The sequence below is a fragment of the Polynucleobacter yangtzensis genome (genome assembly GCF_001595965.1).
Taxonomy (GTDB): domain Bacteria; phylum Pseudomonadota; class Gammaproteobacteria; order Burkholderiales; family Burkholderiaceae; genus Polynucleobacter; species Polynucleobacter yangtzensis.
The window spans coordinates 1-56,651 of record NZ_LOJI01000007.1; the positions used below are offsets into that span (position 1 = coordinate 1).

The following is a 56,651-nucleotide window of genomic DNA, read 5'->3' on the forward strand; positions in this document are numbered from 1 at the left end:
GCGATGGGCGAGGCTGGCGTTACCAAGTGCCTAGAGATCATTCACAATGAACTGGACATCACCATGGCATTTACAGGTCATCGCGATATTCAGAATGTGACTAAAGATATTTTGTATCCAGGAACCTTTTAAATTTTTCACCTTCTCAACTACCCTCTTGCTGTCTTTGGCGTATCGCTTGTAGTATTCGCTTTCGCCGTATGGTTTGGGCATGCAGCACTTAGTCGCTATCGCACCAAAGACACCGAAACTTCTGAAGATCTAGGTATTATTCAGACGGCCACATTAACTTTGCTGGCGCTCATCATTGGATTTACCTTCTCAATGGCTATCGATCGCCATGACCAGCGGGAAATTTTTGAGGAGGGCGAAGCAAATGCCATTGGAACTGAGTACCTGCGGGCAGATCTTCTTCCCCCAAAGGCTTCAGCCGCAACTAAAGATCTATTGATCCAATACATAGATCAACGCATTCTGTTTTACTCCAAACAGAGTCCAGAAAAGATTCAGGAAATTCGTAGCAAGACAGATCAGCTGCAAATGGCTCTCTGGAACGAAATTCTTCCTGTTGCTCGCACACAAGATACCCCCTCTATTGCACTAGTCACCTCCGGTATGAACGATGTCTTAAATGCCCAAGGTTATGTTCAGGCTGCTTGGTGGAATCGCATACCCTATACCGCCTGGACACTAATGGCTGCCATAGCGCTTTGCGCAAATCTATTGGTGGGATTTGGTGCGCGTAATTTTCAGAAGAATACAGCCCTCTTCATGATCTTCCCCTTTGTCGTTTCAGTGTCATTCTTTTTGATTGCTGACATTGATAGTCCAAGAAGCGGTGTCATTCGAATTGAAGCCAGAAATTTAGTAGCACTTAAAAATAATCTAACGCAGCAGATGGAAAAAGCCCAGCCATCAGTCGGCATTAAATAAGCTTCACCATAAAGGCGGTCCAGATGAAACGTGTAGTGGATGTTTTTAAAAACCGTGGCCGCGAGCTGGTCTGGACCTACGTCATTCATCTTCGGAATGACGAGGACTTTCACCCTGGACAGCTAGACTTTGAAGTAGAAGCCCTTAGACTTTCCCAGCTAGATAAACGCGGCACAGTCAACGAACTCAGCGCCAGAGTACGCCTCAATAACTGAGTTTTTAAGGTTTTTTCTGGTAAATTACCCCTGGTATTGCTAATGTTAATGAGATTCATTATCATTTATGATGAATCAACCTAATAACGGCAACCCCATGACTCGCACCAAATGCCATCCAGCCTCCATATTCTTTCATTGGTTTGTTTTCATCCTTGTGGTGGCTGCCTTTATTGTCATTGAACTTAAAGGCCAGCTTCCTAAAGGGAGCGAGTATCGCGATTTATGTAAATCAGTCCATGGCGTTATTGGACAGCTCATTTTTTTAGCAATGGCTGCTCGCTTGATGATCCGTTTAATTTATGGCGTACCTCAACCCACAAACCCAAAACAAGTAATTATTTCACTGGCTAAGGCAATGCATTGGCTGCTCTATGCACTTCTCTTGATATCCCCTATCTTCGGCATTCTGTATTTTCAGTATGGCGGCAAAGAAATTCACTTCTTTGGACTGGTATGGCCTCAATTTGTTACCCCAAATCCTGAGATGAAAAAAGTGGTTGAAGGGATTCATGAATTTTTAGGAAATTCACTATATATATTGATTGGCATACATGCGATCGCTGGACTATGGCAACATTACGTAATCAAAGACGATACACTTCGTCGCATGTTGAATAAAGTGAATGCCTAAACTAAAGCTGGAGTAATTATTAAATGAAGCCACTCTCTAAAAAAGCCAAGATGGCTGTCGGCTGGACAATCTTAATGACCGTCATTGGAACCGCTATGTTGCACCAGTGGCAATTCTTTGCGATGGGCTGCGCGTCCATTGCCTTATTGCTTGTAGCGAATCACTACGATCTTCTAAAAGATCCTGAAGACAAAAAATAATCCCACCTGTGTGGGGGTGGGATTACTGAGATGCACCCCAAAGTCTGGGACTTGTATTAAAGAGTTGGGTAATCAGTGTAGCCGGCTTCACCACCACCATAAAATGTAGCGCGGTTATATGGATTTAAAGCGGCGCCTTTCTGGAATCTTTCTGCCAAATCTGGATTAGCAATATATATACGGCCATAAGCCACTGCATCGGCCAAGCCATCCTCTAGAACCTTCTCACCCATAGCTTGGTCATACCCACCAGCGGTGATAAATTTTCCTTTATAAGCGGCGCGGAACATTTCAGACGTGATGGGCGCATCTTCATTCACTTGGTCGCCGCCTCCTGCGCTGGTTGAGCGCGGCTCAATCATATGCACATAGGACAAGTTATAAGTGTTGAGCTTTGCAATCGCAGCCGTAAACAAGGCAACTGGATCACTATCTCCCATATCGTTAAAAGTGCCGTAAGGCGAAAGGCGCACTCCCACCTTATCGCTTGAGAATATCTTGCAGACTGCATCGATGACCTCACCCAATAAACGCAGGCGGTTCTCAATAGAGCCACCATATTCATCGGTGCGTTGATTGGTTTTATCTTGCAAGAACTGATCAAGCAGGTAGCCATTAGCAGAATGAATTTCAATGCCATCAAAGCCTGCAGCCTTTGCATTTTGAGCCGCCACCTCAAACTCTTTGAGTAAACGAGCGATATCTTCCACACTCATTGCGGTCGGTACTTCATAGTCATGCAGCTTCCAATCTGCACCATACGTTTGACCTGATGCAGCAATAGCTGAAGGCGCCTCAGGTGCGCCTTGCTCTGGATGCAAAGAAGAATGGGAGATACGACCTACATGCCATAACTGCGCAACGATTGATCCGCCCTTCGCGTGAACAGCCTCAACGATCTCTTTCCATGCTGCAGTCTGTTCTGCTGAATAAATTCCGGGTGTAGCAGGATAGCCTTTGCCCAATGGAGAAATTTGAGTTGCCTCAGTAATAATTAATCCAGCGCTGGCACGCTGTGCGTAATACGTCTTTGCTAATGGGTTTGGCACATCACCTGCAACCGCACGCATTCTAGTAAGCGGCGCCATGACTAGACGGTTTTTTAATTGAATTGAACCGAGACTAACCGGTGTGAACATGATTTCTTTGCCTGACATTTGCTGCCTTTTTTGTAGTAATAAATTAGATGATGGACTGTAACAAGGATTGGTAATTTCTGCTGAGCAATGAACAAGCTTAATTAGGTGCGACCAAATTGTTCGCGAATGCAATTAGCTAGCGCATTAAATTCTTGGGTATGTGCCGTCGATGATCGCGCAACCAAAGCAATCACTCTCTTAGGCGTAGGCGATGCCAACTCTTTCGCCACTAATTGAGAGTTATTCAATAAACTGCTCTTGACTGCCATGCCAGGAAGCAAAGCGATCCCAAGGCCTGACTCGACCATTTGCAATAGGGTTAGCAAACTCGTTGCCTCCAAGCCTTCAGCTTTGCGGATATCGGTTCTCCTACAAGCTTGCAAACTATGCTCTCGCAAGCAATGCCCCTCCTCTAACAATAAGAGTCGCTCAGCCATCTTGGCCGGCAAGGTTACCTCTTTACCTTTTAGAGCAGGATCACCCTCTTTGGCAACCAACCAAAAGTGATCATCAAATAATTCTTGTACAAGTAGTCCACTGACGTCATATGGCAATGCAATCAAAGCAAAGTCTAACTTGTGCTCTGCAAGTCTTGAAAGTAGATTTGCTGTGAGATCTTCCCTAAGAGTAATTTTGAGATCCGGAAATCGCGCGCGGACTTCCGGCAAAACCACAGGCAATAGGAATGGAGCGATAGTTGGTATAACCCCCAAACGAATTGTTGCGGTCATTGGCTTACCTGTTGCACCCGCATACTCCACCAAATCTTCAGAAGCAGCCAAAATCAGTTTGGCACGCTCGAGCACCTCTAACCCAATCGGGGTGATCGAAACATTTTGGCGATCACGCTCCACCAAATGGATACCTAGCGCTTCTTCCAGCTCCTTCAATCCCGCGCTTAATGTCGACTGCCCGACAAAGCAAGCTTGCGCAGCTCTGGTGAAATTGAGCTCTTTAGCCAAGGCGACGAAGTAACCCAATTGCCTTAAAGATGGTAAATAAGCCATGTATATCCTCTTGTTATCTAATTATTAGATTATTTCTATTATATTGATTAATTCAGATGATTAATAAATTTGGCATATCCTGCACCGAGAGCGCTTGAATGGATTTTCACTGGTTCGCATAGAAGGCAGCCTTAAGCTTCATTCACTGGCCCTACAAAAAGTACCGCAGCATTCTTAGAGTGACGCAGAAATAAATAAGAATTAAATCTAAAATCAACAACTCACCTGGGAATCAATATGAAAACTTACCAATGTATCGTATGCGGCTATATTTATGATGAAGCAAAAGGAATTCCTGAGGATGGTATTCCAGCAGGAACACTCTGGGCCGATGTACCGGAAGACTGGGAATGTCCTGATTGCGGTGTTGCAAAAGCCGACTTTGAGATGGTTCAAGTAAGCTAACACCCATTCGTCACAATTAACCCTATTTATTTTTCGTCACTTTGGAGAGCCCAGCTTTGGATCAAACTACCCCTCAATCCGATTCCGCGATTGTCATCATTGGCAGCGGATTGGCTGGCTACACTGTTGCACGAGAAATTCGTAAACTGGATAAAGCAGCGCCCATCACCTTAATAACAAGAGAGCCTGGTTATTTTTACTCAAAGCCAATGCTCTCTACAGCACTTGCCAGCAAGAAAGAAGCAATGCAGCTTGTCTCTACTGCGGCCGATGGTATGACAACGCAATTGGAGATGACGATCTTAAGTGAATGTAATGTTAGCGAGATTAACGCTGGCACTCAAACAATCAAAACCAGTAAGGGTGATCTTCCTTATGGGAAACTGGTTATGGCATTAGGCGCCGATCAAATTCGTTTGCCATTACAGGGTAGCGCTGCCAACGAAGTCATCACTGTTAATGATCTTGAGGACTATGCCCGTTTTCGCACTGCTATCGAAGGCAAAAAGAAAGTTGCTATTCTGGGTGCAGGCCTGATTGGTTGTGAATTTGCCAATGATCTTGTGCTGGGTGGATATGAGGTAGATGTTATTGATTTAGCTCCACAGGCCTTGGGCCGTCTGTTGCCAGAAGCAGCTGCACTTGAGTTGCAAGAAAAGTTAAGTGCAGCCGGAGTACGTTGGCATCTGGATACAACTGTCAATGCCATTGACCATAAAGGAGACAGCCTACAGGTAACCTTGAAAAATGGCAGCACGATAAATTGCGATGTATTTTTGTCTGCCGTAGGTTTAAAACCGAGAATTGAATTAGCTAAAGCAACTGGCATAAATGTTGGCACTGGCATTCAGGTCAATCGCGAACTAGAAACCAATATCAAAAATATCTTTGCCATAGGAGATTGTGCCGAGGTAGATGGTTTAGTTTTGCCATACGTGATGCCCATCATGCAAGCAGCAAGAGCATTGGCACCGACCTTATTGGGTCAAGCCACAGCACTCACCTACCCTGCAATGCCTGTGATGGTGAAGACCCCTGCTTTGCCCACCATAGTTTCCCCACCAGCAAAGGGTGCAGAAGGTAAGTGGACTACCACCCCAGTAGAAGGCGGTCTAGAAGCCCGCTTTGAATCTGCTGACGGTAAGTTGTTGGGCTTTGCGCTAATGGGTACAGCCACAGCACAACGTGGCGCCCTCACCAAAGAACTACCAGCCATGCTGGCCTAAGCAACGCCGATACCTAAACAAAAAGGCCCGCATTTGAACTGCACCCCAAAAGTTGGACATCCGTCCAACCCAATCAGGTGCAGTTTTCATGTCCAAATACAGCAAAGAGTTCAAGTTAGCAGTAATTCAGCATTATCTATCTGGCAGAGGTGGTTTTAAAACTGTTGCAGATCGGTATGGTGTTAAATATGCCTATGTTCGCAAATGGGTTCATGCCTTTGAAGCCCACGGGCAAAAAAGCTTTATAAAGGGTTGCGCTAAGTACTCGGGCGCCTTCAAGCTATCCGTCCTGCGATACATGGAGCAACACCAGCTCTCGATCAATCAAACGGCAGCCCACTTCAATATCCCAGCCCCAAGCTCCCTGCTAGTTTGGCGACGCCTCTACAATGAAGGCGGTATTACAGCCCTAGAACCCAAGCCCAAGGGACGGCCACCCATGTCAAAACCTAGCGATATTAAGGCCTTGCTTGCCAAGCCCTTAAGCTCACTCACACATGAAGAGTTGCTGCGTAAAGCGCAGTATTTGGAAGTGGAGAACGCTTATCTAAAAAAGCTCGAAGCCTTAACCCAGCAAAAGCACTTGGCAAGCAAGAACAAGTCCAAGTAATCACTGAGTTAAGGCAACACCATCCATTACAAGTCATTTTGCTGGTGGCCCAAATGCCTAAGAGCGTGTATTACTACTGGCGAGCAGCCAGTAGTAAAGCCGACTCTTATCGGGATGCTAAAGATCGGATTACCCAGATCTTTAATACCCACCAGGGTCGGTATGGCTATCGGCGGGTGCATTTAGAGCTACGCAATCAGCAGCAATACCTCAACCACAAGACAGTACAAAAGCTCATGACCCAGTTAGGGCTGAGGTCCATGGTTCGCCCCAAGCGATATCGCTCATACATGGGGTCAGTAGGTAAAGCGGCGCCTAACTTGTTAGAGTGCAACTTTGTAGCTAGCAGGCCTAATCAAAAATGGGCTACTGATATCACCGAGTTCAATATCCGAGGGGAGAAGGTGTATCTCTCACCAATCTTAGATTTATACAATCAGGAGATCGTCGCGTATGAGATTGGTGATCAACCCCAACTGAGCATGGTGACCACCATGCTCACTAAAGCCTTTAAGCATCTTCAGCAGGCTGATAAGCCGATGCTGCACTCAGACCAAGGGTGGCAATACCAGATGGGGTTTTATCAACAGGCTTTGCACAAACAAGGGGTTACGCAAAGCATGTCTAGAAAAGGTAATTGCTTGGATAACGCCGTGATGGAGAACTGGTTTGGAATTATGAAGACCGAGTTCTTCTATCAAAAGAAGTTCGAGACTATCGAATCATTTAAGCAAGGGCTGCATGAATACATCCATTACTACAACCATGATCGAATTAAACAAAAACTAAAGGGATTAAGCCCGGTAAATTACCGAACTCAATCCCTCGTGCTAACCTAACTAAACCGTCCAGCTTTTGGGGGTCGGTTCACATTGCGGGCCTTTTCTTTATGCAGCTAGCGGTGATTAAGAAACAATCACGAACCAAGTTGTGTTGTGTGATTGAGCAACCATCAAGAACAACATCGGGATAGATAAGATTGTATTTAAACGGGATGTCAGCATCGCAACACGAGCAGACTTTGCTTTCACATCAGCTTCGACAGCTACGATACCAAGGGCACGCTTCTGATTTGGCCAAATAATGAACCAAACGTTAAAGGCCATGACTAAAGCAATCCACATACCTAAACCAATTGCGCGAAACGGTGCTTGCAATGTGAAAGCTTGGTGCAAGTAACCACTCAAGCCCGCAACGATCAAACCGGTTACTACAGTAAACAAAGCTGCGTAACGGAACCAAAACAATGCAGTTGGAGCAATCACTTTGCCAATCGCTGGTTTTTGCTCATCTGGAATCTTTGGCATAGAAGGAATTTGCACAAAGTTGAAATACCAGAGCAAGCCAATCCACATCACACCAAACATCACATGCAACCAGCGGAATACAAACGGGAGCTCGGCAGAGCTAAAGTTTCCACCCAAAGCAAAGATGATTAGCACTAGAAGAATAAAGCCTGCAAGAATAGTACGTCCCAGCGAAGTTAAGATAGAAGTCATGATATTTTCCAGAGATTGAAATATTACTTAGCGAAATTCTGGCTAGCAAAATCCCAATTCACCAAATTCCAAAAGTTTTCCAGATACTTTGGACGCGCATTGCGAGTATCGATATAGTAGGCATGCTCCCAAACGTCACATGTAAGCAGAGCTTTAGCATCTGTAGTAAGCGGTGTTGCCGCATTGCTAGTAGAAACTAAATCAAGACTACCATCCGCCTTCTTAACCAACCAGGCCCAACCAGATCCGAAAGTTCCTACTGCGCATTTGGTGAATTCTTCTTTGAATTTATCAAACGATCCCCATTTAGCATTAATGGCATCGGCCAATGCACCAGTAGGAGCTCCACCGCCATTTGGCTTCATGCCAAACCAATAAAAGGTGTGATTCCAAACTTGGGCTGCATTATTAAAAATACCACCCGATGACTTTTTAACAATCTCTTCAAGGGTAGAGTTCTCAAACTCAGTACCTTTAATTAAGTTATTCAAATTTGTGACATACGTCTGATGATGCTTACCGTAGTGAAACTCCAAAGTTTCCTTAGAAATATAAGGTGCTAAAGCATCAAGTGCGTAAGGCAACTGAGGTAAGGTATGTTCCATTTGTATTCCTTTTAATTACATTAAGAGCAAAAATATAGGTTATTTTTGGATAACTATAGACTATTCTGGCTTTTTTGTTTGAGGGGCAAACAAATTCTGTGAGCCCCGATAACTTAAGTCCCGGTTAAAAAAGAAATGCCGGCAATTGGCTCGCCGGCATCCGATAAGACTAGGGGCTCTACAGCTTATTGAGCCGTCCAACCACCATCCATATTCCAAGCCACTCCACGCACCTCAGAAGCGTCAGGCCCGCACAGAAACACTGCCAAGGCAGCCAATTGCTCTGGAGTAACAAACTCACCAGATGGCTGCTTTTCAGATACCAAAGCAGTTTTCGCAGCTTCATTAGAAATACCTTCACGCTCTGCGCGCGCATCCACTTGTTTCTGCACTAGCGGGGTCAAAACCCAGCCTGGACAAATTGCATTGCAGGTAATACCAGTGCGGGCATTTTCTAGGGCAGTAACCTTAGTAAGACCAATAATGCCGTGCTTTGCGGCAACGTAAGCAGCCTTCTGAGTGGAGGCCACCAAACCATGTACAGATGCAATATTAATAATGCGGCCCCAATTACGCTTTTTCATTCCAGGTAATGCATGATGCGTCGTATGAAATGCAGAGCTCAAATTAATAGCGATGATGGCATCCCACTTATCAGTCGGAAACTCTTCGATATTTGCAGTGTATTGAATGCCGGCGTTATTAACCAAAATATCTAGCGAGCCAAAACGCTTTTCTGTCTGCTTGATGAGATCCTCAATTTCAGCGGGCTTGCTCATATCAGCGCCGTGATAATCAACCTCTACTCCGCATGCCTTGATTTTGGCAATGGCTTCATCTTTCTCACCAAAACCATTAACCATAATGTTGACGCCTTGCTTTGCTAATGCAATAGCCATTCCCAAGCCAATACCGCTGGTAGAGCCAGTAACTAGGGCAGTTTTACCTTTTAATGTGGACATTTGTTTTACCGTATCAAGTTAACTAAAGGGCCGTTCAATTTGCCCAAAAACTTGATGTTACAGGATGAGCCGGACCACCCCAGTAGACATTGCACTAGGGCGGCCTGAACCCATTAAAAATCAGATCTTATTGAGGGCTCGCAAGATCTTTTCTGAAGTGATAGGCTGATCAAAGACGTTTGCATTAAATGGCGCCAAAGCATCATTGATTGCATTTTGCACCGCACCTGGTGCACCAGCAGTACCCGCCTCGCCCGCTCCTTTAGCCCCTAATTTCGAGGATTGAGTAGGGGTCTCAACGTGCGCAACTTCAATATCAGGCATCTCATTAGCCATTGGTACTAAGTAGTCAGCCATGCTGCCGTTGCGCAACAAACCACTTTCATCATAGAGACACTCTTCAAACAGAACGCCACCAATGCCTTGAACAATTGCACCGCGCACTTGCTCATTCACCAACATCGGATTAATTACGCGACCACAATCTTCCACGGCCCAGTGCTTTAATAACTTCACAAATCCAGTCTCAGGGTCTACTTCAACATAAGAGGCCTGAACGCCATTGGTAAAGATAAATGGGTAGTCTTTCTGGGTGTAATGACGCGTCACCATGAGATCAGCGGAAAAACCTACCGGCAAAGTATCGGTTCGGAAATAACCAACTCGACCAACTTCACTAAATGGCAGCAACTGCTCGCCAGTCGCCTTGTCCAAAATATAACCACGACGAGCAATCAGCTCTGCAACTGGTCGATTCAAAATCGCACCAGCCAGCTTTAGAATGTTTTCTTGCAAGGCTTGGGCAGCCAACAGAACTGCCTCGCCACCAACGCCTGCACCGCGAGAAGCCCAGGTGCCCCCTCCATATGGAGTGACATCAGTATCGCCAGTGATGACCCGTACTTGATCAATTGATACACCCACCGCATCAGCAGCAATTTGAGTGTAGATACCTTCGGTTCCTTGACCTTGCTCACCAACACCGATCAAAACCGAAACTACACCACTAGGATCCATACGGACAGTAGCTCCATCCTGAGAGGCAATTCGAGCTCCGCCCACCCCATAGAAAGCAGGACTCGGATTAGTTAATTCAATTAAGGTTGCAAATCCAATGCCGCGATAGATACCCTTCTTGCGGAGTTCTGCCTGCTCCTTGCGCAAGGCTGGATAATCCATCATTTTTTCAATTGCACGCAAGCACTGCTCATGCGAAAGTACTTCTAACTTGATTCCAGAGATTCCAGAACATGGATATGCGTCATCCGGAATCACATTGCGCTTTCGGAACTCAAGCGGATCCATTTGTAATTTTTGAGCAGCCAAGTCAACCAAACCTTCAGTCACTGCACAAGCAATCGGATGCCCGACACCCCGATATTGGCAAGTTGGAGTTTTATTTTGGAAGACCACATTTAAACGAGCGCGATAGTTTTGATGCATGTATGGGCCGCCCACTAAATTGACAACCTGGTTACCCTCAATAGCACTCGTTCTTGGGAACATAGAGTAAGGGCCAATTGCCGTTAAGTCATCAATCTCAAAAGCCAAGATGTCGCCTGCCTTGTTAGCGGCGATACGGCCTTTAATGCGATGCTCACGCGCATGAATGTCGCTTGTAAATGATTCCAGACGATCAGCAACAAACTTCACAGGACGCTGAAGCATCATAGAAAGACCGACAGTAGCAAAGTCATCTGGATAAGCGTGCACCTTGATACCAAAAGAACCGCCAACATCTTTACAGATCATATGAACATCAGACTCGGAAAGTCCAAATTGACGGCAATATAAGTCTTGCATCATATGCGGCGCTTGTTGCGAGTGATACACGGTCAAGCGACGATCACCTGGGTTGTAATCTGCAATCTGACAGCGCGGCTCAAGCGTAACACCAGTATGACGACCAAATCCAAAAGTAGCTTCGGCAACCACATCGGCTGTTGCGAATACCTCATCCACATTACCAACATCTAAACTACGGGTAAAACATAAATTGTCGCCAAGCTCTGGATGAATCAATGGAGTATCCGCATCAAGGGCAGTTTCCATAGAAACTACTGCAGGCAACTCTTCCCACTCAACATCAATGTGCTGCAAAGCGTCTTCAGCTTGCGCTCTAGTTTCTGCAACTACCGCCACCACTGGCTCACCTTGCCAGCAAGCGCGATCAATAGCTAACGCATGTTGAGGGGCAGACTTCATGCCAGCCAAGTGGCCCAAGGTTGCAACCCATGGCTTACACAGTTTTGCCATTTGCACGCCATCTACAACAGCTAGAACGCCAGGCATCTTGCTCGCCTGTTCAGTATGAATTTTTCCAATCTTCATATGCGCTACTGGAGATCGCCAATACACAACGTGCCCCATGCGTGGCAGTTGAATATCGTCAATATAAGTTCCTTGACCTTCTAGCAGGCGACGGGCGCCATGTCTTGGTTCGCTATGACCAATGTAACGCTGATCGTTTGTTACGGGATCAAGAACCATTCCGTTCAAATCACTTGGCTTATTCATAATACGTTTCCCTCAATACCTTAAGCGTTAGCAAGGACAGGTTTAATTTTTTGGCCCTTAGCGCGAGCATCCAATACGTCAACAATGGCATCCACAATCGAGTGGTAGCCAGTGCAACGACAGTAATTACCAGAGATCCATTCACGCACTTGTTCGCGCGTTGCCTTTGGTTGCTTCTCAATTAACTCTGCAGCAGCTAGCAACATGCCTGAAGAGCAAAAGCCGCACTGCATTGCGTTATGTCGCATGAAAGACTCTTGAAGGTCAGTCAAAACGCCGTTTTTAGTCAGTCCCTCAACAGTCTCAACCACGCTGCCATCAGCTTGAACCGCCAAAAACAGGCAGCCACGAATAATTTGCCCATCAACTTTGACGGTACAGGCACCACAAGCGCCCTGCTCGCAACCTAAATGAGGCCCCTTGAGATAAAGATCTTCACGTAAAAAATCCACCAGATGTTTACGCGGCTCCACCTCTGCATTTACAAGTTGACCGTTTACGGTCATTGAAATTTTTTTCTTCAAAGTCATTTTGATCTCCAAATTCTTCTACTGATGTTTTGCTGTTTTGACTTATGCAGCCATGTGCTTGAGCCCACGCTCAAGCAAAACACCAATTAAATGTTGTTTGGCTTCCGCACTATTGGTGATGTCAGCAATAGCTTCAATTTCATTACGTGCTGCAGCAACCGCTTGAGCAATCAATTCGTCATTGAGCTTTTTGCCGTCAACTAGATCTTGAGCAGCTGTTGCCATCACCGGTGTAGCCCCAACCGAGAAGAAAGTAAAAGCACAATTAGTTAATACATCGCCTTGCTTTTGCGCTACCGCTGCAAGACCAGCAACAGCATAGTCGCCATGACGTCTAGCAAGCTCATGAAAGTAAAAAACCTCTTGCTTGCTTGCAAGAGGAATTTCTGTTGCAACTAAAATTTCATCAGGCTCTAAAGAGGTTGTATACAAATCAATGAAGAAATCTTTTGCGGAAACACGGCGCTCGCCGGATGGGCCATGAATAATCATCGTGGCACGCAAAGTCAAGCTACAAGCAGGCCACTCGGCCGCAGGATCACCGTACGCCAAAGAGCCGCCCCAAGTACCCAGATTGCGAATTGCTCTATGTGCAATATGCGGTGCTGCTGCTTTCAAAAGCGGTGCATGCTTTGCCACTAACTCAGAATCTTCAATTTCAGTATGAGTAACAAGTGCACCAATGCGCAAGTTATTTCCCACAACAGAAATGCCTTTGAGTTCAGCGATATCAGTAATGTCAATCAATACGCTTGGCTCAGACAAGCGCATATTGAGCGTGGCTAACAAAGTTTGTCCGCCCGCAATTAAACGAGCATCTTCGCCAGCTTCCTCAAGCAAAGATAGGGCCTCATGTAAGGCCTTAGGCTTCACATAGTCAAATGCTGCAGCTTTCATTACGTCTCCTCCACCACCAATGTAATTAGCTTTTTAGCTTTTTATTTTTGTACTACTTTAGTTTTTTACTTCTTCAGTTTTTACTGCAACTGCTTTATGTAGTTTTATGGAGCTTTATGTTTGCCCCTTTATTTACTGCCAGCGTCTGACTCCAACGCCACCGTCTCCCCGCCTAATTCTTTTGCGAACTTCTGAAAAAAGTCGTCTGCAATCTTTTTTGCTGATGCGCTAATCAAGCGACCGCCAATTTGACCCAACTTGCCACCAATCGAAGCTTCGGTTGTGTATGAGACCAAAGTCCCTCCTTCAGCCTGCTTCAGCTCTACGCGTGACTTTCCTTTGGCAAACCCTGCCGCCCCACCTGACCCCTCAAAGGCCATAGAACAAGACTGGTCAGGAACAATGTCACTCAGGAGCAATTTCCCAGCAAATCGGGCTCTAACAGGCCCAATTTTGAACATTACCTTGGCATGAATCTCTTCTGGGGAGATTCGACTGATCTCCTCGCAACCAGGGATGGACTTGGCCAGAACGTCAATATCGTTCAAACCCTTCCACACATCAGGGATTGGAGCCGATATCAGTTGCTCGCCATTTAATTCCATTTGATCTCCTTGGGGTTTGTACGAATAGAGTCTTATCTACCAATTGTTCAACAATGTACCATTATTTAACTTTTGGTCAATAAGTCCAAATTCGGATAAACCCTGAGAACCCATGCGTTTTACTGAAGATAGCGTTTCCAGCCCAAATAATGCTGAAATTTCAGCGGGGGTAGCAACGCCAACCAGAAAGCGAATGGGTACGGCTGAACGCAAACGCCAAATATTAGATAGCGCCATTCAGTTCTTCGCCAAGCATGGCATTGACGGTCAATTAAGAAATTTAACAAAAGAATTGGGTGTTACACACACCCTGCTCTATCACTACTTCCCCACTAAAGATGCGTTGATTCAAGAGGTTTACAAAGAGGTTTTTGAATCTCGCTGGAAGCCTGAATGGGAAGAGTTACTGGACGATGACTCGCTCACTCCAGAAGAAAAGTTGAATGCTTTTTATCTCGATTATTCAAATACCGTACTAACCTACGACTTCGTGCGCATCTTGATATTCTCTGGCTTAAGCGATCATTCCATTAGTGATAAATTCTTTGAACTTTTGCGCTCACGCTTACTGCCGCGACTTATTCGAGAAACCCGCAAGTATTGCGGTAGACCCAATACCTCAAAACCAACCCAACGCGAGCTTGAATTCCTAATGGGCCTGCATGGCGGCGTCTTCTATATCGGCATGCGCCGCTGGATCTACGGGCAAGCCATCTATGCCGCCGAGAGCCCTGACACCGAACAAGAAATTATTCGAGATCGCGTTCAGGCTTACCTTCATTCCGCTAAATCTTTGTTTGCATAACTCAAAAGGTCACCATGTCTAACTTAAGTCTTAATCACTTTTCCATTCGCAGTCTTGAGATCGAAAAAACCACTGAGTTCTACAGCAAGCTACTCGGCTTAACAGTTGGCCCAAGACCAGAGTTTCCGTTTCCTGGGGTATGGCTCTACAACGGTGATGAGAGTAGTTGGGCTAATGCAGTCCTGCACCTTATTGCGATTGATAAGAATGATCCAAACGGACTAAAAAAATATTTAGGTGAGCGCGACCCTAGCTCCTTACATGGATCTGGCGCAGTTGATCACATCGCTTTTTTTGCAAATGGCCTGGAAGACAAAATTGCGCTCCTCAAAAAATTAAATATTGCCTATCGCGAGAGAACAGTGCCGGTAATAGGACTTCATCAAATATTTTTGGATGACCCAAATGGGATTGTTATTGAATTGAACTATCCAGCAGCAGAAAAAACCGCTCTCGATGCGAAAGCAGCACAGGGGTAACTAATGGCAAAAATTCTAGTCGTTGGAGGCTCTCTTGGCGGTCTGTTCGCAGCAAATATTCTGCTGCGCCAGGGCCATGACGTCACATTACTAGAAAAAACTGTTGGCTCTTTAGATGGTCGCGGCGCTGGCATTGTGACGCATGATGCTCTTGCTGAAGCATTAAGAGCGGCCGGAGTCACAGTTGACGAAACATTAGGCGTTCCCGTTACTAAGCGTGTGACTTTAGGTGCCGATGGCCAAAGTCTCGGCGAGATGGAATTACCTCAGGTACTGACCTCCTGGAGTCGCCTCTATCACATGCTCAAGGAAAGCTTTCCGAGCGAACGCTACCTTCAAGGAAAAACTGTTAAGACGGTTACGCAAGACGAGAATGCCGTTCATGTGCTGTGCGAGGATGGCAGCAAACATGATGCTGAACTACTCATTGCATCCGATGGCATCCGCTCTGCAGTAAGAGCTCAAGTTGCTCCACAGATTCAGCCTAAATACGCAGGCTACATCGCTTGGCGTGGCGTCTGCGATGAGGCTTGCTTATCAAAGTACACCCTCGATACGCTATTTAATCGTTTTGGGTTTTGTCTGCCCAATGGCGAGCAAATGCTGGGCTATCCTGTAGCCGGCTCTGGCAATGACACTCGCCCCGGAAAGCGTCGCTATAACTTTGTTTGGTATCGCCCTGCCTCGGAGCATGAAGAGCTAGTAAGCCTACTGACAGATGATGATGGACATCATTACCCTACCGGCATTCCACCGCTGAAGGTCTCCTGGAAACATATTGCTCATATGCGCAAAGTGGCGCAAGAAATTCTGGCGCCCCAGTATGCTGAGATTCTTGAAAAAACAGCAGCACCCTTTTTGCAAGCAATCTATGACGTGCGCTCGGAGCAAATTGTCTTTGGCAGAATCGCATTAATGGGAGACGCTGCTTTTGTAGGCAGGCCTCATGTGGGAATGGGAGTAACTAAAGCAGGAGATGAGGCCATAGTAATTGCTAAGCATATTGCAACACTTGGAGCCACTCCAGCAGCACTGAACGCATATAGCGATGAGCGACTCAAGGTAGGACAACAGGTAGTAGCTAGGGCGCAATATTTAGGACGCTATATGCAAGCCCAGGGTAGTAAAGGCAATAGGGATAACGAGAAGCTCAAAAGAAATGCGGATACTGTCATGGCAGAAACTGCTATCGATATCAGCGAACTATTAGCAAAAGGGAAAGCAGTACCTGAATCTGCACATTAAAAGGCGCATTCAGTTAAGATTTAAAAAACAAAAGTATTCTTATTTAACAAAGTTTTATATGGAGGAGACAACCATGAAACAAAAAGTAACGAATCAAACAAGACGACAGATGCTGATTGGTGGAGTTGCTGCTGCAAGCACACCACTTTGGTTAAACGTTGCAAATGCTCAAGCTGACACCATTAAGATCGGCTTTCCAACCCCATTGACTGGTCCATTCTCTGCTGAGGCGCAAGACCAAGTTAGAGCTGCTGAATTGGCTATTAAAGAATTCAACGATGCTGGTGGTTTTAATGGCCGCAAAGCAGAACTTTTAGTTCGAGATGACAAACTTAACCCAGGTGAAGCTGCAACCCGTACTCTGGAGTTGATTGAAAAAGACAAGGTAAATTACGTTGTTGGCTCACTCTCTGCAGCAACACAACTTTCAATCAATGCGGTTTGCAAAGAACGTAAGGTACTCTTTAATTCCATCAGCCAATCTGATGCGATTAACGAAGCTAAAGACTGGAGTGTGTATACATTCCATGAAGCGCTTAACCCAACCATGACTGCAGGTGCTGTAGCGCGTTACTCTATTCCTCGCTTCGGCAAAAAAATTGTTTTCCTGACAGCAGACTACGCTTACGGCCATGAAATGGTGCGTGCTTTTGAGCGTGCTGGAAAAGAAATGGGCGCAACCACTTTGGCTGATATTCGTCACCCATTGGGCACCTCTGACTACTCCGCTTTCTTGCCACGTATCAAAGCATTAAATCCAGATATCTTGGTGCTCTGTAACTTTGGTCGCGACTTGGTGAATTCAGCTAAGCAATGTACTGACTTTGGCCTCAAAAATAACATCAAGATCGTGACACCAGTACTTCTCTACACTGCACGTCTTGCTGGTGGCCCAGATGCTTTTGAAGGCATTATCGGCGGGACTTCTTATTACTGGGGTCTGGAAGATCGCATTCCAACAGCCAAGGCATTTAATGATGCATTCCGCAAGATGTATAACGGTTCCGTACCATCCGACTACGGCGCACTAGGCTATGCCGGTGTAAAAACTGTTCTCGCAGCAGTGAAGAACGCAAAATCCACCGACACAATGAAGGTGGTCACTGCACTGGAAAACTTGAAGTACGACTTTTACAAAGGTCCAGAGTATTACCGTAAATGTGATCATCAAGCAGTTCAAACAGTCATCATCGTAGAGTCAAAATCTAAGAATATGAAAGATAAGTATGACGTCTTCAATATTTTGACGATTGAGCCTACTACTGAGAAAAACATGCGCTCTTGCGCAGAGCTAGGCCACAAAGCCTAATCCAAAAATTTCAGGGTGGATTAATCGTTCACCCTGATCCATTCCCCTGCACCACCTGGTGAAGGGGAGTTTTTTCTGAGTACATTTATGACCGGTCTTACTTTTGAACTTCTTTGCATGCAGCTGCTAACAGGCATTGCCTTAGGCAGTATTTATGCACTTCTTGCGCTTGGCTTATGCCTTATTTTCGGCATGCTTAACGTAGTGAACTTCGCTCATGGCGCCTTCTTTATGGTCGGCGCATTTTTGGGTGTGTACTTCTTGGGCGTCACTGGAAGCTTTTGGTTTAGCCTAGTGTTAACTCCTTTGGTTACAGGTGCTATTGGCTTGATCACTGAACGATTTTTGGTGAGACCGCTATACGGTCGCGGACTTGACTATCCTCTGCTACTTACCTTTGGCCTCTCTTATGTACTGATCGAAGTTATGCGAGTAACCTTCGGCATTGAAGGCCTCCCTTCAGTAACCCCTGAAGGACTTACTGGGTCAATGAATGTGGGAATTGGTTACTTCCCTAAATATCGCCTCTTCTTAATTGCCGCCACCGCAGTCATTATTTTGGGTGTGTGGTTTCTTATCCAAAAAACTCGCTATGGCCTCATCATTAAAGCTGGCGCAGCTGATCAAGAGATCGTCAAAGTATTGGGTGTTGACATTGCAAAGGTGTGGTTTTTAGTCTTTGGATTAGGTTGTGCAATTGCAGGCTTATCAGGTATTTTGGCCTCGCCAACACGCTCTGTAAATCCTGAAATGGGCATTCCTATTTTGGCAGAGTCTTTTGTGGTGACCGTTGTCGGCGGCATGGGCTCGCCAGTGGGCGCAGTGGTTGCCGGCCTATTAGTAGGCGTGGTCTACAGCATGACATCCCTTTTCTTCCCAGACTTAGCAGAGCTATCTATTTTTGTATTGATGGCTGTAGTGCTATTAATTCGCCCGCAAGGTTTATTTGGTAAAGCAGGAGCGATGGGCTAAGGCTCCGTATATTTATGAATTCATTCTTCCAACTTATTGCACGTCATCGCGTACTAGCTAGTACGTTATTTTTGGCAATCTTCCCATTCATCATGCCGTATGAGGCCTTGGCGATCAATATCCTGATTTTTGGATTGTTCGCTATGGGCTTTAACTTGCTATTTGGCTATATGGGGCTTCTCTCATTTGGTCATGCCGCCTTCTTAGGAATTGGTAGCTACCTCACCGGCATTGGTATTGTTCACTATGGCATGCCTTGGGGCGCAGCCATCTTGGTTGGCATTATTGGCGCAGCGATTGGTGGACTCATCATGGGTTACCTAGCCATTCGTACTCGCGGCATTTACTTCTCCATGGTGACCTTGGCGTTAGGGCAAATCATTTATTACATCTTCTATAAGGCAGAGAGCCTTACCGGCGGTGAAAATGGTTTACGTGGCGTTCGAGTCGATCAATTTAATATTTTTGGAATCCCAGTGGACTTCTTAAATCCACTGACAAAGTACTACATCATTCTTTTCTTTGTAGTAATCGCCATGTGGCTGATCTCTCGCATTCTGAGCTCACCTTTGGGAGCGGTGATGGAAGCAATTCGCGAGAATGAGAAACGCGCTGCTGCTTGCGGATTTGACGTTGCTCGTACCAAATTATTGGTATTCGTCTTATCGGCAGCAATCTGTGGTTTAGCAGGTTCATTGCGCGCACTCCACCTATCCATCGTACCAATTGATTCCTTGCATTATCTGCAATCGGGTCAAGCGGTGATGATGAGTATCTTAGGCGGCATGGGAACATTTTTTGGCCCCTTCGTTGGTGCAACAGTTATGCTTTACCTAGAAGATGTTGTCACCACCTTCACCAAACATTGGATGGCCGTCATTGGCTTGATTTTCATTTTCTTTGTGCTGTTCTTCCCCAAAGGAATCTGGGGAACCATTCTGAGCAAGCTACAAATTAATCAGGATTCGAAATAATGAATAGCGCAACTACAACCCCTATTCTTGAAGCGCGTGACGTTAGCAAGAACTTTGGCAAGTTCAAGGCTTTGCAAAATGTATCGACCAACTTTATGCCTGGAACGCTAACTGCAATCATCGGACCTAATGGCGCTGGCAAAAGTACATTTTTCAATGTTCTGAGTGGTGCATTCCCTCCAACAAGCGGTCAAATCTTATTTAATGGCAAAGACATTACCGGCATGCAGCAACATGAGTTTGCTCGTATTGGAATTTCTAAGAGCTTTCAGATTACGAATGTCTTTAAGCAATTAAGCGTCCATGAAAATGTCCGCGTAGCCGCTCAAATGGAAACATCACGCTATAACTTTTTAAGTAATGCGCAGAGTTATCCAAAGCCCATTGAGATCGCTGATGAACTACTTCGCCGCGTCAATCTTGAGCATTTGCGCAATAAGAAAACTGGCGATTTAGCTCATGGCCAACAACGCGCGCTCGAGATTGCGATGGCTTTGGCCTGCAACCCAAGCCTGCTCTTGCTGGATGAGCCTACAGCAGGTATGTCTCCAGAAGAGACCTTAGTCATGATGGAATTGATTCGCACACTTGCTAGTGAGCGCACAGTCATCTTGGTTGAGCACAAAATGAAACTCATTATGGGTTTATGTAAGCGCATCATCGTTTTGCACCATGGTGAATTCTTGGCAGAAGGTACGCCAGAAGAAATTCAAAATAATGCCGAGGTACGTCGCGTGTATCTAGGTCAAGGTTAAATAGAGAGCAAATTATGTTGCGTGTAGAGAATTTAAACGCCTGGTACGACCGCAGTCACGTCTTGCAAGGTGTGTCACTCCAAGTTAATAAAGGTGAAATCGTCACCCTGATGGGTCGTAATGGTGCTGGTAAAACCACTACCCTGCGCTCATTAATGGGCCTGCTTTCCAAGCGTCAAGGTAAAGCTGAAATTGATGGCACTTCATTTTTAGATCTACCGGCACATGAACGCTTTCACCTTGGTTTAGCGTATGTTCCAGAAGATCGCCGTATTGTTCCTGGCCTCACCGTAAAAGAAAACTTAGAGCTTGGCGTGATCGCTAAAAAGAATTCTGGCGACATGGCTGCACTAGTTGATGAAATCGCTGAAACTTTTCCTAGACTAAAAGAGCGCCTTCATCAGGACGGCACCTCTATGTCAGGTGGCGAGCAGCAGATGCTAGCGATCGCTAGAGCCATGATTGGCAAGCCTAAAGTGATTTTGCTAGATGAGCCTTCAGAGGGAATCATGCCGGTTTTGGTTGATGAAATGTTTGAGTTATTTGCCAAACTAAAGCAAGAGGGCCTAACAATTCTTTTAGTGGAGCAAAACGTCCAGCAAGCCCTAAAAATTTCTGATCGTGCTTATATTCTGGATCAAGGCGAGATTGTGTTCCACGATACCGCCCAAAATCTCTTAAACAATGATGAAATTCAGCAAAAGTACTGCGCGGTTTAAATCAAATGCAACCAACGACCTAATTGATGCCAAAAACTATCTGGCACCAAAGTCAGGAGCCAGGTAAACATAATGAAGCGCAGTAGCTTACCTATAAACATATAAATCAAGCATGGTTGCCAGGGAAGCTTTAACCATCCCGCCGCCAAACATAAGGGGTCGCCAAGACCAGGAAGCCAAGAAAGTAACAACAGCTTGGGGCCCCAACCTTCTAGCCAACGCTTGAGGCGACTATTGCCAGGCCCATCCATTGCCTTAAAACTATTGCGAGCGACGACTCCAAGCCACCAATCCACCATTCCGCCCAATGTATTGCCAACTGTGGCAACCATAATCGCAAGCCAGAATAAGTGGGGATTTAGAGTGATGTAGCCAAACAAGATAGGCTCGGAACCTGCTGGTATTAATGTAGCGGAAATAAATGCACTAATAAATACCGCTGGCAATCCTACGGATGGCATCCCAAACCAGGCAAAGAAATGCTCGAACATATGCTCCATTAAGACCAAGCCTCCATGGCATAGGGGCACAAGCAGATGGGCACAATCCACTGGCTTAGGTTGCTGGCAATTATGGTGCCTTCGTTTGCTCTCATAGAGTCTATTTTGCCTTGTTTTGGTTAGGATCCAAGATTTCTAAATCTTGCTTAAACTAACGTCTGTACGAGCAGTTAAACCATAAAACTTATAAATTGAGATTCCATGAGTTACCCCATTCCAAAGCCTGACCAATATCAAGAAATGCGCGAAGCATTACGTGACCTCTGCGGCTCTTTTGACTCCGCTTACTGGCAAAAAATTGATCACGAAAGAGGCTATCCAGAAGCTTTTGTGGATGCGATGACCAAAGCTGGATGGTTAGCTGCCCTCATTCCAGAAGAATATGGTGGATCAGGCTTAGGCCTTGCCGAAGCTTCCGTCATCATGGAAGAGATTAATTTTTCTGGCGGCAATTCAGGCTCATGCCACGGGCAGATGTACAACATGGGCACCTTGTTGCGCCACGGATCAGAAGCCCAGAAAAAAATGTATCTCCCCAAAATTGCATCAGGAGAGTTGCGCTTGCAAAGCATGGCTGTAACTGAGCCGACAACGGGGACTGATACCACTAAATTAAAAACCACCGCAGTTAAAAAGGGTGACAAGTATGTGGTGAATGGCCAAAAGGTTTGGATTTCCCGCATTCAACACTCTGATCTGATGATCCTGCTGGCTCGCACAACCCCTATCAGTGAAGTGCAGCGTAAATCAGAAGGTATGTCGATCTTTATTGTGAATCTTGCTGATGCTATTGGCAAAGGCATGGAGGTTCGGCCAATTGCCAACATGGTCAATCATGAAACCAATGAAGTATTTTTTGACAACTTAGAAATTCCTGCTGAAAACCTCATTGGCACCGAAGGTCAGGGCTTTAAATACATTTTGGATGGATTAAATGCAGAACGCGTCTTAATTGCTGCTGAATGCATAGGTGATGCTTACTGGTTTATTGATCGTGCCCGTCGTTACGCCAATGACCGAGTCGTATTTGATCGGCCTATTGGCAAAAACCAAGGCATTCAATTTCCGATCGCAGATAGCTATATTGAAACTGAGGCAGCCAATCTTATGCGCTTTAAAGCTTGTGAGCTATTTGATAATCACCAACCTTGCGGCCCAGAAGCCAATATGGCTAAGTACCTTGCAGCCAAAGCGTCTTGGGAGGCTGCTAACGTGTGTTTACAAACTCATGGCGGTTTTGGCTTTGCCAATGAATATGACGTTGAACGTAAGTTTAGAGAAACTCGCCTCTATCAAGTGGCGCCAATTTCAACTAATTTGATTTATTCCTATATTGCCGAACACGTTCTTGGTCTACCAAGATCTTTCTAAGAAATCACCCATATGAGCATTCGCCCACTAGATGGCATTACCGTTGTTTCTTTGGAGCACGCTATTGCAGCACCCTTTTGCACTCGCCAACTCGCTGATTTAGGAGCGCGCGTGATTAAAGTTGAAAGGCCTGGAGGTGGTGATTTTGCTAGAGGATATGACACCCAAGTGGATGGACTTAGCTCTCACTTTGTTTGGGTGAATCGCTCTAAAGAAAGTTTGGCTTTAGATCTAAAGCAGCCGGCAGCAATCGCCACACTCAAGAAACTGCTTAAGACAGCGGATGTCTTAGTGCAAAACTTAGCTCCTGGAGCTGCAGCCCGCATGGGACTTACTGCAGAGGTTTTGCAAAAAGAAAATTCCCAACTCATTCTGTGTGACATCTCGGGCTACGGTAATGATGGTCCCTATCGCGATAAAAAAGCTTACGATCTATTGATTCAGAGTGAGGCTGGCTTCTTATCGGTTACGGGTACCCCAGAAACCCCAAGCAAGGCCGGCAACTCAATCGCTGATATTGCAGCTGGCATGTATGCTTACACTAATATTTTGGCCGCCCTACTGCAAAGAGGAAAAACTGGCAAAGGCTCGGTGATTGACATCTCGATGTTGGAGTCGCTAAGCGAATGGATGAGCTTCCCAATGTATTACGCCTATAAAGGTGCGGAGCCACCACCAAGAAATGGTGCGTCACACGCAACTATCTACCCATATGGCCCCTTCAAAGCAGGCGACGGCAAGACTGTCATGCTGGGACTTCAAAACGAACGCGAATGGGCGCAGTTTTGCGAGACAGTTTTAGAGAATCCCGCGCTAGCTCAAGATGAACGCTTTGACCGCAACTTCAAACGTAACGAAAAACGTGCTGAACTCCTAGAAATCATTAATGCTTGCTTTAGCAAACTCAGCTCAGAGCAACTAATCGCTCGATTAGAAAAAGCACAAATTGCAAATGCCCATCTCAATGACATGGCGGGCCTTTGGAAGCATGAACAACTGAAAGCTCGCAATCGTTGGACTGAGGTTGACACGCCGAATGGCTCGATAGCCGCCCTTTTACCCCCAGGCCTCAATGACAGTTACGACTATCGCATGGATCCTATACCTGCTGTAGGACAGCATACTGACGCCATCCTTAAGGAGCTCGGAATGTCAGAGTCTGAAATAGCGTCTATGCGAGTTAGCGGAGCAATTTAAAGCAGCGGTGAAGTAAGGTGTGCGGCATTCTCCAGGTAACGACGCCAGGTTGGTCGTTTTGCCCAGGCTTTTGGATCAACATAATCTGCTTGCGCCAAATAAGATTCAATTAACTTCTCTAATTTGGTACAGAAATCTACGTTATAAACAATGAGGCTGATTTCAAAATTAAGACGTAGGCTACGTTGATCAAAATTTACAGAGCCAAAAATGGCAATGCGCTTATCAATTAATAAGCTCTTGGTATGCAACAAGCCGCCATGGAACTCCGCAATAATGACTCCAGAGTTCATCAAATCCTCATAGAAGCTCTTGCTACTCCAAGCCACTAGAGTGGAATCATTGAGCTTAGGAACGATTAAGGTAACCTTGACACCTCTGGCTGCCGCAGCCATCAGCGCCTGGATTAAACCATCATCCGGACCAAAATAAGGCGTAGTAATAGTCAACTCCTCACGGGCATCCAAGATGGCTGACAGCAAGACTTGATAAAGAATATCGTCACGGTAAACAGGACCCGAAGAGAACTCTTGAGCTAAAGCCGCACCTTCATGAGGTGATGCTGGCGGCTCGCGATCTTTAAAGTTAGTAATGTTGGGGTTATCAACACTCCAATCAAATGCAAAGGTCAGCTCGAACTGAGAGGCCACAGGACCCTCAATGCGAACCATCGCATCCACCCACTCACCTACGCCTGAATCCTGCTTGAATGTGCGTGGATCAACTAAATTCATGCTACCCGTCCACACTACGGCGCCATCAATAACAAATATCTTGCGATGTAGACGCAAATCGGCACGACGGAACTGAAAACGACCAATCTGAATCGGCAACGCCTCGGTTACCTCAATCCCAGCCTTACGAAAACGTGCCGGCCATGAAGACTTAAACCAATCTTTGCTACCCAGAGAATCCAGCAATACACGACAGGCAACGCCGCGCTGAGATGCCGCAATCAAGGCTTCACAAACTCTATCGGCATCGCCGCCTAAAGCCCAAATATAAAACTCAAGGTGCAAGCTTTTTTTGGCGTTATTAATCTCATCAATAAAATTTTGTAATATTTTGAGTGAATTGGTATGCAATTCGATCTTGTTCCCAGCTACCACTGGTGAGCCATTTTTGGACTCAGCCAAAAGACTAAGGGCTCTTCCCTCAACCGGCAACTTCTGCCTATCAGCCGCAAACTGCTGGCGCATTGTCTCGGTAATTTTTTCATACTCGCGATTCATGCGAACAATCTTGCGGGTAAGCTTTCGGCCTACAGGTCTTTCGCCTATCAGAACATACAAAGCGATTCCTAAAATAGGTACTAATATTACGATTAGAAACCATGCGAATGCTACACCTACTGGTCTTCTAACTGAGACTAAATGAATACCAAACAAAAGCACAATAAAGGCATGTACGATTGGAACCCATATTAGAGAGAATCCAAAAACGGATCCAAAAATAAAAGCAATAATATTCATAGAAGTTCCAATTCAGCAGTAATGCCTAGATGATCTGATAGCTTTAGCCATTCATGCAAAATTTTTGCAGAATGAATTTTTAATCCACGCACATAAATCCTATCCATAGGAAGTAATGGCTTCACACTCGGAAAAGTTTTCGCCGGCGAGCCGGTGAGCACTTCAAATACCTCATCAAAACCAGCGGCTTTCATAGGTGCGCTCACGCGATTGCGCCAATCGTTGAAGTCTCCTGCAACGATCGTGGGTCCATCTTGCGTCAAATCTTGAATATGTCGAATGATCGTCTCCAGCTGTCGCTCCCTGCCGCGTTCAAAGAGCGCCAGATGCACACAAAAGCAATGAATAGGCTTATCGATACCTTCTAACCTAGTAATGCTGTGCAACAACCCACGACCCTCAAAGCGATATGCTGAGATATCGTAGTTATTTCCTTTTTGCTGTGGATGTCTAGAAAGAATCGCATTGCCATGATGCCCATCACGATATTCCACATTCTTTCCATAATGCCAATGCTGCCAAAAATCCTCGGAGAGAAAGTGAGTTAACTCTGTCAGCGGCCATTGCTCAAAGCGCCTTAATCTTCCTCGATGCTCCTGCTGCAATTCTTGCAAAAAAAGGAGGTCTGGATAATGACTGCGCATTTTCTGGCGCAACTGATAAATCGTGGCATGACGATGTAAGGGCGACAAACCCTTATGAACATTCATACTTAAAACTGTAAAACGGGAAGAGTTAACTGGGCTCATTAAAACTGCCCTGCAGCGCGTTGACGACGAACGCGTGCCAAATAGATTTCACCTTCGACCAATTCTTGGCACTGCATACATTTATTGCATATTGAAGCCTGCTCCCGCAGCTCATCAATAGAGTCGATCGGGTGAGCATCCAAATACTCACGCAAATCCACGTCGAGGACCTCATTGCAGAGGCAAACCACTTCAGCCATAAGTCGAAAATAGGGAAATCAATCGCATTACAGCCATTTTGCCATTGCCTTGATAGAATCTAGCGCATGTTGAAAGCTTTCCAAGAGGCCCTTTCTTTACTCGTCCAGCTAGATGGCGCAGTTTTGGGTATCGTTCTGGTCTCCCTACAGGTAAGCCTGAGCGCCCTCTTGATTGGCACACTTTTAGGTCTGCCTATTGGCGCCCTTCTGGCAACCGAGCAATTTACCGGCAAAAAGACAATCATTGTGACCCTCAATACCTTGATGGGCGTGCCTACAGTGATAGTTGGGGTTCTGGTATATCTCATGCTATCCCGCACAGGCCCCCTGGGAGCTTGGGGCTGGCTATTTACGATCAAGGGTATGGTTGTGGCTCAGACCCTGCTCACGACCCCTCTAATTGCGGCTCTAAGCCGACAAATCCTCGAGGATTCTTGGAGAGTTCATAGAGACTCCTTTCTGAGCCTAAAACTACCCCCACTCTCACGTTTCAAGTGGCTTTTATGGGATTGCCGGTTTTCCCTGACGATTGCCGTACTTGCTGGTTTAGCCAGGGCAATCTCTGAGGTGGGAGCAGTCATGATTGTGGGTGGCAATATCGATCGCTCCACCAGAACTATGACCACAGCCATTGCACTAGAGACGAGCAAAGGGGATTTACCTTTAGCCCTCGCCCTCGGCATAGTACTGCTGATGATTGTCCTACTGGCTAATTTATTTACGTTTGCAGTACGCCAAGTCGCGGAGCACCGCTATGGTTAATGCAGTTGAAAATTTTGAGAAGTGTATTGAACTCAAAGACATCATCGTCAAGAGTAATGGCAGAACAATTCTCAATATTCCACATGCCATCATTCCTGCAGACAGAATTACTGCTTGTATTGGGCCGAATGGTGCTGGCAAAACGACTTTTCTCAAGGTGCTTGATGGCCTTATCAAACCGGATAGCGGCACTGTCACCTACTCCTTCAAAACTAAGACCTCATTAGTACTGCATCACACCCCGATGATAAAAGCTTCTACAGCCGCTAACATTGGGATCGTTCAAGATGTCGATTCAAGCATCACGAAAATGGATATCCAAAAGGTCATGGAGGAAGTTGGTCTCAGCAACTTAGCCAATAGTCCAGCACATCAATTATCTGCCGGCGAAAGACAAAAGCTATGCCTTGCAAGAGCCATTCTTCTTAAGCCGAATTTAGTTTTATTAGATGAACCCACCGCAAATCTTGATCCCAACACTACCGAACAGGTTGAAGACCTCATTCGAAAATTTGATCAGCACGGTGCAGATGTTATTTTTTCGTCCCACCAACTGGCGCAAGTTCAAAGACTAGCTCAGCACATCATCTTTATTGATCAAGGCGAGATAAAAGAAAAGGGACCCGTAGGCCCCTTCTTTAACAATCCTCAGACAAAAGCAGCTAAACGCTACTTACATCAAGAATTGCTATCCGACTAATTACTTAGCAGCAGGTGCCGCAGGCGTAGCTGGGACCGCTGGAGCAGCAGCTGCAGCTACCGGCGGAGTAAATGGTGGAGGCGCAGTACAAGCTCCTGGAGCTGGCGTTCCAGGGACTCTATATTGATCTGCAACCTTGTTTTGCGCCAAACACAATTTATAGGCACCCACTCTATCGCCATAAGCAGTTTTAGCTTTAGCCAAGGCCGCCGCTTCTGCCTGTTCAGGAGTCAATGGAGGTAACGCAGCAAATACTGCAGTACCGGCAAAAGCACAGAATGTGAAAGCAATGATTTTTTTCATGGCTTATCCCTTTTTATTGAGTTCGTCATACCAGAGCTCATGGTGCTCTTTAGCCCAAGTAGCATCAACATAACCAGTTTTCATACCATCAATTGAGCCTTGCATACCGATAGTACCGATATAGATATGTCCCATCGCTAGTGCACTCATCAAGATCGCAGCACTGCTATGAATAATGTTGGCAATTTGCATGGTGCCACGTGTGTATTCAATAGTCATGAACGGCACAATCATATCGAGCACAAAACCTGAGGCTGAAATGAGGAGACCCAAGAATGTCATGCCAAACCAGAACCAGAATTTCTCACCGAAGTTAAAGAAACCAGCTGGGATATGTTTGCCATTCAAAATTCCACCGAAGTTCATGATCCAATTCATGTCCCCTTTGCCTGGAATATTCTTACTTACGAAGAGCAAGAAGAAGATCACGATACAGATCGTAAACAATGGTCCAGTGAAGTTATGAATATTCTTGCAAACGTCTAGGAAAGAACCATAAGCTGCTCCACCCATCAAAGGCATTGCAAAGTATTTCCCGTAAAGAATTAGCAAGCCAGTAAATGCCAAGGCTAAAAAGCTGAATGCCATCAACCAGTGCACCAAGCGATCAAAGGCGCTGAAGCGTTTGATTTTCACACCTGACATTGGCTCATGCAGCTTGATTGAACCCTTGATTGTGTACATTGCAACCACGCCAAAAAAGGCAAGCGCAAGCAACCAACCACCGTATACAGTAATAACACCGTTACGAATCACGCGCCATTGTTGACCAGAGCGCTGAATCAATACGCTAGCTTCTTTGTCTGGAATGCTGACATAGTTGTATGGATCGCTATTGGCGGAAGTGAAGATAGATGGGTTCGCTGGCTGTGCCTGTGCTTGCGTTCCATTGGCTAAAGCATTTGGATTAGCCGGTACAGACAATGGCGGAATATCTACTCCACTAGGGGATGGTAGAGGCGCCATCGGTGCGCGCTCCGCAAAACTCATCCCGCTTGCCAAAGTCAGCGACAAACCTGCGGTCACTACTAAAGCGCGTAGAACTTTTGAAAATGATCGTTTCATACACATGTCCTTAAACGTTTTCGTTTTATTTATAGTTATTTAGTTGATCACTTAACGCGACTGTATTCGTTTTGACCTTGGGTACGCTTGTCAACAGACTCAGTCCAACTAGCCTGATTACCTGGCGTCCAGTTCTTAGTCATAAAGCCATTATTAGCACCCATGTAAGGAGCTACGTCTGGACGTTTAGCAGCCTTAGCAGCAATTTCTGGAGGCTCAGAGCAAGCAGCCAACAACGTTGCTGCCACAAAACACAATCCGAGAGTTTTGAAATTAACTTTCATTATTTAGCTCCTGGAATTTTTGCAGCAGGCGTTGGTGTTGGCGCTGGTGTATCGGGACCACCGTAGGCAGTGGTCCAACCAAATGCTTTGGACCCTGGGTACTTACCATTCTTCTCACGCATCGCAACGCGATTATTAAAGATGCTAGAAATAATGTCGCTATCGCCACCAATCAATGCCTTGGTTGAACACATCTCAGCGCATAGTGGCAACTTACCTTCTGCCAAACGATTACGTCCATACTTCTCGAACTCAGCAACGCTGCCGTTTTCTTCTGGACCACCGCTACAGAATGTGCACTTATCCATCTTGCTACGAGTACCGAAGGCGCCTTTGCTCAAGAATTGTGGTGCGCCAAATGGGCATGCAAAAGAGCAGTAGCCGCAACCGATACAGATATCTTTATCGTGCAACACAACACCCTCGTCAGTGCGGTAGAAGCAATCTACTGGACATACCGCCATGCAAGGTGCATCGCTACAGTGCATACATGCAACTGAGACTGATTTTTCTTGGCCAATGATGCCGTCGTTCACCGTTACAACGCGGCGACGATTAACACCCCAAGGCACTTCGTTATCGTTTTTACAGGCTGTGACACAACCGTTGCATTCAATGCATCGTTCTGTGTCGCAAATAAATTTCATTCTTGCCATTGTGTTCTCCTGACTTTATTTTTTGACTTAGGCAAATTTTTCGATTTGGCACATAGTGGTTTTGGTCTCTTGCATCATCGTCACCTGGTCGTAACCGTAGGTAGTTGCAGTATTGACCGCCTCACCAAGAACCACTGGAGCTGCGCCTTCTGGGTAGTACTTACGCAGGTCATTGCCCTGCCACCAACCAGCAAAGTGGAATGGCACGAATGCAGTTCCTTGATCAACGCGCTCAGTAACTAATGCGCGAACCTTGATCTTGGCACCCGTTGGAGACTTAACCCATACGTAATCCCAGTTCTTAATGCCACGATCAGCTGCAGCCTTAGGATTGATCTCCACAAAGTTTTCTTGTTGAAGTTCAGCCAACCATGGGTTTGAACGAGTCTCATCACCACCGCCCTCGTACTCAACCAAACGACCAGAAGTCAAAATGATAGGGAACTTCTCGTATAACTTCTGATTCAAGTTTTGATCTTGAACAGTCTTATAGAGAGTTGGCAAGCGCCAGAAATTCTTCTTATCTGCAGAAGTTGGATACTTGCGCATCATCTTCTCGTTAGTGCTGTAGAGCGCTTCGCGGTGAATTGGAATTGCATCCGGGAAGTTCCAAACTACTGCACGTGCTTTTGCATTACCAAATGGATGGCAACCGTTTTTCATCACAACACGCTGAATACCGCCAGACAAGTCAGTCTTCCAGTTCTTACCTTCAGCAAGCTTTTTCTCTTCTTCAGTTAACTGATCCCACCAACCAAGTTTCTTCACGAACACGTGATCAAACTCTGGGTAGCCAGTAGTAATCGCAGAACCCTTAGAACAGGAGCCATCGCCAGCCAACAAGCTCACACCCTCACGCTCAACACCGAAGTTGGCTCGGAAGTTGCCGCCACCTTCCATCACACTCTTACTGGTGTCATAGAGATTTGGTGAACCTGGGTGTTTGATTGCGGCAGTGCCGTAGCAAGGCCAAGGCAAACCATAGTAATCACCAGTAGTGTCGTAACCAGTTACTGGGTCAACACCACCACGAGATTTGAGGGTCTTCGGATCAAACGTTGCAACCATTCTCATATGCGCTTTGAGACGCTCAGGAGTTTGGCCTGTGTAACCAATAGTCCAAACGGAGCGATTGATCTCACGCAAGATATCTTCAATCTGCGGCTCTTTCCATTGCTTACCAGCAAATTTAGAGTTGAGCATTTTGTAGTTCTTGGACAGCTCTTGACCAAATCCAAGACGATCAGCAAATGCTTGCATGATCACGTGATCAGGAACTGACTCAAACAATGGGTCGATGACCTTCTCGCGCCACTGTAAGGAACGATTGGACGCTGTCGCGCTACCGCAAGTTTCGAACTGAGTGGTTGCTGGCAATAAATACACGTTACGGTTTTTATTAACAACATCACCTTCTGCTGGAGGCATTGCTGCCATCGCCGCAGTCGCACTTGGGTATGGATCAACTACAACCAATAAATCTAACTTATTCATCGCGCGCTTCATATCTAAGCCGCGTGTTTGTGAGTTAGGTGCATGACCCCAGAAGAACAAACCTTTAACGTTAGTCTGCTGATCGATCATGTCGTTATTTTCTAGAACGGCATCAACCCAACGAGAAACGGTAGTGCCAGACTTCTCCATCATGTCCGGTGCATAACGACCTTTGATCCATTCGTAGTCAACACCCCAAACTGTTGCGTAGTGTTTCCATGAACCAGCCGCCAAGCCATAGTAGCCAGGCAATGAGTCTGGGTTAGGACCTACGTCAGTTGCACCTTGAACGTTATCGTGACCGCGGAAAATATTTGTACCGCCACCAGATTTACCAACGTTACCTAATGCCAACTGCAAGATGCAGGATGCGCGAACCATCGAATTACCAATGGTGTGCTGTGTTTGACCCATACACCATACAACGGTGCTTGGACGATTCTTAGCCATAGTTTCAGCAGCTTTGTACATTTGGGCTTCAGGTACACCACAAGCCTCTTCAACAGCAGCTGGAGTCCACTTCTCCATAACTTCTTTACGGATCTCATCCATGCCATAAACACGGTCATTGATGTACTTCTTATCTTCCCAGCCGTTTTTGAAGATGTGATACAGAAGACCAAACAAGAATGGAATGTCTGTACCAGAGCGAATGCGGATATATTGATCCGACTTCGCCGCTGTACGGGTGTAACGCGGATCAACCACGATCACTTTGCAACCATTCTCTTTGGCGTGCAACAAGCTCAACATAGAAACTGGGTGCGCCTCAGCAGCATTTGAACCAATGTACAAAGCAGCTTTGGCATTCATCATGTCGTTGTAGCTATTTGTCATTGCACCATAGCCCCAGGTGTTTGCAACACCGGCAACTGTTGTGGAGTGACAGATACGAGCCTGATGGTCTGTATTGTTTGTGCCAAAGAAAGAGACCCACTTACGGAGTAAGTAGGCCTGTTCGTTGTTGTGCTTTGATGAACCGATAAAGAACATTGCATCCGGAGAATATTTCTCACGAATGTTCTTCATCTGAGCAGTAATTTCGGTTAGAGCTTGATCCCAAGAAATGCGTTGGTACTTACCGTCAACCAACTTCATTGGATAACGCAAACGATAGTCACCATGACCATGCTCGCGCAATGAAGCACCTTTGGCGCAATAAGCGCCCATATTGATTGGTGAATCAAATACGGAGTCCTGACGAACCCACACACCATTCTCAACTGTAGCGTCTGTAGCGCAACCTACTGAACAGTGAGTGCAAATGGTGCGCTTCACTTCAATTTTACCTTTGCCGTCGAGCATTTCTTTACTTTGCTCTGCAGATGCTTTTTGCACAAAGCTCAATTGGCTAGCGGCGATACCAGCCCCAACGCCAACGCCTGAGCGCTTCAAGAAAGTTCGACGGTCCATTGTTGGAACCGCTGCTTTCAATCCGCGAGATAGGCTGCCTATCAAATGAGATGAAGAGCGACTGCTTTGTGGGGTATTTGATTTACGAGTCAGACTCATATGGTGTCCCTGAGAAAGTTTTTTTATTTATTGAATAACCAACAAGATCTAATACTTAAAGCTTTGTAGTTTCGTAGTACTTACGCATATGCGCAGTAATTTGCTGCCCATCATGATTTGGCTTTACTGTGCTGCCAATTTCTTGCATCACCGCTTTACCAACTGAAGTTTGAGAAGCCACCGCAACAGCGCCAACAGTGGCACCTGCGCCAATAAAAAATTTACGGCGTGATGGTTTGTTTTCTTCGCTTAAAGCAACATTTGTTTTAGTGCTCATGGCTTGCTCCTAATTAGTTTTTATTGATTTTGATCAAGTGTAATTGGTAATTGCATTTTTCGCATATCTTCATATCGAAATACGTATAAGGCTTACCCCCTATTGCGGTGCAGCATTAAATCATGTCAAAGCCCTGTCCCTCGATAGCCAGGAATTCTCTGGTTAACGCGGCAACCGGGTGATACAAATGCATCTCCGGAATATCTTGTATTGCATCGCACAATTCGTCATACCAGGGACGAATGTGCTCATTGAAAAAAACCCTTTGATTTGTAAGATTGGAGATTTCCACATCATCCCCAGCTATGAGGTATCGCATCACTTCGCAAAGCGCTGAGATGTGGTCCTCTGTTTCGGTAATTTCTTCTGCCGCTTCGAGTCCAAACTCTTGCAAAGCCCTGCGGATATTGACCAAAGGCTTCTCATTTAAGTGGCCAGCCATATAAAAGGATCCGTTCAACACCACATTAGGCTTGCCTACGCTTATGAAATTCAAGTCAAACTCCTCGTGCCAGGCTTTGGCGGGATTGTTTTTGGCAACCTCAACTACATCCATCCAAACCTTTGCCAAGGGAGCCTCGTCAGTAGCGTCATGTTGATCGGCCGTAGCAGCGATTTGATCTAAGAGCTCTTGATCTGGTGGTGACTGAAAAAACTGGGCAATCAGGCCATATAAATCAGCTCTTGCTAAATCCTCTGGTAATCCAACATCCCCCACTTCAGCTATTAAATTTTCTTTTGCAACTTCTTTAGAGGTTTCACTCATGTTCTTTTTTCACCATATCTACCACTCGACAATCACTACACATCTTTAATCGATCCATTGCCGCTCCAGCAAATGCCCCGTGTGTACCTAACTTTGTCAGCATCAAATCAACCATCTTGAGCGTTCCGAAAACTTTGCCGCAACTAATGCAATGAAAGGGTTGAGTTTCATTCAGAGTTACCTTTTGCTTACGCTGCTCTACAGTCCGCAAACGAGGGGCAAGAGTTAATGCATGCTCTGGGCAGGTTTGCGCACAAATTCCGCATTGAACGCACTGCTTTTCAATAAAGGAAAGGATGGGCTCATCAGGATTATCTAAAAGTGCGCCTTCAGGGCAACTGCTTACGCAAGACATACACAAGGTACAAGCATCTTTGTTGATCGTCAGTCCGCCTAACAATGAGGATGATGGAAGTGCAACACCCACTTCAGGCAAAGGTGTTTTAGCTTGCTTTTGTAAGTGCTCCAGAACTGCTTCGAGCGTTTCTCGCTTCTGATTCGACAAGCCCATGCTTGTGGGAGTGCAAATTGAATTTAGTGAGCCGCGTTGACGCAATGCACCCATTGCCTTCGATACCGTTGATAAATCATCGGTGGAGCTTGCCAATATCAAATGAATTCGCTCATCAAATCCATATGCTTTGAGAATACTATTCGCTAATCCTGCCTGCTCTTCGAGAGTAGATCGGTATGCCGGATCTTCATCCCCGCTTAGCAACAAAATGACTTCAGCAAAACCATAGGACAACGCACCTAGCCACAAGTCCAAACCAGTCGAGGCAATGTGCTCAATACCATAAGGGATAACAAATGCTGGAAGGCCTTCAAACTGCTTTGGCATGATGTGCGAGGATCTACCCAAGCCATCAATCATTTGAGTACCAGCTTTTAGAGTGTGCAATAGCAAACTAGGTGCCATAGCTTGATTGATCTTTTTAGCTTCAGCTGTAAATATATTCGCTACTGTTTTTAATTCTTTACCCTGATGAGAAACACTCGGATAGTTGTAGCTCATGGCACCAGATGGGCAGGAGTTAGCACAAGCGCCACAGCCCATACATAGATTTGGGTTTACTTCTACAGAGCCCTGACCATTTTTAAAGATGGAACCAATAGCGCCGGTTGAGCAAACATCAATACAAGCACTACAACCGACTTTGCCGTTGCGACCATGCGCGCAAACCTTTTCGTTATAAGTAAAGTATTTGGGCTTTTCAAACTCACCCACCATCTCGGTTAATTGATTAACTGCGAGCGCTTGATCGAGAGGATCATTGCCGGGAGCAAAATAACCCTGCGGAGTCTGACTCATGCGCATTTTTGGATCAGTACGTAAATCCAAAATCAAATCGAATTCAGAATTGCGTCCGCGTTCTTTTCGATCAAATGAGATAGCGCCAATACCAGCACAGGCAGTAACGCAGTCGCGATGAGATTTACATTTGTTCAAATTAATCTGGAAGGAGAGGTCAATAGCGCCCTCAGGACAAACCTCAACGCAAGCACCACAGCGGGTACACATCTCTGGATCAATTGGATTTTGCAGATCCCAGTCCACCGAAAAGTTACCGAGATATCCGTCTAGCTTTGTAACAGCGCCGGTGTAGATCGGGTAGCTTCTATTGAGTGGCAAATCGCCAGGCTCAGTACATAGAACGGATACATCCAAAGCAGAGCTTAATTTTTCTGCCCATGGAATTGCTTGAGATCCTGCACCAATAATCAACAACCTGCCCTGGCTTTCATAATTCACCACTGAAACTGGATCAGCCTCAGGCATATCAGCTAAAGCTAGCAGCGCAGCAATCTTGGGTCCCGATGTTTTTGCTTCTTGCGTCCATCCTGCAACTTCACGGATATTTACAAAACGTAATGGGGCAACGAGAGGTTTCTCAGCCTGATCCGCTAACTCACCAAATAGCGCAGCCTCTTGTGTACACGCCACCACTACAGAATCTGAGCCCTCCAGAGCCTTCAAAAAGGATCCGACCTCTTGCCTACACAAAGAAGTGTGCATCGGCACGCCGAGTGCTTTTGCATCCAAAGGCATGGTGCTATTACAGTTACAGACTAATTTTTGACTCATGCGCTATCTTCTTAAGTTTTTTTCTGTTCAGGCTCAGTCGAAGCATCTTTAGGGGCCTCGTCCAACTGGGCGGAGAGATTTGGTTGTTTGGATGTTAAATCACTTTGCTTTTGTGCATCCAAAGCGCCAGCCTCCAACTCAGGATTAGAGGCCTGAATCTCGGTTTGTCGAGAATCTGTGGTTACCTCTTTAGCAGAGTCATCAGCAGTCTTGCTGAAAAGATTCAGCATATCGCTCTGCACCATTCTTTCAAGCATTCCTGGCGGCAGTGGATCTGGTTTACTGTAATCATCAATATAGATGTCTAGACCATCCATGATGTTGAAATGGGGGTCTGTGAACATTTTCTTTAAAGCAGCCTGTTGAACAGTAGGATCGACATCCGGCTTCATAAAGGCAGAAAAATCGGGGTCAAAGCGATCGATCTTTGCAACATCGTCTAACGTAGGTAACGGCGGGGTCTCCTCTGCAGCTTGCTCAACAGAAGCCACTGGAGTCGCCTCTTTGGGCGCATCAGTTTTGTTCTCTACAGGATCTGCATCTAAACCCGCCTTGCGCTTAGACCAACGACCGAGAAACCCGTCAGCCATTATTCCTCCGCAGGGCGTTGCGCACCCTTAAATGATGCAGGCTTATGACGCTTTTTAGGCTCTGGATGATATTTTTCATTTACATACTCTTGTAACCAAGATGCATGTTGCTCACTCATGGGAACCGTATCAACTGACTCTCCACCATCAAGCAAGCGAGCGGCTTCGTTATAACTAACGCAAATACGATGTGGAACTGCGAATGATGATTCCGCCTTTGCTAATTCAAGAGATTGCTCGTCAACATAGCGCTCAATATCTTCCTCAAGACGCCACATCACAAACCAGCTTGGGGTTGTGGCAGAAACGTTGAGGTAGTAACCCTCAGCCTCATCAGGGAAAAGATCAAGTTCGTAGCCAGTAAATAACCAAGACTCTCCCTCGGCATCGCGCCCAAGAAACTGACCAGAAATAGCATTGCTTTGTTTACTATTAAATTGCCCTAAATCAGGCACCACTTCTTGAGGCGCCCAGCGGTAAGAAACCCATGGGTTATCTATATTTTGTTTACGCATTAATACAGCAAAGCGCATAAATGTTCAGGGCCTTAGGTGTTTTGAACAATAATGTTCGGAAATTTACTGCTCATATCTTTGGATAGAGTAGCAACACGGATAGCAACCTGTCTAGCAATGCCTTTATAAATCGCGCTAATTGCACCATCAGGGTCTGCAACCACTGTAGGACGCCCTGCGTCTGCCTGCTCTCGTATAGATAGATTCAAAGGTAGATCACCCAAGAAATCCACTCCATATTCTTTGCACATCTTTTGGCCACCGCCAGTACCGAATACATGCTCTTCGTGTCCGCATTTTGTACAGACGTAGGTACTCATATTTTCAATGATGCCAATGATAGGCACGCCTACCTTCTCAAACATCTTCAGACCTTTGCGAGCATCTAACAACGCAACGTCTTGAGGTGTAGTAACAATCACTGAGCCGGTAACAGGAACTTTTTGCGCCAGCGTTAATTGAATATCACCAGTACCTGGTGGCATATCCACAATTAAATAGTCCAAATCACGCCAACGGGTTTGACGAAGCAACTGCTCGAGAGCGGAAGTTACCATCGGACCACGCCAGACCATTGGGGCATCATCATCAATCAAAAAGCCAATTGAACTTGCCTGCAAGCCATAAGCCTCCATTGGCTCAATCGTATTCTCTTCAAGAGAGTCTGGTCTACCAGTAATACCTAACATCATTGGCTGACTTGGGCCGTAAATATCTGCGTCCAAAATGCCAACCTGCGCACCCTCGGCCGCTAGAGCTAAAGCCAAGTTCACTGCTGTTGTGGATTTTCCAACGCCGCCCTTACCGCTAGCAACTGCAATAATATTTTTTACACCCGGCAATAGCTTCACGCCACGTTGCACTGCATGCGCAACAATTTGACTGGAAATATTGACGCTGACATTTTTAACGCCAGACAATTCTCGTAGGGCGTTAATAACTGATTTGCGAATCGAATCAAACTGACTTTTGGCTGGATAGCCTAGTACGATGTCTAAAGAAATATCGCCATCTTCTACGCGGAGATTCTTTACATTTTTTGCAGTAACGAAATCAATCTTAGTATTAGGATCAACTAAGCCTTTGAGTGCTGCCTGGACTAACTCTGGTGTAACCGACACAACCTTCTCCTAATATGAATAAACCTAGAATGGGATTCTAGGTTTTGGTATTTTTCTTAATTAGCGCTAGCTTACTCGTAGCCGCAAATATTTGCTGAAAGAATCCTCAGCTACCCGCAATAAAGCGCTTTAGAAAATGAGCAGACTCAGATAATAGACCGCCATGGACATGAGCGCAGTTGCTGGAATGGTGAAGATCCACGCCCAAACGATGTTTCCGGCAACCCCCCAGCGAACTGCACTAGCCCTTTGAGTTGAGCCAACACCCACAATAGCCCCAGTAATCGTATGGGTAGTGGAAACGGGAATGCCAATTGCCGTTGCGGCAAATAAAGTAATTGCGCCACCAGTTTCGGCACAGAAACCACCCACTGGCTTAAGCTTAGTGAGCTTCTGCCCCATAGTTTTAACAATGCGCCAGCCACCAAACATCGTGCCCGCTGCAATAGCGATATAACAAGAAATAATTGTCCATGTAGGTGGCATCTTTGCACTAGCTTCAGCGTAACCAGTGATGATGAGTAAAAGCCAAATAATGCCGATAGTCTTTTGAGCATCATTACCACCGTGACCTAAGCTATAGGCACTTGCTGAAACTAATTGCAAACGACGGAACCAGCGATCTGTTTTGGCTAAGTTTGCATTTCGGCAAATCCACGCAACGATCAACATCATTAAAGAGCCGAGCAAGAAGCCAACAAACGGTGAAATGAAGATGAAGGAAACGGTTTTAATGATTCCTGACCAAACCAAGCCATCTGTGCCCGCTTTTGGTAATGCAGCGCCAACTAGACCGCCGATCAAAGCATGAGAGGAGCTTGAAGGAATACCGTAATACCAAGTAATCACGTTCCAAATAATCGCGCCCACCAAGGCGCCAAAGATCACATGTAAATCAACAGCTGCAGGATGAACAATTCCCTTACCTACAGTTGCAGCAACACTTAAATGAAAAATGAAGATGGCTAGAAAGTTAAAGAATGCTGCAAATACCACCGCTTGCTGCGGCTTCAAAACTCCAGTGGAAACTACAGTGGCAATAGAGTTGGCGGCATCATGAAAACCATTCATGAAATCGAATGCAAGCGCTAACGCTACTAAAAGCGCTACAACCCAAAAAGCTACTTCTATCGCTGGCAACTTAATTCGCCTTAAGAGTTTTCAAGAACGATGCCTTCAACCAAATTGGCAACGTCTTCACATTTGTCGGTAACTTCCTCGAGCAGCTCATAAATACGCTGGCACTTAATGAGTTCGCGCACTTCGATATCTTCGCGAAATAAGCGGGTAATCGCAGTAGATAAAAGGCGATCAGCCCCTGACTCCAAATGATCTATCTCGTCACAAGTCTTCAAAGCTGCTTTGGCGACCTCTGGATCAGAGATATCTTTTAACGTAGCAACCGCGTTCTTCATACTGATGCAGCACTGATTACACAGCTCTGCCATTTGCACCATTTCTGGGGTCATTTGCTTTACATCATATAAATGCATTGCCTCAGTACCGTTTTGCAATAAATCGGCTACGTCATCCATCGTATTGATGAGTGAAAAAATTTGATCGCGGTCGATCGGGGTAATAAACGTTTTGTGCAAACGACGATGCACTTCTTTTACTACGTCATCGCAAGCATGCTCTGCTTTATCAACATCTTGTGTGTATTTAGCACGCAGGGCTTCATCGTTGTAGTGCTCGACGAACTTTAAGAAAGATTCGGAGGCGGAGACGATATTGTTAGCGTGCTCATTAAAAAGCTCGAAGAAATTACCATCGTGAGGCATTAACTTACTGAAGAACATAAATCACGATCCTTTAGGAACAAAAACTGCGGGTTTTGTTAGGTTTGATGACATTCTAAACAATTGCTATTTAGCAACTGGAAAGCCAGCGTCTGTTATAAGCTGACCGGCCTGCGCTTCAGATAATGTCGTTTCTAGTTTGACAGTCTGGCTTGCCAAGTCGACCTGAACTTTAGCTTGAGGGTCCTGAGCCTGAATTGCTCTCGTGACTGCATTAATACAGCCTCCACAAGTCATCCCAGATACTTTTAAAGTCAACATATAGGCCTTTTTGATGTAATTACGGCTTGCATGCAGTAGATTATCTTCTATATGAACCCACAAATAGACACTAAATCAGAGCTATTTACTCTGGATATCGGCGGGATGACTTGCGCCTCCTGTGTGGGCAGGGTTGAGAAGGCTTTGGACAAAATGCCCGGCGTAGAGGCTGCCAGCGTGAATTTGGCCACCGAACAAGCTAAGGTGCGCTTAAAAGCAGGTTCTGGGCTCAATGAAGACGACCTTATCGCCGCAGTTCAAAAAACAGGCTATGAAGCAAAAATCAGTAGCCCTCATCAAATTTCAGTAACGACACCCTCTAAGCTGTTTTGGGGAGCAGATGGTTTGGGGCGTGTATTGCTGGGGTTCGCCCTCTCTGCCCCACTTTTTCTCCCGATGATCCTCATGCCTTTTGGCATACATTGGGCGCTTTCGCCAAAGTGGCAACTTCTGCTTGCCACCCCCGTACAATTTTTCTTAGGTTGGCGCTTTTATAGAGCAGGCCTCAAATCTCTCATGTCCGGTGTGGGCAATATGGATTTGTTGGTGGCACTCGGCACAAGCGCAGCATACGGCCTTAGTATTTACCAAATGATTGCATCACCACATGCGAGCCACGAACTGTACTTTGAAGGATCTGCGGTCATTATCTGCATGGTTTTACTAGGCAAATGGCTAGAGGCAAGAGCTAAGCAACAAACTAGCGAAGCAATTCGTGCATTACAAAAGTTGTGGCCAGAGCATGCCAAAGTCATTGAACGCGATATTGTCATTGCAGAGACTTCTACCTTAGATCAATTTCGTGATCTACCTTTAGATCAAGTGTTTCCGAAAGACCGTATCTTGGTTATGCCTGGCGAGCGCATTCCGGTGGACGGCATCATTCTACTTGGCAATAGCCACATTGATGAATCACTGCTCACTGGGGAAAGTGATTCAGTCAAAAAACGTATTGGAGAAAAAGTTATCGGCGGCTCACTCAATGGCGAAGGTGTCTTAGTCATTGAGGCTCAAGCGGTGGGCGTTGAGAGCGTACTTTCTAAAATTATCTCCCTGGTTGAAGATGCGCAAACCCAAAAGGCACCAATACAAAAATTGGTAGATCAGGTGAGTGCTATTTTTGTTCCTAGCGTGATCGTGATTGCAATCATTACAGGATTGGCGAACTGGTTTTATTTAGACTCAGCATCCATTGCTATATTGAGAGCAGTATCGGTACTCGTGATTGCCTGTCCATGTGCACTAGGACTTGCAACGCCAGCAGCCATCATGGCAGGAACCGGGGTAGCTGCGCGTTTTGGAATTTTAATTAAAGACCCACAAGTTTTAGAGTTGGCGCATCGCTTGAACGTGGTTGCGTTTGATAAAACGGGAACACTCACCGTTGGCAAACCAAGACTACTGAAAGTCATTTCTTTTAGCGGATCATTTTCTGAGAATGACATTCTGGCAACAGCTGCAGGTCTTCAACTTGGTAGCGAGCACCCTCTTGCAAAAGCACTCCTAGACGCCGCCAAACAAAATGGTTTGACCCCGATAACGCCAACCGATAGCAAAGCATTGCCGGGTATTGGTATTAGCGGTAAACCTAGCGCTGGCGCTCTTGCTGGGCAGAGCCTTACTATACAAAGCATTGCATCCCTAGAGAGCAACCACCATCATGCCGAAATACTAAGAAAGGCTCAGGCTTGTTTTGAGGCCGGTCAGACTGTTTCAATCTTGATGAGCGATGAAGTAACCCCTTCGCCAATTGCCATATTCTCATTTGGGGACGAGCTGAAAGAGAATGCTCAAGAGGCAATTACCTCGTTACGCCACCTCAATATTCGCGCTGTAATGCTTTCTGGTGACAACATCGCTGCTGCAAATCGTGTTGCAAGAAATATTGGCATTCAAGAAGTATTTGCGCAAATTATGCCAGGCGATAAAGCGGAGATTATTCGCAAACTTCAATCTAAAGATGGACATCGCCAATTTGTTGCAATGGTAGGCGATGGTGTCAATGATGCACCTGCCTTAGCTACCGCAGATGTTGGTATGGCCATGTCTACTGGTACTGATGTTGCAATGCAGGCTGCTGGCATCACCTTAATGCGAGGCGACCCCACATTAGTTGCAAATGCGATTGATATCTCCAAGCGAACCTGGCAAAAAATTCAGCAAAATTTATTCTGGGCCTTTATCTTTAACGCTACCGGCATCCCCTTGGCTGCGCTGGGCTATCTCTCGCCGATGTTGGCCGGAAGCGCCATGGCACTATCTAGCTTTTGCGTTCTGAGCAACGCGCTTTTACTCAAGCGCTGGCGCCCTACTCACTACTAAAAATATCATTTAGTACGTTTTACTTATTTTGTATTCTTGCGAATCAATTCAATATCGCCATAAAACGCTCGTGTCTCTGACTTAGTGTTATCGGTATCCGTCAGTAAAGCGATGCCAATGACTTCACCAGGCGCTTCGCCATACGCACGCTTGTAGTCAGCAGCTAAATCACGCTGGTGTCTATGCCACTGCCCTAAATTATCCCAACCAGAATCCACCACAATCATTTTGATACGAGAAGTATGTGCATTTGTAATGATGGTATCGACAGGTGATTTTCCGGACCAGATATACATCAGCGTGGCATACGGCATCTCTTGACCGCTAATAAGATTGGCCATCTCAAAAGTCATTTTTTCTTTTAAGGGTAGCTTGGACTTATTGCCATCAAATGCAACCAAAATACGCAGCGGCGCATCGTCAGCATAACCATCGGCATTGTCAGCATTAACGATTGGGTTCAGCGCCTTCCACTCCCATTGCAGTAGTAGATTTGATGCCTGACGAGGACGCAACTTCACCGCTAATCCAGATGCAGAGGTTTTTGAGTTTGCACTCAGCACTGTTTTTCCTTGGTAACTCTCAAGGCGATACACCGTATTCTTTTTAAAGGGCGCTATGCGATAAAAATTCCACCCGTTTGGCATGCCGTTTCGAGCTGTCTCAGCTGAGAATTTAGGCAGCTCCTCTTGGGCCGGCAGCTGTTCAGTATTAAATGGTTGACCGGCTTCGTTTTGCACCGAATCACCACTTAAGCCAGCACAGCCGACCAAAATAAGGATCGTGCTGAGAATTAAAAATAAAGGCGCTCGCTTCCACATGCCTTAATTGTCCCAAAGATTGCTCGATGTGAGTCTAAAATCATCCCATGCGCCATCAATCACCCTCAAGCTGGGCCGTAATCTGCGTCTTTATAGCCGCGGTGGTGCATTTGGCCCTGGGTTTTTCTATTGAGTTCTCAGTAGATGAGGCTCACTACGCTTTATATGCCCAACATTTGGCTTGGAGCTATTTCGATCACCCACCTTTAGTAGGCTGGATTCAGTGGCCTTTGGTTGCCCTGACATCTTCAGAGGGTGTTATTCGTTTTATCCCAGAATTACTGTGGATCATTTCTTGTTACTTGGTTTATCAAGTCACGATTGAGCTTCACCGCCTAATTCAAGGACGTAATGCTGGCTACCTCACCAGCGCACTACCATCAGCAAATTTATGCGGTCTATTAGCAGTGTTAATTATTACTGCCGCACCGATGCTGCATGTACTAGCAATTGGTTTATTGCCAGATACCCTGCTGGCACCGTTAAGCCTTGGTCTGATGCTAATGGCACTTCGTTGGCTAAGGAAAGATCAATTCAGTATTGGTGATTGGATTGTGACTGGTATCTTGCTCGGCCTCGCGGGCCTTAGCAAATACACCGCCGCATTTACAGCGTTTGCATTGTTGTTTGTATTCCTCAGTTCACCCAGAAAATCTTGGTTCACTAAAGTAGGTTTCTGGCTAGCAGCATTGACAGCCCTATTGCTCATCTCACCCGTGCTTTATTGGAATTGGGTTAATGACTGGATTTCATTTAAATACCAACTTGCTCATGGGGGCGGCGGCGAATGGCTTTGGCGTCGACTGGCTGCGTATCTTGGTATTCAGATTCTCGTCTTTGGCCCACTCTTCATATTAGGTTGCGTAATCTTTATAAAAGACTGCATGCATGGGGCGAAGCTTTCTCTAGTTGCGTTTTTAGGATTCTTTTTTATTCCTTTTGTAATTTTTACCAGCTTAGCGGGTGGAGGCGGCCTTCCTCACTGGACCTCGCCCGCATGGTTCTGTCTCGCTCCTTTTGCCGGAATTGGTTTAGCAAAAGCATGGGCAATGCAACATCGCCATTGGATTCGCATTTTGTTTTTCATCCAAATTGCAATGTGTTGTATCGGCTTTGCTTATGTCTTATCGGGAGGCATCAATACAGCCTCGATTAAATCCAATCCAATTGCAGATTTATATGGATGGAAAATTGCCGGCCAGAAAGCAGCGGAGCTTTCTAAAGCCACCAAAGCAAATGGCATCGCTGTTCAAAACTGGACCCTAGGTAGTCGCGCTGCTTGGTATGCATCACCTACCCCGGTATTTGTTTTAGATCAGAGACAAGATCAATTTGACCTCTGGTTTGGCGAGATTCCGATTGGCGCAAATATCCTTCTTATTAGCTGGTCTGGCATGACCTACCCTCTGCCGGTAGGCAATAAGTCCGCATTTGAGGCATGCCAGCCCCTTGATAGTCTTGAAATTGAGCGATTTGGTCGAATTTTGTCCAAATTTGACTTTAGCCTTTGTAGCAACTGGCGGGGACCAGGTACTTCAGAGTAATCCTCTCAAATTCAAGACCTTAGGCGCCCAAGGCATTATCCTTACGCTTATGAGTTCACAAGCCAATCCCACCCCTAAAACCCAATCGGGGTGGAAATCCATTCTCAAGCGAGCTTGGCCCACCATTCGAGTTGTTCTGTCCATTGCTTTGCTTTGGAAGGCTACTAGTGGAATTGACTGGCATTCACTGTTTGACACCCAAATTCAGATGCAGCCACTTTGGTTTTTAGCTGCGCTAGCCAGCATGATGAGCGCATTTATTTGTGGCGGCTATCGCTGGGGATTATTCATGCAGGCAGTAGGGTTTCCACGCCGCATCCGCTCCTATATCGGCCTCTACTTTGCAGGTGGTCTCATTAATCAAGGATTACCAAGCACATTAGGCGGCGATAGCTATCGCGCAATTACCGCAACGCACTTAACCAACACTGGCAACCTATCTGAAACTAAAGAGTTAGATGAAGAGCTCCATCATTCAGTAGACCTTGAGCACGCCACACCGAAGTTGCGCTTGAGTTTTGCAATGGTTTTAGTCGATCGCCTTTTAGGTTTAGCAGGTAATAACTTACTTGGTGCTATTGGCTTGATATTAGGTGGCGCCACCCTTGCGGCATGGGGACAAGACTTAGGCTATGCCGTCATGGCAGTAATGCTGTTAGCAGGCGTAGCAATTGCGCTTATCTTGGCGTGGGGGCCAAGCAAGCAGCTATTACAAAAATTTCTGGATCGCTTCAATATGAATCATGCGATGCCTGGAATTCAGCTAGCATTTTCATGGCCCAAAAATATTGCGCAAGCTGGCTTAGCAATTGGCATCCACTTCCTCACCATTTTGACCTTGCTATTTTGCCTAAAGGCTTATGGAGTAGATGCACCTATTGAAGGCCTCATGATTGGCTTGCCTGCCCTCAGCCTGCTGCTCATGTTGCCAATTAGCATCTCTGGCTGGGGATTGCGTGAAGCCACTCTTTCTTCAGTCTTGGCCTTATGGGGTGTGAATCCATCATTAACAGTGCTGGCCTCCATCAGCTATGGAGCAATTACTGTTTTGTCAGTTCTACCTGGCGCCTACTTTTTATTAAAACGAAAATAATTTTTTAGAGCAAAACTATGACTATTAGCGTCAACACTATGCGCGCCATTGATCATTGGGTCGGCGTACCTCTTTGTGCAATCGTAAGTCCTGTTATTGCTTTGATTGATGGCATTAAGAATGTATTTAATCGCGGTCCAGAGACTCCAAAAAAATTACTCTTTATTGAACTCTCAGAAATGGGTAGCGCGATTTTAGTAGACCCAGCAATGCGCAATGCACAGGCGCGTGGAGCAGAGATATTTTTCCTCATCTTTAAAAGCAATCGTGCCAGCCTCACTTTGCTCAATACTGTTAAACCGGAAAATATCTTCACAATCGATTCATCAAGCCTGGGTGGCTTAATCAAGGACACCCTGCTCTTTCTATTGCTTGCTCGCAAGCATCGTATTGATACCGTCATAGATTTGGAGTTGTTTTCACGCTTCACAGCTTTGCTAACTGGCATGTGTGGCGCACGCCGTCGCGTTGGTTATCACATCTTTCATGGCGAAGGCTTGTGGCGTGGCTTCATGTTGACCCGCAAGGTCCATTACAACCCACACATTCATATTACTAAGAACTTTATTTCTCTGATTCATGCAGCCTTTGCTCAGAAGATTGAAGTTCCTTTTAGCAAGATTGAAATTCCAGATTCAGAGGTTCGCTTAGAGCAGGCTATCATCAATCCAAGTACCTTAGAAAAAGTTCGCGAGCGAATTGAGAAGCTAGCTAAAGAAGCCAACATCCATTACGCGCACGGAAAAAATCGTCTTATTCTGATTAATCCAAATGCGAGTGATCTATTGCCGCAACGCCGTTGGGCACAGCAGCGTTTTTCTGAGTTGATTCAAGCCATCCATCAGAAATATCCAGATGGTCTGATTCTCATTACTGGATCGCCTGCTGAGTTTGCCTATGTAGAAAAAGTTCGTGCTGTAGCAAACGTTAAAAATGCATTGAACTTTGCTGGGCAGGTCAGCTTTGCTGAATTACCACCCCTTTACACCTTATCTGATGTGATGGTGACTAATGACTCTGGCCCGGGCCATTTTTCAGCGGTAACTCCATTAAGAACCGTTGTTCTCTTTGGCCCTGAAACTCCAGCCCTCTATGGCTCTGTTGGCAACTCCATCGCCATCACCGCTAACTTGGCCTGCTCTCCTTGCGTGAGCGCCGCTAATCACCGTAAAACACCTTGTCATGACAATGTCTGCATGCAAGCCATCACCGTTCCACAAGTACTAGATAAAGTGATTAAGCAATTACAAGATGCAGATCAGGCAAAGGCTCGTTAAGCTGCATGAGTAAAAATGCAATACCTGGGTTTGCTTGGTTTATCCCGCTAGCCCCGCTCGCACTTGCAGCCATCATCTATTTTGGCGATCTTCAGAACAGCAGCTTTCTATTGATCAATCAATTTACCCAGCAGCTACCAGACACACTTTGGGCTTGGCTCACCTTCTTAGGTAATGGCTGGGGTATTTTTGCATTGGCTTTCCCGCTTTTATTATTAGCCCCAAGAATCTTAACTGCAGGCATATTTGCTGGCGCTATAGCGGCCGTAACAAGCTCGGTATTAAAAGGCATATTCAATCTACCAAGACCTGCGGGCATTTTGACTGAAGGAAGTTTTTATCGCATCGGCGAAGTACTGCTTCATAGAGCCTTTCCTTCAGGTCATACCCTTACAGCATTTGCCATTGCCAGCGCTTTCTATTTCTCAGCATCTAAAGAAAAAAGGGTGCCACTGCTGCTTTTATTTGTTGTGGCTGCATTTGTAGGGCTTTCGCGTAACGCTGTTGGAGCACATTGGCTCACTGATGTTTTAGGGGGAGCAGGATTTGGTATTTGGTGCGGCATGATTGGAGCCTGGTTAGCTAATCTTTTTCCGGAGAGTCAATTGGGCCCCAAAAAAATATGGGCTCACATCATTGCACTTGGTGGTGTTGTAGCAACCTACTCTCACTTCACCCAAAAAATGGATCTTGAATTAAATCAACCGCTGCAATATGCTTCGATCGCCATTATTGTGATTACGCTTGTGCTTTATGGCAAAGCGCAATTTACTCAAGCACCTCCAAAATGAGCGCGACCTAATATGTTTAGCTATAGACATGCGTTCCATGCCGGAAGTCATGCGGATATCCTGAAGCATCTCACCCTGATTCATTTGGTTGAGTATCTACAAGAGAAGCCTGGAGCTCTCACGATGGTCGACACCCATGCTGGTGCAGGTATTTATAGCCTGCAAGATGGTTTCTCAACCGTCAGCAAAGAAGCGGATGGTGGAATTTTTCGCCTCACTCAATATGTAGAAACCTGCAAGCATGCCAATACGCCAATTCCAGAAAGTATTTTGGAGTATTTGAAATTCATCAATGCAGAGAATGTTGATGGGCAACTCACAACCTACCCTGGCTCTCCATTTATTTTGGCGCGTCTATTGCGCCCGCAAGATCGTCTTAAGTTATTTGAGCTACATCCTAAAGAGATTGATATTCTTCGCCACAATATTGGCGAGCTGAAGCAATCAAAACAGATTGATATTTATGCTGAGGATAGCTTTTCCAGACTTAAGGGATTGCTCCCCCCTCCCAGTCGGCGTGGCTTGATATTGATTGATCCCTCTTACGAGGATAAGCAAGACTATCGCTATCTTGAGGCCGCTATGGAAGAGGCATTGAAACGCTTTGCCACTGGCTGCTATGCAATCTGGTACCCCGTGATTTCCAGAAGAGAATCCATCGCCCTGCCTGATCGTCTGAAGAAAATTGCCGCTACGCATAAACGCTCTTGGCTCCATACAGAATTACGAGTTGAAAATGCGCCTGGTGAACGTCGTCTCCAGTCTAGCGGCATGTTTATTATTAATCCACCTTGGACCCTAGAAAAACATTTGGCTCAAGCCTTGCCCACCCTCACGAAAGCTTTAGGCATTAATGGTGGTGGTCAGTTTTTACTAAAAAACTTTGAAGCGAAGAATTAGTCACGTAGGTTAATCATCACCTCGTTGCGGCGCATAAACGGCAAAGTCCAAGGCGGGTTGTAACGCGCAAAATTGGGAGTACCAGCGCTTTGGAGATTCTTGGTCTTCATCCACTGCTCAAGCTCGAGAGTTTTCTCAGTAACTTTTTGGTCGTTATAAAAACCGCTAAAGCTGATGACAGCCTTTTTTACTGCCGGAATTTGACGCAATTGCACTTGAGAATTTAGTGGCTTGGGAATCGTTTCCATGGTGTACTCAGCCGGCATCACAAACGACACAACCCACTTACCAGCATTTGACTCAATCCCCACAGGGGCAGTCATGGCAATCTTTGCATTCTTTACTGATTGATCTACTACCGTGACCGGTGCAGTCATCGCTATTTTTTCACTCACTTGGTTCTGACCAAATATATAGGCAGCAATTAAACGGAAGCCCTGGCTGGATGCCCCATCTAAATCTCCCTCAACCTGAACTTCGGCGACAATCATTGGCGCATAGGCGCGGATTTCAAAAGGAGGTTCTTTTTCAAGAACAGTGTATTTTGGCTCTTCCGTTGCCATGACTGCCCCTGTAAATGTAAATGCAATGAGAGTGAGAGCGCCCCTCAAAAAAGGATGCCTCAAAAGATTTCTAATGACTACCACTGGGACTTCAGCTCAAACCCATTTGGGTTGAAGCTTAAATTCGCTGAAGTACCAACAGGTAAAGTTAATTTATTCGCCTGATGCCCAAATGGAAGACCAGTCAAGATTGGAGTCTCTTCTGACAAACGCTTGCGAATCGCCTCTATAGCCCGCTCCAACGAATAACCTTTATCGTTATCGTACAAACGGTAAGCGGAGAATCCACCGAGCAGAATAGCGCCCTGATTTGCAAGTATTCCCGCATCCAGAAGCTGCATCATCATTCTCTCAATCCGATAAGGGTGCTCATTAACATCCTCAAGGAAAAAGATGCCGCCTTGCGTTTGCTTATTACTAGGAAGGTAAGGTGTCCCAACCAAACCCGCTACAACAGTTAAGTTTCCACCCCATAGCAGACCTGTGAGTGAGCTAGTCTTAGCTTTACCCAAGAAAGCTTGCGGGGCTGATACTTCACATTCCAACTTGCGGCCTTCAGCAGCATTTTGAAAATGCTGCCACATGAAGGCATCTGGCGCTACTGGAGCGCCATCATCGCCAAGTCGCCCAAAGTCATAATTAAGCATGGGTCCAGCCAATGTCATTGCACCTGTTTTTGCCAATAGACCCAGCTGAAATACTGTGAAGTCACTATGGCCACATACTTGCAAACCATTTTGAATCGCTTTTGCAATCGCGCTCCACTCAATGCCTGGGAGTAAGCGATGAAGACCATAACCGCCACGCATTGCCATCACTAAGGCACGTGGATCTAATTTGGATAAGTGATTGAGCTCCGCAAGACGCGCGTCATCACTCCCTGCAAATCGCTCATAAACTCGATTCACACAATCTGTGTTTTCTACAGCAATGCCTTGACCCTCTAACCAATTGATGCCAGCTAGAGGGCTTTTGCTGTCTAAGCTTGCTCCAGATGGAGCAATCAGGTGAATGGATTTCAACGTCGTCCCTTAAAAAAATCGCGCAACAACTGACCGCACTCTTCACTCATGATGCCACCTTCTACACTAGTTTGATGGTTAATTTGCTTAGAGGCAAAGATATCTAAAACACTGCCTGCTGCGCCTGTCTTAGGATCTGACGCCCCATAGACTACACGATCAATCCTAGCATGGAGCATAGCTCCAGAACACATTGCACATGGCTCTAGAGTGACATAGAGAGTGCTGCCGGGAATGCGGTAATTTTCTTCAGCCAAAGCAGCCTCTCTCAGAGCCAACATTTCAGCATGTGCACTAGGATCGTGATTTGCAATTGGCTTATTAAAAGCTTTGGAAATAACTTGGCCATCTTTGACCAATACAGCACCTACAGGAACCTCACCTGATTGCGCTGCCAATTGAGCTTGCTCAATTGCCATGCGCATATATTGCTGGTCAAGCTCAGCTTGCGTCATTTAGGCAGAATGAATATCAGCCCAACAATTGGGCGTCTCGTAAAGACGAATAGACGAAAGCTCTAAGCGACCACTAAAAGCCTTACTAAATACAGGCTGCAATATCGCAAATGCTGCATTAGCAAGATTTTCTACAGTAGGTACATGCTCCATGATGACGGTCTTATGGTTAGGCAATGTCGCCAAGAAAGCAACCAATCCCTCATCCTCTTTTGCCACCAAAAATGCATGGTCCCACAACTCAACAACGTATTGATTTGTTAAGCGTTTGATGTCGCCAAAATCCAAAACCATTCCATCATCTGCTTTGCCAGGATGATCCGCAACTTCACCAGTCAGCGTAACCTCTATTGCATAGCGATGTCCATGAAGATGGCGACACTGTCCATCATGATTCGGAATGCGGTGACCAGAGTCGAACTCGAGGCGGCGGGTAATGGAGATGGCTGGTTGTTTAGTTGTCATTAAGTGCTCTTTTAATATATTGTCGCCTAGCTTGTTTACCGAATCCCAATCAGCTTATGAGACTGCAGACTCAATCTCCATAAAGGGCGTTTTTGACATAAGCTGACGGCCAATTCTGTATTACTTTTCAGACTCGGCCCATCCATGGGTTGCAAGAAGCGATTGCGATAGTCCATCTTCTCAAAACGAGCCATGATCATTTCTAAATCCGCATGATCTTGTTGTGGAATTACTAGCTTTAGCTCGTCCGCTTGCAAAACAATTAAATCGGAACCAGCTTTAGGGCTTACGCAAACCCAATCTACTTCCTTAGGAACTTTCATCGTGCCATTGGTTTCAATGGCGACTGCAAAACCTTTTTGGTGAAGCGCTGCGATTAATTCGTCATCCAACTGGAGAAGAGGTTCGCCACCAGTAAAAACTACATAACGTTGTTGGGGACCGGCAGAAGTGCTGCGCCATGCAGCCTCAATTGCATCCGCAAGAGAAATAGCGGTATCGAACTTACCACCACCGAAGCCATCGCTGCCGACAAAATCGGTATCGCAGAATTGGCAAATAGCAGTAGCGCGATCTTCTTCGCGACCGCTCCATAGATTGCATCCAGCAAAGCGACAAAATACTGCCGCCCTACCAGCATGGGCACCTTCGCCTTGGAGGGTGGGGAATAGTTCTTTTACGGTATACATAGCAATGCGCCTATTTTAAGCGCTTTGCTTACTTCCAGGAGATTAACTCCCACTCCAGGAAATCCTCCCAGTAGGCATTAGCCCAATATACGCCTGGGGTAATGTAGCGTCCAGAGCTTCTGCGAACCACCCACCGACCAATCTCCGGTGAAAACCATAACTCCTCACTCCGAATATTGCCAACCCTAAAAAGGTCGCTACTGACAAAATTCGGCATTTCGTTTTGAACCCGCAATACTAAAAACTCACCAGCAGGAGATTTGATACGCTCCCACTGGGTTGCAGCCATACTCAGACCCCAGTAATAAGTAGCTCCAGGATAAGAAAGGGCCTCATATTGGGTGGTGAAGAATTTATTCCAACCAACCTGCAATTGTTCGGGCCACAAAGGTATGGCTTTAGTAAATTTTTGAGGAGGCTGCCAGTGTGGATCTTGAATGACATATCCCCAAGGCGACTGGATTTCATCTGGAAGAGGTCCCGCCTTAACTCCGGAGCGACTAATACGAATCTGATCGCCCACCGATACGACCCTCTCAGTGACGGTGTCCACAATCTCTTGGTTAAAAACATTGCGAACTTGATAGACCCATTCTTGACCAATCTTTGGCGCTCTTACCATGGGGGGTGGCATAGGCTGGGCCTCAAGTCGACCTCTAGGAGCAGGTTGGGAAGAAATACAACCCACCAGCAAAGCTGGTAGAGCCATCAAAAATATTCGGCGGAAGATACTTACTTGTATGAAGTCAGCTGCCATTGATAACTATCCTCTAAATTAGGCATACCCAATTGCCCCTGAATCATGTATGAGCCGGATGATTCTTTGGCCACCCAGCGACCAATGCTTGGGGCAAACCAAATGGTTTGCTTGCGAATGCAATTAACTTTATTGTCATCATTACTCTCGAAGTTAATGAGATTTTGATAACGCAAAGTTAAAAAGGTTCCAGCAGGAACAGTAATTTGCTCCCAACCATGTGCACTCATATATTCTTGCCACCCATAAGCATTTTCAGAGTAACCGCCTAAGCTATATTTGGTATTCAATTGCTTACTCCAGCTTGATGTCAACTCTTCAGGCCACAGGGGAATCGGCGGCTTGAAGCTCATCAGACGCGGCCATGATGTATCTAATTGCACTACGCCCCATGGCCCCTGTATCTCACTTGGCAATTGACTGCCATCCTCATCTCTACGCTCTATCACAATGTTTGAGCCAACACTAGCGACTCTTTCCGTAACCACTCCGCGGATCTTGCCATCAAAAACATCGCGCTTGACATATGTCCACTCCTGCCCAACTTGAGGTGCTCTAACATTTGGAGTTGGCTTTGGTTGGGCAACAGGAGTGCCCCTCTGGTAGGCCAAAGGCACGCCACAAGCGACAGGAGCTAAGGCAGCTGATGCAATAAAAGTACGACGCGATAAATTCATTTTCTTCTCCCGCATTAATCTTATTACTTCACGAAATGATTTTAAGTCTGAATCCCGCGATCAGGCTATTGGTACAAAGCATTCTCTATGAAATTCTTAGGGACAGTTGTCTTTGGAATAGTGATTCCCAAGCCATCAAACCAGGACTGTGCTTTGATATCAAAACCCACACCATGCATATAGTTGTAAAGCGCCTTCCTCAAGCCCTGCCCCAACAGGTCGTGATCCACCCCAGTAGGGTCGATAAAGGAAACATCATTCTTGGCAAAAGTGATTTCAGGCAAGGGCACTAATTCGATTCCATACTCTTGTGGATTAAGTCCTACCGGAGAATGAACTGTGCAGATAAATCGGTGAAAGAAGCCGCTTTGGATGCAGCCGTTCTCAAATAACTGCCTTACATACTCCAAAGCATCTACTGTTTCTTGCACGGTTTGAGTTGGGAAACCATACATCAGATATGCGTGCACCAAGATGCCTGCATCTGAGAAACCTTTGGTCACTTGAGCAACCTGCTCGACTGATACACCTTTTTTCATGAGATTCAGCAAACGATCAGAAGCCACTTCAAGGCCACCTGACATAGCAATGCAACCACTCTGAGCTAGAAGCTCGGCCAATTCTGGTGTGAAGGTTTTTTCAAAGCGAATATTGCCCCACCAAGATATAACCACTTGACGACGAATAAGCTCCTCAGCCAATGCCTTTAATATTTTTGGTGGCGCTGCTTCGTCTACAAAATGAAAGCCCGTTTGCCCAGTCTCGGCAATAATTTGCTCTATGCGATCTACTAACAAACTCGCTGATGCAGTTTCATAACGAGAGATATAGTCAAGCGATACATCGCAGAAGCTACATTTCTTCCAATAACACCCATGCGCAACCGTAAGCTTATTCCAGCGACCATCGCTCCATAAGCGATGCATGGGATTGAGCATATCTAGAAGCGATAGATAAGAATCGAGAGGCAATCCATCCCAGGTAGCAGTTCCAACTTCCTCGAAAGATATATCAGGCTCCTGCCAATTGAGGTATTGCACTTGATTTTTCGTATTGCGAATAAATGTACGTACCAACCTCTCAACAGAGCGCTTGCCAGCAAGATGATCTAGCAAGGCTAATAGTGGCCTTTCTCCAGAATCCAAGGTAATGAAATCAACGAAATCAAATATGCGAGGTTCAGAGAGCTCTCGCAACTCTGTACTGACATACCCACCACCCAATGCGATCTTAATTTCTGGATAAGCGCTTTTAATCACTTGAGCAATGCGTAAGGCTGCATACATGGCACCAGGAAATGGAACCGATAAAAGGACTAGGCTCGGCTGATGATGCTCAATTGCTTGGTTGGTAAGCGACTGCAAATGCATATCCATCAGCGTTGGCTCAGCATTGAGTGCATCCGCTAAGGGCGTGAAAGTAGGCTGACTGCTTGCAAGTGACTCTGCATAGCGCACGAATTCAAAACGTTCGTCAACGGCATCACGCAAAACATCAGAAAGATCATTGAGATAAAGGGTTGCCAAATGACGCGCTCGATCTTGCGATCCCAGGGCACCAAAGGCCCAAGACAAGGAATCACCAACCTCTTCTTCATCAAACGTATCAAGCGATGAAAAGCGCGGTCCTTCAGGCAAAAAAGTTCGACTATTAATACGATGACTTAGAGTGCTATCGCGCCCCTGCAAGAAAGTAATTACTGGCGAGATTGTGGATTGATACGTGGGAAAGTAATCTAGAAAAAAATTGACACTTGCACTACGATTCTCTTCAGGCATGCTGAGAGCTTGAGCATGAATTTCCCTCAAACCTTCGGGTGTAAAAAAACTGAGTACCAGAGCTAATGCCAAATCCTCTTGTACAGCATCCACACCACGCGATCGTAAAAACCCGGTAAGGTAAGCCGTAGAGGGATACGGGGTATTGAGCTGTGTCATCGGAGGGATGAGGCTTAATACCTTCATTTGGCTATGCTCCAAGGAGACTTAACTCTTCAGAGGTGAAGCCTGCTTGCTTGCGAGCCTCGATATTAAATGGCCCCTTAAGAACAGGTGCTCGATATTTTCCAGCTAACTCTCGATAAGCGACGATCGGAGATAGATTATCTTTAGAGCATAAGAAATTAAACCAACGATTACCAATCAGTACGTGACCGATTTCATCATTGAGAATAATCTCTAGAATCTCTACAGCACGAGCCTCTTTAATTTGCTTAAAGCGATCTCGAATCGAAGGCACCGCATCTAACCCTCTTGCTTCCATCGTTCTGGGAACAAGCGCCATTCTGGCAATGACTGAATCCGTTGTTCTCTCAACCATCTCCCACAAACTATTGTGAGCCGGAAAATCGCCA

At 45.9% G+C, this 56,651-nt stretch carries 63 protein-coding genes (1 of these 63 running past the window's edge); 26 read left to right on the top strand and 37 right to left on the bottom strand.

The features are described from left to right. The 5 genes from JaK3_RS10595 to JaK3_RS10670 all read left to right on the top strand — a co-directional run. A partial coding sequence (locus JaK3_RS10595) for an alpha-hydroxy-acid oxidizing protein (protein ID WP_150114202.1) occupies positions 1-132 on the top strand: 132 nt, incomplete at its 5' end. Next, complete coding sequence (locus JaK3_RS05185) at positions 133-933, top strand: bestrophin-like domain (RefSeq protein ID WP_068321640.1); 801 nt, start codon at positions 133-135, stop codon at positions 931-933. A 23-nt stretch (positions 934-956) separates the two neighbouring features. Further along, positions 957-1,148, top strand: a complete 192-nt coding sequence (locus tag JaK3_RS05190) for a hypothetical protein (protein ID WP_068321643.1) — start codon at positions 957-959, stop codon at positions 1,146-1,148. Between the two features lie 67 nt (positions 1,149-1,215). After that, positions 1,216-1,782: a cytochrome b gene (locus JaK3_RS05195; RefSeq protein ID WP_068321646.1), complete on the top strand. Its 567-nt coding sequence runs from the start codon at positions 1,216-1,218 to the stop codon at positions 1,780-1,782. Between the two features lie 23 nt (positions 1,783-1,805). Continuing rightward, on the top strand, positions 1,806-1,982 hold the full coding sequence (locus JaK3_RS10670; protein ID WP_161484699.1) for a hypothetical protein: 177 nt from the start codon (positions 1,806-1,808) through the stop codon (positions 1,980-1,982). A gap of 56 nt (positions 1,983-2,038) precedes the next feature. Here the strand turns inward: JaK3_RS10670 and JaK3_RS05200 are convergent, their stop codons facing one another. Next, a complete protein-coding gene (locus JaK3_RS05200) occupies positions 2,039-3,139 on the bottom strand; it encodes an alkene reductase (protein WP_068321648.1) in 1,101 nt (366 codons plus the stop codon). Positions 3,140-3,222: 83 nt separating this feature from the next. After that, positions 3,223-4,128, bottom strand: coding sequence for a hydrogen peroxide-inducible genes activator (locus JaK3_RS05205; protein WP_068321651.1), 906 nt, complete (start codon positions 4,126-4,128; stop codon positions 3,223-3,225). Between the two features lie 237 nt (positions 4,129-4,365). On the opposite strand from JaK3_RS05205, the gene JaK3_RS05210 reads away from it, so the two are divergent. The 3 genes from JaK3_RS05210 to JaK3_RS10495 all read left to right on the top strand — a co-directional run bounded on the left by JaK3_RS05210 (position 4,366) and on the right by JaK3_RS10495 (position 7,208). Next, on the top strand, positions 4,366-4,533 hold the full coding sequence (locus JaK3_RS05210) for a rubredoxin (RefSeq protein ID WP_068321654.1): 168 nt from the start codon (positions 4,366-4,368) through the stop codon (positions 4,531-4,533). Positions 4,534-4,589: 56 nt separating this feature from the next. Continuing rightward, the gene (locus JaK3_RS05215; RefSeq protein WP_068321657.1) at positions 4,590-5,759 is read left to right on the top strand and encodes an NAD(P)/FAD-dependent oxidoreductase; all 1,170 of its coding nucleotides are present in this window, start codon (positions 4,590-4,592) and stop codon (positions 5,757-5,759) included. A gap of 88 nt (positions 5,760-5,847) precedes the next feature. Then, positions 5,848-7,208, top strand: a protein-coding gene (locus JaK3_RS10495) for an IS3 family transposase (RefSeq protein WP_150114204.1) whose coding sequence is annotated in 2 segments (ribosomal slippage) — positions 5,848-6,307 and positions 6,307-7,208 — 1,362 coding nt in all. Because the reading frame shifts where the segments join, the coding sequence is not laid out codon by codon here. Positions 7,209-7,274: 66 nt separating this feature from the next. Here JaK3_RS10495 and JaK3_RS05230 read toward each other — a convergent pair. From JaK3_RS05230 to JaK3_RS05260, 7 genes are all read right to left on the bottom strand, one after another. Further along, positions 7,275-7,868 (bottom strand): urate hydroxylase PuuD, encoded by a 594-nt coding sequence (locus JaK3_RS05230; protein WP_068321664.1) that lies wholly within the window; start codon positions 7,866-7,868, stop codon positions 7,275-7,277. Between the two features lie 23 nt (positions 7,869-7,891). Beyond that, positions 7,892-8,473, bottom strand: a complete 582-nt coding sequence (gene sodB / locus JaK3_RS05235) for a superoxide dismutase [Fe] (RefSeq protein WP_068321667.1) — start codon at positions 8,471-8,473, stop codon at positions 7,892-7,894. A 185-nt stretch (positions 8,474-8,658) separates the two neighbouring features. Further along, positions 8,659-9,435: a 3-hydroxybutyrate dehydrogenase gene (locus JaK3_RS05240; protein WP_068321670.1), complete on the bottom strand. Its 777-nt coding sequence runs from the start codon at positions 9,433-9,435 to the stop codon at positions 8,659-8,661. 120 nt (positions 9,436-9,555) lie between these two features. After that, positions 9,556-11,952 (bottom strand): xanthine dehydrogenase family protein molybdopterin-binding subunit, encoded by a 2,397-nt coding sequence (locus JaK3_RS05245; protein ID WP_082786381.1) that lies wholly within the window; start codon positions 11,950-11,952, stop codon positions 9,556-9,558. Between the two features lie 20 nt (positions 11,953-11,972). Continuing rightward, positions 11,973-12,482 carry a (2Fe-2S)-binding protein gene (locus JaK3_RS05250; RefSeq protein ID WP_068321673.1) on the bottom strand — a complete coding sequence of 170 codons (510 nt, stop codon included), beginning with the start codon at positions 12,480-12,482 and terminating at the stop codon, positions 11,973-11,975. A gap of 42 nt (positions 12,483-12,524) precedes the next feature. After that, positions 12,525-13,379 (bottom strand): FAD binding domain-containing protein, encoded by an 855-nt coding sequence (locus tag JaK3_RS05255; protein WP_068321676.1) that lies wholly within the window; start codon positions 13,377-13,379, stop codon positions 12,525-12,527. 128 nt (positions 13,380-13,507) lie between these two features. Next, the gene (locus tag JaK3_RS05260; RefSeq protein ID WP_068321679.1) at positions 13,508-13,984 is read right to left on the bottom strand and encodes an SRPBCC family protein; all 477 of its coding nucleotides are present in this window, start codon (positions 13,982-13,984) and stop codon (positions 13,508-13,510) included. Positions 13,985-14,096: 112 nt separating this feature from the next. Here JaK3_RS05260 and JaK3_RS05265 point away from each other — a divergent pair, with 112 nt between their 5' ends. The 8 genes from JaK3_RS05265 (at position 14,097) to JaK3_RS05300 (ending at position 21,242) form a co-directional block, all read left to right on the top strand. Next, positions 14,097-14,789: a TetR/AcrR family transcriptional regulator gene (locus JaK3_RS05265; RefSeq protein ID WP_068321682.1), complete on the top strand. Its 693-nt coding sequence runs from the start codon at positions 14,097-14,099 to the stop codon at positions 14,787-14,789. A 14-nt stretch (positions 14,790-14,803) separates the two neighbouring features. Further along, the gene (locus tag JaK3_RS05270; RefSeq protein ID WP_068321685.1) at positions 14,804-15,268 is read left to right on the top strand and encodes a VOC family protein; all 465 of its coding nucleotides are present in this window, start codon (positions 14,804-14,806) and stop codon (positions 15,266-15,268) included. A gap of 3 nt (positions 15,269-15,271) precedes the next feature. Beyond that, complete coding sequence (locus JaK3_RS05275) at positions 15,272-16,513, top strand: FAD binding domain-containing protein (protein ID WP_068321687.1); 1,242 nt, start codon at positions 15,272-15,274, stop codon at positions 16,511-16,513. 73 nt (positions 16,514-16,586) lie between these two features. Further along, complete coding sequence (locus JaK3_RS05280; RefSeq protein ID WP_068321692.1) at positions 16,587-17,822, top strand: ABC transporter substrate-binding protein; 1,236 nt, start codon at positions 16,587-16,589, stop codon at positions 17,820-17,822. 87 nt (positions 17,823-17,909) lie between these two features. Continuing rightward, positions 17,910-18,794, top strand: coding sequence for a branched-chain amino acid ABC transporter permease (locus JaK3_RS05285; RefSeq protein WP_068321694.1), 885 nt, complete (start codon positions 17,910-17,912; stop codon positions 18,792-18,794). Between the two features lie 14 nt (positions 18,795-18,808). Next, on the top strand, positions 18,809-19,768 hold the full coding sequence (locus JaK3_RS05290; protein ID WP_068321697.1) for a branched-chain amino acid ABC transporter permease: 960 nt from the start codon (positions 18,809-18,811) through the stop codon (positions 19,766-19,768). Then, positions 19,768-20,523: an ABC transporter ATP-binding protein gene (locus tag JaK3_RS05295; RefSeq protein ID WP_068321699.1), complete on the top strand. Its 756-nt coding sequence runs from the start codon at positions 19,768-19,770 to the stop codon at positions 20,521-20,523. The genes JaK3_RS05290 and JaK3_RS05295 overlap by 1 nt, the downstream gene beginning before the upstream one ends. A gap of 14 nt (positions 20,524-20,537) precedes the next feature. Beyond that, the gene (locus tag JaK3_RS05300; protein ID WP_068321702.1) at positions 20,538-21,242 is read left to right on the top strand and encodes an ABC transporter ATP-binding protein; all 705 of its coding nucleotides are present in this window, start codon (positions 20,538-20,540) and stop codon (positions 21,240-21,242) included. Here JaK3_RS05300 and JaK3_RS05305 read toward each other — a convergent pair. Beyond that, positions 21,239-21,742 carry a YqaA family protein gene (locus JaK3_RS05305; RefSeq protein WP_068321704.1) on the bottom strand — a complete coding sequence of 168 codons (504 nt, stop codon included), beginning with the start codon at positions 21,740-21,742 and terminating at the stop codon, positions 21,239-21,241. The genes JaK3_RS05300 and JaK3_RS05305 overlap by 4 nt on opposite strands. Before the next feature lie 201 nt (positions 21,743-21,943). Between JaK3_RS05305 and JaK3_RS05310 the strand changes: the two genes are divergently transcribed. Both JaK3_RS05310 and JaK3_RS05315 read left to right on the top strand, forming a co-directional pair. After that, on the top strand, positions 21,944-23,113 hold the full coding sequence (locus JaK3_RS05310; RefSeq protein WP_068321707.1) for an acyl-CoA dehydrogenase family protein: 1,170 nt from the start codon (positions 21,944-21,946) through the stop codon (positions 23,111-23,113). A gap of 12 nt (positions 23,114-23,125) precedes the next feature. After that, a complete protein-coding gene (locus JaK3_RS05315) occupies positions 23,126-24,310 on the top strand; it encodes a CaiB/BaiF CoA transferase family protein (RefSeq protein WP_068321711.1) in 1,185 nt (394 codons plus the stop codon). On the opposite strand, the gene cls is transcribed toward JaK3_RS05315, so the two are convergent. The 3 genes from cls to JaK3_RS05330 are packed head-to-tail and all read right to left on the bottom strand — an operon-like array spanning position 24,307 to position 26,731. Then, on the bottom strand, positions 24,307-25,782 hold the full coding sequence (gene cls / locus JaK3_RS05320; RefSeq protein ID WP_068321714.1) for a cardiolipin synthase: 1,476 nt from the start codon (positions 25,780-25,782) through the stop codon (positions 24,307-24,309). The two genes, JaK3_RS05315 and cls, sit on opposite strands and share 4 nt — an antisense overlap. After that, positions 25,779-26,492 (bottom strand): endonuclease/exonuclease/phosphatase family protein, encoded by a 714-nt coding sequence (locus JaK3_RS05325; protein WP_240480893.1) that lies wholly within the window; start codon positions 26,490-26,492, stop codon positions 25,779-25,781. Before JaK3_RS05325 ends, cls begins: the two co-directional genes overlap by 4 nt. A gap of 38 nt (positions 26,493-26,530) precedes the next feature. After that, entirely contained in the window at positions 26,531-26,731 is a 201-nt protein-coding gene (locus tag JaK3_RS05330; RefSeq protein WP_068321724.1) for a (2Fe-2S)-binding protein, read from the bottom strand. Between the two features lie 66 nt (positions 26,732-26,797). On the opposite strand from JaK3_RS05330, the gene JaK3_RS05335 reads away from it, so the two are divergent. Next, complete coding sequence (locus JaK3_RS05335; RefSeq protein WP_068321727.1) at positions 26,798-27,493, top strand: ABC transporter permease; 696 nt, start codon at positions 26,798-26,800, stop codon at positions 27,491-27,493. Next, positions 27,486-28,193, top strand: coding sequence for an ATP-binding cassette domain-containing protein (locus tag JaK3_RS05340; protein WP_068321730.1), 708 nt, complete (start codon positions 27,486-27,488; stop codon positions 28,191-28,193). Before JaK3_RS05335 ends, JaK3_RS05340 begins: the two co-directional genes overlap by 8 nt. Here JaK3_RS05340 and JaK3_RS05345 read toward each other — a convergent pair whose 3' ends face one another. From JaK3_RS05345 to JaK3_RS05410, 14 genes are all read right to left on the bottom strand, one after another. Then, positions 28,194-28,496, bottom strand: a complete 303-nt coding sequence (locus JaK3_RS05345) for a hypothetical protein (RefSeq protein WP_068321733.1) — start codon at positions 28,494-28,496, stop codon at positions 28,194-28,196. It lies immediately after the preceding gene. Positions 28,497-28,499: 3 nt separating this feature from the next. Beyond that, complete coding sequence (locus tag JaK3_RS05350) at positions 28,500-29,561, bottom strand: formate dehydrogenase subunit gamma (protein WP_068321736.1); 1,062 nt, start codon at positions 29,559-29,561, stop codon at positions 28,500-28,502. Between the two features lie 47 nt (positions 29,562-29,608). Further along, entirely contained in the window at positions 29,609-29,845 is a 237-nt protein-coding gene (locus JaK3_RS05355) for a hypothetical protein (protein ID WP_068321739.1), read from the bottom strand. Beyond that, complete coding sequence (gene fdh3B, locus JaK3_RS05360) at positions 29,845-30,501, bottom strand: formate dehydrogenase FDH3 subunit beta (protein ID WP_068321742.1); 657 nt, start codon at positions 30,499-30,501, stop codon at positions 29,845-29,847. The genes JaK3_RS05355 and fdh3B overlap by 1 nt, the downstream gene beginning before the upstream one ends. A gap of 27 nt (positions 30,502-30,528) precedes the next feature. Then, positions 30,529-33,507, bottom strand: coding sequence for a formate dehydrogenase subunit alpha (locus JaK3_RS05365; RefSeq protein WP_068321744.1), 2,979 nt, complete (start codon positions 33,505-33,507; stop codon positions 30,529-30,531). 55 nt (positions 33,508-33,562) lie between these two features. Further along, on the bottom strand, positions 33,563-33,784 hold the full coding sequence (locus tag JaK3_RS05370) for a hypothetical protein (RefSeq protein WP_068321747.1): 222 nt from the start codon (positions 33,782-33,784) through the stop codon (positions 33,563-33,565). Positions 33,785-33,899: 115 nt separating this feature from the next. Continuing rightward, the gene (locus tag JaK3_RS05375; protein ID WP_068321751.1) at positions 33,900-34,550 is read right to left on the bottom strand and encodes a TorD/DmsD family molecular chaperone; all 651 of its coding nucleotides are present in this window, start codon (positions 34,548-34,550) and stop codon (positions 33,900-33,902) included. Next, entirely contained in the window at positions 34,543-36,636 is a 2,094-nt protein-coding gene (locus JaK3_RS05380; protein ID WP_068321755.1) for a 4Fe-4S binding protein, read from the bottom strand. Before JaK3_RS05380 ends, JaK3_RS05375 begins: the two co-directional genes overlap by 8 nt. Before the next feature lie 11 nt (positions 36,637-36,647). Further along, entirely contained in the window at positions 36,648-37,226 is a 579-nt protein-coding gene (locus tag JaK3_RS05385) for a DUF3306 domain-containing protein (protein ID WP_068321758.1), read from the bottom strand. Continuing rightward, positions 37,226-37,741 carry a DUF3305 domain-containing protein gene (locus JaK3_RS05390; protein ID WP_240480894.1) on the bottom strand — a complete coding sequence of 172 codons (516 nt, stop codon included), beginning with the start codon at positions 37,739-37,741 and terminating at the stop codon, positions 37,226-37,228. Before JaK3_RS05390 ends, JaK3_RS05385 begins: the two co-directional genes overlap by 1 nt. A 32-nt stretch (positions 37,742-37,773) precedes the next feature. Next, positions 37,774-38,862, bottom strand: coding sequence for an iron-sulfur cluster carrier protein ApbC (gene apbC, locus JaK3_RS05395; protein ID WP_068321763.1), 1,089 nt, complete (start codon positions 38,860-38,862; stop codon positions 37,774-37,776). A 129-nt stretch (positions 38,863-38,991) separates the two neighbouring features. Continuing rightward, complete coding sequence (locus JaK3_RS05400) at positions 38,992-39,933, bottom strand: inorganic phosphate transporter (RefSeq protein ID WP_420865687.1); 942 nt, start codon at positions 39,931-39,933, stop codon at positions 38,992-38,994. Positions 39,934-40,013: 80 nt separating this feature from the next. Continuing rightward, a complete protein-coding gene (locus tag JaK3_RS05405; RefSeq protein WP_068321769.1) occupies positions 40,014-40,661 on the bottom strand; it encodes a DUF47 domain-containing protein in 648 nt (215 codons plus the stop codon). 66 nt (positions 40,662-40,727) lie between these two features. Next, a complete protein-coding gene (locus JaK3_RS05410) occupies positions 40,728-40,922 on the bottom strand; it encodes a heavy-metal-associated domain-containing protein (protein ID WP_068321772.1) in 195 nt (64 codons plus the stop codon). A 51-nt stretch (positions 40,923-40,973) separates the two neighbouring features. Between JaK3_RS05410 and JaK3_RS05415 the strand changes: the two genes are divergently transcribed. Continuing rightward, positions 40,974-43,244 (top strand): heavy metal translocating P-type ATPase, encoded by a 2,271-nt coding sequence (locus tag JaK3_RS05415; protein WP_068321775.1) that lies wholly within the window; start codon positions 40,974-40,976, stop codon positions 43,242-43,244. A 23-nt stretch (positions 43,245-43,267) separates the two neighbouring features. Here the strand turns inward: JaK3_RS05415 and JaK3_RS05420 are convergent, their stop codons facing one another. Further along, entirely contained in the window at positions 43,268-44,065 is a 798-nt protein-coding gene (locus tag JaK3_RS05420; RefSeq protein ID WP_068321778.1) for a DUF3047 domain-containing protein, read from the bottom strand. Positions 44,066-44,112: 47 nt separating this feature from the next. Between JaK3_RS05420 and JaK3_RS05425 the strand changes: the two genes are divergently transcribed. Genes JaK3_RS05425 through JaK3_RS05445 form a run of 5 tightly spaced genes read left to right on the top strand, consistent with a single transcriptional unit; the run spans position 44,113 to position 49,670 of the window. After that, positions 44,113-45,609 (top strand): glycosyltransferase family 39 protein, encoded by a 1,497-nt coding sequence (locus tag JaK3_RS05425; protein WP_068321781.1) that lies wholly within the window; start codon positions 44,113-44,115, stop codon positions 45,607-45,609. Positions 45,610-45,658: 49 nt separating this feature from the next. Next, a complete protein-coding gene (locus tag JaK3_RS05430) occupies positions 45,659-46,702 on the top strand; it encodes a lysylphosphatidylglycerol synthase transmembrane domain-containing protein (RefSeq protein WP_068321846.1) in 1,044 nt (347 codons plus the stop codon). Between the two features lie 17 nt (positions 46,703-46,719). Then, the gene (locus tag JaK3_RS05435) at positions 46,720-47,979 is read left to right on the top strand and encodes a glycosyltransferase family 9 protein (RefSeq protein ID WP_068321784.1); all 1,260 of its coding nucleotides are present in this window, start codon (positions 46,720-46,722) and stop codon (positions 47,977-47,979) included. A gap of 5 nt (positions 47,980-47,984) precedes the next feature. Then, complete coding sequence (locus tag JaK3_RS05440) at positions 47,985-48,770, top strand: phosphatase PAP2 family protein (protein WP_068321787.1); 786 nt, start codon at positions 47,985-47,987, stop codon at positions 48,768-48,770. A gap of 12 nt (positions 48,771-48,782) precedes the next feature. Beyond that, positions 48,783-49,670 carry a 23S rRNA (adenine(2030)-N(6))-methyltransferase RlmJ gene (locus tag JaK3_RS05445; protein WP_068321790.1) on the top strand — a complete coding sequence of 296 codons (888 nt, stop codon included), beginning with the start codon at positions 48,783-48,785 and terminating at the stop codon, positions 49,668-49,670. On the opposite strand, the gene JaK3_RS05450 is transcribed toward JaK3_RS05445, so the two are convergent. The 9 genes from JaK3_RS05450 to JaK3_RS05490 form a co-directional block, all read right to left on the bottom strand. Continuing rightward, positions 49,667-50,233 carry an SOUL family heme-binding protein gene (locus JaK3_RS05450; RefSeq protein WP_068321849.1) on the bottom strand — a complete coding sequence of 189 codons (567 nt, stop codon included), beginning with the start codon at positions 50,231-50,233 and terminating at the stop codon, positions 49,667-49,669. The two genes, JaK3_RS05445 and JaK3_RS05450, sit on opposite strands and share 4 nt — an antisense overlap. A 77-nt stretch (positions 50,234-50,310) precedes the next feature. Next, positions 50,311-51,255: an LD-carboxypeptidase gene (locus JaK3_RS05455; protein WP_068321793.1), complete on the bottom strand. Its 945-nt coding sequence runs from the start codon at positions 51,253-51,255 to the stop codon at positions 50,311-50,313. Then, positions 51,252-51,710, bottom strand: coding sequence for a tRNA adenosine(34) deaminase TadA (tadA, locus tag JaK3_RS05460; protein WP_068321795.1), 459 nt, complete (start codon positions 51,708-51,710; stop codon positions 51,252-51,254). The genes JaK3_RS05455 and tadA overlap by 4 nt, the downstream gene beginning before the upstream one ends. After that, positions 51,711-52,175 carry a 6-carboxytetrahydropterin synthase QueD gene (queD, locus tag JaK3_RS05465; protein WP_068321798.1) on the bottom strand — a complete coding sequence of 155 codons (465 nt, stop codon included), beginning with the start codon at positions 52,173-52,175 and terminating at the stop codon, positions 51,711-51,713. It lies immediately after the preceding gene. A gap of 35 nt (positions 52,176-52,210) precedes the next feature. Beyond that, positions 52,211-52,864, bottom strand: coding sequence for a 7-carboxy-7-deazaguanine synthase (gene queE, locus JaK3_RS05470; protein ID WP_068321801.1), 654 nt, complete (start codon positions 52,862-52,864; stop codon positions 52,211-52,213). Positions 52,865-52,892: 28 nt separating this feature from the next. Continuing rightward, positions 52,893-53,621: a hypothetical protein gene (locus tag JaK3_RS05475; protein WP_068321804.1), complete on the bottom strand. Its 729-nt coding sequence runs from the start codon at positions 53,619-53,621 to the stop codon at positions 52,893-52,895. Further along, complete coding sequence (locus JaK3_RS05480) at positions 53,597-54,298, bottom strand: hypothetical protein (protein ID WP_068321807.1); 702 nt, start codon at positions 54,296-54,298, stop codon at positions 53,597-53,599. Before JaK3_RS05480 ends, JaK3_RS05475 begins: the two co-directional genes overlap by 25 nt. A 65-nt stretch (positions 54,299-54,363) precedes the next feature. Continuing rightward, a complete protein-coding gene (locus tag JaK3_RS05485; RefSeq protein ID WP_068321810.1) occupies positions 54,364-56,262 on the bottom strand; it encodes a B12-binding domain-containing radical SAM protein in 1,899 nt (632 codons plus the stop codon). A 4-nt stretch (positions 56,263-56,266) separates the two neighbouring features. Next, positions 56,267-56,651, bottom strand: the 3' portion of a protein-coding gene (locus JaK3_RS05490; RefSeq protein ID WP_068321813.1) for a ferritin-like domain-containing protein. The gene runs 413 nt beyond the window's last position; 385 of the gene's 798 nt are visible here — the last part of the coding sequence; the start codon falls outside the window, past its right edge; its stop codon occupies positions 56,267-56,269.

Excerpts from the sequence above, each read along its gene's own strand:
- JaK3_RS05405 (WP_068321769.1), bottom strand. The coding sequence starts at position 40,661 with ATGTTCTTCAGTAAGTTAATGCCTCACGATGGTAATTTCTTCGAGCTT.
- JaK3_RS05450 (WP_068321849.1), bottom strand. The coding sequence starts at position 50,233 with ATGGCAACGGAAGAGCCAAAATACACTGTTCTTGAAAAAGAACCTCCT.
- JaK3_RS05480 (WP_068321807.1), bottom strand. The coding sequence starts at position 54,298 with ATGAATTTATCGCGTCGTACTTTTATTGCATCAGCTGCCTTAGCTCCT.
- JaK3_RS05240 (WP_068321670.1), bottom strand. The coding sequence starts at position 9,435 with ATGTCCACATTAAAAGGTAAAACTGCCCTAGTTACTGGCTCTACCAGC.
- JaK3_RS05475 (WP_068321804.1), bottom strand. The coding sequence starts at position 53,621 with ATGGCAGCTGACTTCATACAAGTAAGTATCTTCCGCCGAATATTTTTG.
- JaK3_RS05245 (WP_082786381.1), bottom strand. The coding sequence starts at position 11,952 with ATGAATAAGCCAAGTGATTTGAACGGAATGGTTCTTGATCCCGTAACA.
- JaK3_RS05350 (WP_068321736.1), bottom strand. The coding sequence starts at position 29,561 with ATGAAACGATCATTTTCAAAAGTTCTACGCGCTTTAGTAGTGACCGCA.
- JaK3_RS05205 (WP_068321651.1), bottom strand. The coding sequence starts at position 4,128 with ATGGCTTATTTACCATCTTTAAGGCAATTGGGTTACTTCGTCGCCTTG.
- JaK3_RS05260 (WP_068321679.1), bottom strand. The coding sequence starts at position 13,984 with ATGGAATTAAATGGCGAGCAACTGATATCGGCTCCAATCCCTGATGTG.
- JaK3_RS05485 (WP_068321810.1), bottom strand. The coding sequence starts at position 56,262 with ATGAAGGTATTAAGCCTCATCCCTCCGATGACACAGCTCAATACCCCG.
- JaK3_RS05280 (WP_068321692.1), top strand. The coding sequence starts at position 16,587 with ATGAAACAAAAAGTAACGAATCAAACAAGACGACAGATGCTGATTGGT.
- JaK3_RS05310 (WP_068321707.1), top strand. The coding sequence starts at position 21,944 with ATGAGTTACCCCATTCCAAAGCCTGACCAATATCAAGAAATGCGCGAA.
- JaK3_RS05400 (WP_420865687.1), bottom strand. The coding sequence starts at position 39,933 with ATGAATGGTTTTCATGATGCCGCCAACTCTATTGCCACTGTAGTTTCC.
- sodB (WP_068321667.1), bottom strand. The coding sequence starts at position 8,473 with ATGGAACATACCTTACCTCAGTTGCCTTACGCACTTGATGCTTTAGCA.
- JaK3_RS05285 (WP_068321694.1), top strand. The coding sequence starts at position 17,910 with ATGACCGGTCTTACTTTTGAACTTCTTTGCATGCAGCTGCTAACAGGC.
- JaK3_RS05365 (WP_068321744.1), bottom strand. The coding sequence starts at position 33,507 with ATGAGTCTGACTCGTAAATCAAATACCCCACAAAGCAGTCGCTCTTCA.
- JaK3_RS05325 (WP_240480893.1), bottom strand. The coding sequence starts at position 26,492 with ATGAATGTTCATAAGGGTTTGTCGCCCTTACATCGTCATGCCACGATT.
- JaK3_RS05275 (WP_068321687.1), top strand. The coding sequence starts at position 15,272 with ATGGCAAAAATTCTAGTCGTTGGAGGCTCTCTTGGCGGTCTGTTCGCA.
- JaK3_RS05345 (WP_068321733.1), bottom strand. The coding sequence starts at position 28,496 with ATGAAAAAAATCATTGCTTTCACATTCTGTGCTTTTGCCGGTACTGCA.
- JaK3_RS05390 (WP_240480894.1), bottom strand. The coding sequence starts at position 37,741 with ATGCGTAAACAAAATATAGATAACCCATGGGTTTCTTACCGCTGGGCG.
- queD (WP_068321798.1), bottom strand. The coding sequence starts at position 52,175 with ATGACAACTAAACAACCAGCCATCTCCATTACCCGCCGCCTCGAGTTC.
- JaK3_RS05265 (WP_068321682.1), top strand. The coding sequence starts at position 14,097 with ATGCGTTTTACTGAAGATAGCGTTTCCAGCCCAAATAATGCTGAAATT.
- cls (WP_068321714.1), bottom strand. The coding sequence starts at position 25,782 with ATGAATATTATTGCTTTTATTTTTGGATCCGTTTTTGGATTCTCTCTA.
- JaK3_RS05425 (WP_068321781.1), top strand. The coding sequence starts at position 44,113 with ATGCGCCATCAATCACCCTCAAGCTGGGCCGTAATCTGCGTCTTTATA.
- JaK3_RS05385 (WP_068321758.1), bottom strand. The coding sequence starts at position 37,226 with ATGGCTGACGGGTTTCTCGGTCGTTGGTCTAAGCGCAAGGCGGGTTTA.
- JaK3_RS05210 (WP_068321654.1), top strand. The coding sequence starts at position 4,366 with ATGAAAACTTACCAATGTATCGTATGCGGCTATATTTATGATGAAGCA.
- JaK3_RS05295 (WP_068321699.1), top strand. The coding sequence starts at position 19,768 with ATGAATAGCGCAACTACAACCCCTATTCTTGAAGCGCGTGACGTTAGC.
- JaK3_RS05330 (WP_068321724.1), bottom strand. The coding sequence starts at position 26,731 with ATGGCTGAAGTGGTTTGCCTCTGCAATGAGGTCCTCGACGTGGATTTG.
- JaK3_RS05230 (WP_068321664.1), bottom strand. The coding sequence starts at position 7,868 with ATGACTTCTATCTTAACTTCGCTGGGACGTACTATTCTTGCAGGCTTT.
- JaK3_RS05255 (WP_068321676.1), bottom strand. The coding sequence starts at position 13,379 with ATGAAAGCTGCAGCATTTGACTATGTGAAGCCTAAGGCCTTACATGAG.
- JaK3_RS05200 (WP_068321648.1), bottom strand. The coding sequence starts at position 3,139 with ATGTCAGGCAAAGAAATCATGTTCACACCGGTTAGTCTCGGTTCAATT.
- JaK3_RS05440 (WP_068321787.1), top strand. The coding sequence starts at position 47,985 with ATGAGTAAAAATGCAATACCTGGGTTTGCTTGGTTTATCCCGCTAGCC.
- JaK3_RS05270 (WP_068321685.1), top strand. The coding sequence starts at position 14,804 with ATGTCTAACTTAAGTCTTAATCACTTTTCCATTCGCAGTCTTGAGATC.
- JaK3_RS05250 (WP_068321673.1), bottom strand. The coding sequence starts at position 12,482 with ATGACTTTGAAGAAAAAAATTTCAATGACCGTAAACGGTCAACTTGTA.
- fdh3B (WP_068321742.1), bottom strand. The coding sequence starts at position 30,501 with ATGGCAAGAATGAAATTTATTTGCGACACAGAACGATGCATTGAATGC.
- JaK3_RS05335 (WP_068321727.1), top strand. The coding sequence starts at position 26,798 with ATGTTGAAAGCTTTCCAAGAGGCCCTTTCTTTACTCGTCCAGCTAGAT.
- JaK3_RS05380 (WP_068321755.1), bottom strand. The coding sequence starts at position 36,636 with ATGAGTCAAAAATTAGTCTGTAACTGTAATAGCACCATGCCTTTGGAT.
- JaK3_RS05190 (WP_068321643.1), top strand. The coding sequence starts at position 957 with ATGAAACGTGTAGTGGATGTTTTTAAAAACCGTGGCCGCGAGCTGGTC.
- JaK3_RS05410 (WP_068321772.1), bottom strand. The coding sequence starts at position 40,922 with ATGTTGACTTTAAAAGTATCTGGGATGACTTGTGGAGGCTGTATTAAT.
- JaK3_RS05445 (WP_068321790.1), top strand. The coding sequence starts at position 48,783 with ATGTTTAGCTATAGACATGCGTTCCATGCCGGAAGTCATGCGGATATC.
- JaK3_RS05340 (WP_068321730.1), top strand. The coding sequence starts at position 27,486 with ATGGTTAATGCAGTTGAAAATTTTGAGAAGTGTATTGAACTCAAAGAC.
- JaK3_RS05430 (WP_068321846.1), top strand. The coding sequence starts at position 45,659 with ATGAGTTCACAAGCCAATCCCACCCCTAAAACCCAATCGGGGTGGAAA.
- JaK3_RS05415 (WP_068321775.1), top strand. The coding sequence starts at position 40,974 with ATGAACCCACAAATAGACACTAAATCAGAGCTATTTACTCTGGATATC.
- JaK3_RS05435 (WP_068321784.1), top strand. The coding sequence starts at position 46,720 with ATGACTATTAGCGTCAACACTATGCGCGCCATTGATCATTGGGTCGGC.
- JaK3_RS10670 (WP_161484699.1), top strand. The coding sequence starts at position 1,806 with ATGAAGCCACTCTCTAAAAAAGCCAAGATGGCTGTCGGCTGGACAATC.
- queE (WP_068321801.1), bottom strand. The coding sequence starts at position 52,864 with ATGTATACCGTAAAAGAACTATTCCCCACCCTCCAAGGCGAAGGTGCC.
- JaK3_RS05315 (WP_068321711.1), top strand. The coding sequence starts at position 23,126 with ATGAGCATTCGCCCACTAGATGGCATTACCGTTGTTTCTTTGGAGCAC.
- JaK3_RS05375 (WP_068321751.1), bottom strand. The coding sequence starts at position 34,550 with ATGAGTGAAACCTCTAAAGAAGTTGCAAAAGAAAATTTAATAGCTGAA.
- JaK3_RS05195 (WP_068321646.1), top strand. The coding sequence starts at position 1,216 with ATGATGAATCAACCTAATAACGGCAACCCCATGACTCGCACCAAATGC.
- JaK3_RS05290 (WP_068321697.1), top strand. The coding sequence starts at position 18,809 with ATGAATTCATTCTTCCAACTTATTGCACGTCATCGCGTACTAGCTAGT.
- JaK3_RS05305 (WP_068321704.1), bottom strand. The coding sequence starts at position 21,742 with ATGGAGCATATGTTCGAGCATTTCTTTGCCTGGTTTGGGATGCCATCC.
- tadA (WP_068321795.1), bottom strand. The coding sequence starts at position 51,710 with ATGACGCAAGCTGAGCTTGACCAGCAATATATGCGCATGGCAATTGAG.
- JaK3_RS05300 (WP_068321702.1), top strand. The coding sequence starts at position 20,538 with ATGTTGCGTGTAGAGAATTTAAACGCCTGGTACGACCGCAGTCACGTC.
- JaK3_RS05420 (WP_068321778.1), bottom strand. The coding sequence starts at position 44,065 with ATGTGGAAGCGAGCGCCTTTATTTTTAATTCTCAGCACGATCCTTATT.
- JaK3_RS05370 (WP_068321747.1), bottom strand. The coding sequence starts at position 33,784 with ATGAGCACTAAAACAAATGTTGCTTTAAGCGAAGAAAACAAACCATCA.
- JaK3_RS05355 (WP_068321739.1), bottom strand. The coding sequence starts at position 29,845 with ATGAAAGTTAATTTCAAAACTCTCGGATTGTGTTTTGTGGCAGCAACG.